This window comes from Streptomyces marinisediminis, from assembly GCF_026262575.1.
GTDB classification, from domain to species: Bacteria; Actinomycetota; Actinomycetes; order Streptomycetales; family Streptomycetaceae; genus Streptomyces; species Streptomyces marinisediminis.
Map to the genome: position 1 here is coordinate 1 of NZ_JAPKFL010000030.1, position 55229 is coordinate 55229.

Here is a 55229-nt window from a genome sequence, read left to right on the forward strand (position 1 = left end):
TCTCCACTCTAGCGAATTCTCCGCCCGAGTCATAATCAGGCTTTCCGGGGAGTTTTCGGCATCGCGAAAAGCATCCCGTTCGGGAGGTCGTCGAAGTGGAGGGCCACTCTACGCGGCGTCCACGCGATCCGTTGTGATGATCTTTGTGAAAGCTCTGCCTGCGTCCAGCGGCTCGGACTACGTTAGGCGTCCGACGGGCCGGAGTCAAGTCTGCGCTGCCGGCGGCGCGGTTGGTGGGCCCGGTAGGGGCTCACGGTGGCGTCGCCCTCGATCCAGAAGCGGTAGGGGTGGTCCGCCCCCGCGCCCCCGACGCCGGTGCGCGGGCCCCGGCGCACCAGCCGGGACGCGGGCGGCTCCCCGGGCAGCACGCTCAGGTGCGCGGTGCCCTCCGTGGCACACAGGTCGGTGCCGTTGAGCCGGCGGTCCACGTCCAGCGCGGTGGCCAGCCGGGCCGGGCCCTTGGCCAGCTCGCTGTCGCGGCGGGCGGTGTGGCGCCGGGCCCGCGCGAGGTCGGCGCCCGCGCGGACCTCGCCGGCGCGCAGCAGCACCCCGGCGGCCGTGCCCGCCGACTCGCACACCAGGTTCAGGCAGTGCCACATGCCGTAGGTGAAGTAGACGTAGGCGTGTCCGGGCGGCCCGAACATCGACGCGTTGCGATCGGTGCGGCCGCGGTACGCGTGGGATCCCGGGTCGCGTTCGCCCTCGTAGGCCTCGACCTCGGTCAGCCGGACCTCGATCGGCCCGTGCGCGGTGTGCCGCACGAGTATCCGGCCCAGCAGGTCCTGGGCGACGTCGAGGACGGGACGGTCGAAGAAGGCTCGGGGCAGGGCGGTACGGTCACGGGCGACGAACATGCCAGTCGAGGGTAGTCGAGTGGCAGGGAAGGACGAGATGGCGTTCAAGAAGCTGTTCGCGAGCGTGGGGATAGGCGGTGCCTCGGTGGAGACCCTGCTCTCCGAGCCCAACGTGCTGCCCGGCGGCGTCGTACACGGGGAGGTGCGCATCCAGGGCGGCTCGGTCGAGCAGGAGATCCAGGGCCTGTCCGTCGGCCTCCAGGGCAAGGTGGAGGTCGAGAGCGAGGACCGGGAGATGCTGCGGGACGTCGAGTTCCACCGGCAGCAGCTCGGCGGCGCGTTCACCCTGCAGGCGGGGACCACGCACGTGGTCCCGTTCGCGCTGGAGATCCCGTGGGAGACGCCCGTCACCACGTTCCTGGGGCACCAGCTCACCGGCATGCACGTCGGCGTGAGCACCGAGTTGGCCATCGCCCGCGCGGTGGACTCCTCCGACCTCGATCCGGTCAACGTCCACCCGCTGCCCGCGCAGCAGGCGATCCTCGACGCCTTCGGGGCGCTGGGCTTCCGGTTCAAGAGCGCGGATCTGGAGCAGGGCGTGATCCGCGGCACCCGGCAGCGGCTGCCGTTCTACCAGGAGATCGAGTTCTTCGCGCCGCCCCAGTACCGGGGGCTGAGCCAGGTGGAGCTGTCGTTCGTGGCGGACAGCCGGACGATGGACGTCGTCTTGGAGATGGACAAGAAGGGCGGGCTGTTCACCGGCGGCGGCGACTCCTACCGGTGCTTCCAGGTGGACCTGGAAGGCTTCGACCAGACGGACTGGTCCGGTTACCTGAACCAGTGGCTGGCCGAGGTGGGGGGCAAGCGCAACTGGTTCTGAGTACCGTGCCCGCCCCCCGGTGCCGCGTCAGCTCAGCAGGACCGTCACGGGGGTGGCGCGCACGCCCCAGAAGGCGACGGCCGCGGTGAGCACCTCCGCGGCCGTCGCCGCGTCGCCGGGCGCCGCCTCCGCGAAGGCGTCCCAGCCGCGCACCAGCAGCAGGCGCCCGCGACCGGCGTCGCCGTCACCGGTCCATCCGGGGTCGGTGAGGGCGTCGGCCAGCCCGTCCCAGGAGCGGTCGTAGGAGCCGGGGAGGTCCAGCTCGGTCGCGAGGCGGTCCAGGAAGCCGGCGCCGTCCGTGACGCCGAGGAGGCTGACGGGGTGGCTGCGCCAGCCGCCCTCGTCGGGGCCCACGGCGGGGCCGGGATCACCGGCGTGCGGCTGCCACCGGTAGACGCCGGGCGGCAGCGAGCCGTCCAGGACGCCGGTGAGGTCGGCCTGCGGGAAGGGGGCGGGCGTGTGGGGGGAGTTCATCAGTCACCGCCGGGGTGGATTCGCTGCGTCGGGCACCCGGTCATGGTCCCAAACGGGGCCGCCGCGTGTGGTTAGGCTGGCCGGTGCATCTGATGCCAGCGATCCGGAGGTTCCGACGTGACCGAGCAGAAGCGGCGCCCACTCCCCCACGACTTCCACCCCCCGGTGGCGTCCTTCACGGTGGTCAGCGACGACGTCGTCTCGGGGCAGCGGCTCGGCCCGGGCCAGGTGCAGGCGGAGGGCAACACCTCGCCGCACCTGCGCTGGGAGGGCGCGCCCGAGGGCACCCGCAGCTACGCGGTGACCTGCTTCGATCCCGACGCGCCCACCGGCAGCGGCTTCTGGCACTGGACGGTCTTCGACATCCCCGCCTCGGTGACCGAGCTGCCCGCGGGCGCTGGCAGCCCGGACTCCTCCGCGCTGCCCGCGGGCGCGGTGCAGGTGCGCAACGACTACGGCGCCAAGGAGTTCGCCGGGGCCGCGCCGCCGCCCGGTGACGGCCCGCACCGCTACGTCTTCACCGTGTACGCCGTCGGAGAGGAGACGCTCGGCCCCGACGCGGAGGCGACGCCGGCCGTGGTCGGCTTCAACCTGCGGTTCAAGGCGATCGGCCGCGCGCACCTCATCGCCGAGTACGAGGTGCCCGCCGAGGGCTGAGCCGGACGCGGCGCCCCGGCCGCCGCGGGGAGCGCCGTGCCGAGGCGCGACGCCCCCGGACCCCGCCGGGCGGACGCTTCCCGGCTCCGCCGGCGGGCGCACGCCCGTCCGCGGCCTGCGTGGGGCGTCCCCGCGCTGCTCCTCCCTCACCGTGGGGCCCGGTGGCCGGTGCCGCCGGGCCCTTCGCCGTGCCGCCCGGCACTTCGGGCGTGGTGGCGCGACCCCGCCCCGCCGGACCGGGCGGCGGCGGCGGCGTTCCGCTGCCCACGGGGCCTGTTCACGCCGCGTACACCGGCGGGAAATTGCGTTGTCCGCCTGTATGGGCACCGGCACAGTGGTGGCCACCCGCCGCGGGGCGGGCCGGACGGGGAGGTGGACGGGATGCGCGAGACGCTGATCCTCAACGCGAGCTTCGAGCCGCTGTCGACCGTGTCGCTGCGGCGCGCGGTCGTGCTGGTGATGCAGGAGAAGGCCGTGGTGGAGCAGGCGCATCCCGGGCTGCGGGTGCGGGCCGCGGCGGTGGAGCTTCCGGTGCCGCAGGTGATCAGGCTCCGCCGCTACGTGCGGGTGCCGTTCCGACAACGGGCGTCGTGGTCGCGGCGCGGCGTGCTGGTGCGGGACCGGCACCGGTGCGCCTACTGCGGGCGGCGCGCGACCACGGTGGACCACGTCGTGCCCCGGTCACGCGGGGGCGGCGACACCTGGCTCAACACGGTCGCGGCGTGTGCGGAGGACAACCACCGCAAGGCGGACCGGACGCCGGCGCAGGCCGGGATGCGGCTGCTCACCCGGCCCTTCGAGCCGACTCCGGCGGACGCGCTGCTGCTGGCGCTGAGCCGGCGCGACGGCGACGCGCTGCCGGAGTGGCTCGCGGTGTCCGCGGCGCCCGCCTGACCCGGCCCGCCGCGTGCGGCGACGGCCCCGGTGCGCGGTGCACCGGGGCCGTCGCCGTGTCCGGCCGTGTCGCCGCCGGACCGTCGTCGCGGAAGGCGCGGGAGACCGGGGAGACGCCGCGTCGCTCAGTCGATCCGCGGCCGCTCGGGGGGACGCCGGGCCGGGGCGGCGGCGGCACCGGGGCCGCCGTCCTGACCGCCGTGGCCGCGGAAGCCGTCCAGGGCCCCGCCGAGGCCCTTGAGGGCGTCGCCGATCTCGCTGGGGACGATCCACAGCTTGTTCGCGTCGCCCTCGGCGATCTTCGGCAGCATCTGGAGGTACTGGTAGGAGAGCAGCTTCTGGTCCGGGTCCCCGGCGTGGATGGACTCGAAGACGGTGCGGATGGCCTGGGCCTCACCCTCGGCGCGCAGCGCGGCGGCCTTGGCGTCACCTTCGGCGCGCAGGATCTCGGACTGCTTGTGGCCCTCGGCCTGGAGGATCTCGGACTGCCGCACACCTTCGGCCTGGAGGATGGCCGCGCGCTTGTCGCGGTCGGCCCGCATCTGCTTCTCCATCGAGTCCTGGATGGAGGTGGGCGGCTCGATGGCCTTCAGCTCGACGCGGTTGACGCGGATGCCCCACTTGCCGGTGGCCTCGTCGAGCACGCCGCGCAGGGCCGCGTTGATCTCCTCGCGGGAGGTGAGCGTCCGCTCCAGGTCCATGCCGCCGATGATGTTGCGCAGCGTGGTGACGGTGAGCTGCTCGATCGCCTGGATGTAGCTGGCGACCTCGTAGGTGGCGGCCCGGGCGTCGGTGACCTGGTAGTAGATCACCGTGTCGATGTTCACGACCAGGTTGTCCTGGGTGATCACCGGCTGCGGCGGGAAGGGCACGACCTGTTCGCGCAGGTCGATGCGGTTGCGGACCGTGTCGATGAACGGCACGACGATGTTGAGGCCCGCGTTGAGCGTGCGCGTGTAGCGGCCGAAGCGCTCGACGATGGCGGCGCTGGCCTGCGGGATGACCTGGATCGTCTTGATGAGTGCGATGAAGACCAGCACCACCAGAATGATCAGGACGATGATGACGGCGTCCATCGCGTCCCCCTGGACTGAGTGGCTGACATGGAAGTTGGCGGGCGGTGACCGGTCGGCTCGCCGGCGTCATCACATCACGACGGCGGTGGCTCCGTCGATCTCCACGACGTCGACGCGGCGGCCGGGCTCGAAGGCGCCCCCCGGCTCCAGGGCCCGGGCGGACCACACCTCCCCGCCGATCTTGACGCGGCCCCCGCTCTCGTCGACGCGTTCCAGTACGACGGCCTGGCGGCCCTTGATCGCGTCGATGCCGCTGGCCAGCTCGGGGCGCTCGGCGCGCATCCGGCGGGCCACGGGCCGGATGACCAGGATCAGGGCCGTCGAGACGAGCGCGAAGACGACGACCTGCGCGACGAGCCCTCCCCCGAGCGCCGCGACGAGTGAGCCCGCTCCGGCCCCCACCGCGAGCATGCCCAACTCGGGCATGGCGGTGAGCACGAGCGGGACGGCGAGCCCCACGGCGGCCACGAGCCACCACACCCAAGCGTCCACGCCTCCATCATAGGTGGCGGGGCCGTGCGCGGAACAGGGCGCGAGGTACCGGGGGCGCGGGCTCAGGCGAGGGGCAGGCCGTTCGCCGTCCAGCGGTCGCCGATGCGTTCGACCACGAGCGGCAGGCCGAAGCAGCGCGAGAGGTTGGCCGAGGTCATCTCCGTCTCCAGGGGTCCGGCGGTCAGCACCTTGCCCTGCCGAATCATCAGCACGTGGGTGAAGCCGGGCGGGATCTCCTCGACGTGGTGCGTGACCATCAGCATGGACGGGGCGTAGGGGTCGCGGGCCAGGCGCCCGAGGCGGCGGACGAGGTCCTCACGGCCTCCGAGGTCGAGCCCGGCGGCGGGCTCGTCCAGGAGCAGCAGCTCGGGGTCGGCCATCATCGAGCGCGCGATCTGGGTGCGCTTGCGCTCGCCCTCGGAGAGCGTGCCGAACCGCCGGTGAAGGTACTCGTTCATGCCGAGGCGGTCGAGGAAGGCGCGGGCGCGGTCCTCGTCGACGGCCTCGTAGTGCTCCTGCCAGCCGGCGGTCATGCCGTAGGCGGCCGTGAGCACGGTCTGCAGCACCGTCTGGTCGCGCGGCAGCTTGTCGGCGAGCCCGCTGCTGGAGACGCCGATGCGGGGGCGCAGGTCGAAGACGTCGACGGCGCCGAGGCGCTCGCCGAGGACGGTGGCCTGCCCGGCGGAGGGGAACAGGTAGGTGGAGGCGAGGTTGAGCAGGGTGGTCTTGCCGGCGCCGTTGGGGCCGAGGATGACCCACCGCTCGCCCTCCTTGACCGACCAGGAGACGTCGTCCACCAGAGCCCGTCCGTCGCGGACCACGGATACGTCCACCAGCTCCAGTACATCGCTCATGAGCGCGTCGTCTCCCATTGCAGTCGCTTTCGCCCGTGCCGGGGGGCACAGTCCCCAAGGAAAACCTACGTCACGCGTCCGCGCCTTCGGCCGCCAGGCTTGTCGGTGCCGGGTCCTACTCTGGACGGATGCTGGAAGAACCACGTTCGGGGCGGTTGGCCGCCTGGGGAAACGCGCTGCTGGCCGGGGCGGTCTCACCGGATGAGGCGGCGGCCCGCATCGTCGCGGACGACGCCGTGCACCGGGTCGCGGACCTGCCGGGTGAAGCGGCCCCGGTGGGGCTGACGCTGGCCCTGGGGCGGCTGCGCGCGCTGGGCGCGGCGGGCCTGCGGGTGGCGCTGCCGGTGCCGGGGCACCCGCTCGGGCTGAGCGGCCCGCCGGAGTTCAACACGGCCGCGCTGGAGGCCGGGGAGGCCGTCGTGGCCGTGGGCACGGCGCTGGGGCTGGTGCCCGGGGTGCTGGAGGCCGGGCCGGCGGGGGACGTGCACGTGGAGGTGGTGTGGCACTGCCGCCCGGTGCGGGAGGCGCCGCCGGCGGACGTGCCGTCGCTGGGCGAGGCCGAGCGCGAGTTGCAGCAGGCGCTGCGGGAGGCCACGGAGGCGCTGACGCGGCTGGACGTGGCGGGCTCGGGGCCCGTGGCGCGGGCGGCGCTGGCCGCGTACCAGGCCCGGGCGGAGGCGGGGCGGAGCCTGCTGGCCCCCGGGTATCCGCCGCGCGCGGTGCGGGTGCTGGAGCTGGCCCAGCGCGTGCGGGCGCTGGTGGGCATCGCCCAGGACGCCGGTCCGGGCGCGGCCGTCAGCGCCGGGGAGCAGGCGGCGCGGGCCGAGCTGCTGCGCCCGGTGGAGCGGATGGCGCGGCGGGCCCAGGTCGCGGCGTACAACGCCTACGCGGAGGAGCGCGCACGCCGCGGCGCGTGAGGCCGGCGCGGGGCCCGGAGCCCCGGGGGTACGGCTGCGGCCCCCGCGCGGCGCGCGGGGGCCGGAGGGTGGGCGGCGGCGCCGCCCGGGGGTCACTTGTTCAGGCAGAAGCCGCCGAAGGCGGGGTTCAGCACACCGATGACGCTGACGGAGTCGCCGCAGACGTTGACCGGGACGTGCACCGGGACCTGGACCACGTTGCCGGAGCCCACGCCCGGCGAGTTGACCGCCGCGCCGTTGGCCTGCGCGCCGCCGCTGGCGGTGGCCGCGCCCGCACCGGCGGCGATGATCCCGCCGGCCATGATCGTGACGGCCGTGACCTTGTTGAGCTTCTTCACTGTCCGGTCTCCTCCTCGGTCGCCGCGGCCCCTCGCCGCGGCACGCCCTGGAGAACGCCCCGGCGCCCCCGGGGTTGCGCCAGCAGAGTGAACATCACCCGACGGTATGAATTACCGACTGTTCGGGAACCGCGCCGGACGGGCGGCGCGGGCGGTTGTCCCGTGGGTCACGGGGTCAGGGGCCACGGGGCCACGGGGCCACGGGGCCACGGGGCCACGGGGCCACGGGGCCACGGGGCCACGGGGCCACGGGCTCACGGGCCCCGGGCTCAAGGGCTCACGGGGTCAGCCCGTGGCGGACGGCCCACAGGGCGGCCTGCGTGCGGTCGGCGAGGTCCAGCTTCATCAGGATGTTGGACACGTGCGTCTTGACCGTCTTCTCCGACAGCACCAGCGTCCGGGCGATCTCCCGGTTGGAGCGGCCGTCCGCGATGAGGCCGAGCACCTCGCGTTCCCGCTCGGTCAGCCCCGCCCCGCGGGCGGGGCCGGGCGCGGCGCTCTCCGCGGACAGCAGCGCGGCGGCGACCTGGGGTTCCAGCAGCACGTGTCCGGCGTGCACGGAGCGGATGGCGCCGGCGAGCGCGTCGGGGTCGACGTCCTTGTAGAGATAGCCGGCGGCGCCCGCGCGCAGGGCGGGGACGGCGGTGCGCTGCTCGGTGAAGCTGGTCACCACCAGGACCCGGGCGGGGTGGTCCAGCTCCTTCAGGCGGCGCAGCGCCTCCAGCCCGTCGGTGCCGGGCATCTTGACGTCGAGCAGGATGACGTCCGGGGTGAGCCGCCTGGCGAGTTCGACGCCCTCGGCGCCGTCCGCGGCCTCGCCGGTGACCTCGATGTCGTCCTGGACCTCCAGGAACGTGCGCAGCCCGCGGCGTACGACCTGGTGGTCGTCCACGAGCAGGACGCGGATGCGGTCACCCACCGGGCACCTCCATGGTGATCTCGGTGCCCTCGCCGGGCCCGGAGCGGACGATGAGGCGGCCGCCGACGGAGGCCGCGCGGTCCCGCATGGAGACCAGGCCCAGGTGGCGCCCGGCGCGGCGGACGGCGGTGGGGTCGAAGCCCCGGCCGTCGTCGGCGACGCGCAGGACGACGCCGCGCCCGTCCCGGCGCAGGCTGACGGCGACCCGCGAGGCGTCGGAGTGGCGCAGGGCGTTGTGCAGCGCCTCCTGCGCCACCCGGTACAGGGCGCCCTCCTGGTCGGCGGGCAGCGCGCGCACGCCGTCGGCCGTGAAGACGACGGTGGCGGCGTGCGCCCGGTCCAGCACCTGGGCCTGGGTGCGCAGGGTGGCCACGAGCCCGTCGTCCTCCAGCCCGGCCGGCCGCAGTTCGACGACGGCGGCGCGCAGCTCGTCGGCCGCCTCGGCGGCCAGGCCGGTGATCTGCCGCAGCTCCTCCTTGGCGCGCGGCGGGTCGCGGTCGACGAGCGCGGTGGCGGCCTGCGCCGTCAGCCGCAGCGAGAACAGTTTCTGCGCGACGGCGTCGTGCAGCTCGTGGGCGATGCGGCCGCGCTCCTCGGCGATGGTCAGCTCGCGGGCGCGTTCGTAGAGGCGGGCGTTGGTCAGCGCGATGGCGGCGTGCTCGGCCAGGAGCCGCAGGAGGTCCTCGTCCTCCTGGGTGAACCCGCAGCCGCCACCCGGGCCGGAGGCGCGCTTGTTGGCCAGGAACAGGGCCCCGAGCACCTCGTCGCCGTCGGCGACGGGCATGCCGAGGAAGTCGGAGAGCTCGGGGTGGGCGGCGGGCCACCCCTCGAAGCGGGGGTCGTGCCGGACGTCGGCCAGCCGCTGCGGGGCGGCGTCGTCCAGCATGGCCGCCAGGACCCCGTGCCGCCGGGGCAGCGGCCCGATGGCCTTCCACTGCTCGTCGCTGACGCCGGCGACGACGAAGCGGGCGAAGCCGCCGCGGTCGTCGGGCACGCCGAGGGCGGCGTACTCGGCGTCGAGGAGGTCGCGCGCGGAGTGCACGATCGTCTGGAGGACCTCGCGGACCTCCAGTTGGCGGTTCATGGCGAGCAGGGCCGCGCTGACGGCGGCGAGCCCGGTGCGGATCATGCGTCTTACCGTACGCCGGGCCGACGGCGACCGGCGCACCGTCAGCCGCCCCGGGCGCCCGCGGGCTCCCCCGCGCCCGGCGCCGCCCGCGCCGCGCCCGCCGGGTGGGCCCGCCTCGCCCCGTGGACGCCGACGAGCCCGCCCGGCCCGCGCCCCCGCCGCGCCCGCCGACCACCCCGGTTCGCCGCACCGGGCGGCGCCCGCGCGCCCGCCCGCCCCGGCGGGCGCCCGCGTTCCGTCCCGTATCGGTGAGCGCCGGCGCCCGGCCCGCGTCGCGGGCGGGGGCTGCCCTTCGACGGCCCCGCGGCGGGCGCTCGCCGGGAGGGGCGCCCACCGCGGGCCCGGGTTACTTGCGCATGACCTCCGGCTCGTGGCGGCGCAGGAAGCGGGCGACGACGACGCCGCAGACCACGGCCATGGTCAGCAGCACGCCCATGGAGACCAGCCACTGGCTCAGCTCGTGGTCCCACAGCGGGTCGGGGTTGCCCGGCTCCCACAGGACCAGCACGTTGAGGTCGGCGGTGTTGCCCATGCCGGCGACGGCCCAGCGCGAGGGCATGAGCCAGGCGAGCTGCTCGATGCCGGCCTTGTCGTGGATCTGGAAGAGCACCCCGGTGAAGACCACCTGCACGATGGCGAACATCACCAGCAGCGGCATCGTCTTCTCCGCCGTCTTGACCAGCGACGAGATGATCAGCCCGACCATCATCGAGGCCAGCCCGAGCGCGATGACGACGAGGGTCATCTCGATGGCCGGGGAGTCGGCGAAGAGCACGCCCTCGTCGGGCATCTCGCGCGGCAGGAAGCCGATCAGGCAGATGATGACGCCCTGCACGGCCGTGATGACGCCGAGCACGATCACCTTGGACATCAGGTACGCCGAGCGCGACAGGCCGGTGGCGCGTTCGCGCTCGTAGATGACGCGTTCCTTGATCAGCTCGCGCACCGAGTTGGCGGCGGCCGAGAAGCACATGCCGACGACGAGGATGAGCATGATCGTGCTGGCGTCGCGGTTGGTGAACCGGCTGCGCTCGGGGCCGTAGCCGAGGCCGTAGTCCGAGGGGATGACGACGCTGACGACGCCGAGCACGGCGGGCAGGATGAGCATGAGCGCCATGAAGCCGCGGTCGGAGGCGATGACGGACGCGTAGCGGCGCATGAGCGTCCACAACTGCGCGCCCCAGCTCTGCGGCTTCTGCAGGCGGGCCTGCTGCCGGTGCCAGTCCACCTGCACCGGCTGCGGCGCGACGGCGTCGATGTCGGCCGCGTAGAGCTGGTAGTGCTGGGAGCCGCGCCAGCGGCCCATCCAGTCGTAGTCGCGGTAGTTCTCGAAGGCGGAGAACACGTCCGCCCAGGAGTCGTAGCCGAAGAAGTTCAGCGCCTCCTCGGGCGGGCCGAAGTAGGCGACGCCGCCGCCGGGCGCCATGACGAGCAGCTTGTCGCAGAGCTGGAGCTCGGCGACCGAGTGGGTGACGACGAGCACGGTGCGGCCGTCGTCGGCCAGGCCGCGCAGGAGCTGCATCACGTCGCGGTCCATGCCGGGGTCGAGCCCGGAGGTGGGCTCGTCCAGGAAGATCAGCGAGGGCTTGGTCAGCAGCTCCAGGGCGACCGAGACGCGCTTGCGCTGGCCGCCGGAGAGCGCGGTGATCCGCTTGTCGGCGTGGATGTCGAGCTTGAGCTCGGCGAGCACCTCCTCGACGCGGGCGTTGCGCTCGGCCTCGGCGACGTCGCCGGGGAAGCGGAGCTTGGCGGCGTAGCGCAGGGCGGTGCGCACCGGCAGGGCGGTGTGCAGGATGTCGTCCTGCGGCACGAGCCCGATGCGGTGCCGCAGTTCGGCGAAGTGGGTGTAGAGGTTGCGGTTGTCGTACAGCACCTCGCCCTGGTTGGCGGGCCGGTAGCCGGTGAGCGCCTTCAGCAGCGTGGACTTGCCGGAGCCGGACGGGCCGATGACGGCGATGACGGACTTCTCCGGGACGCCGAAGGAGACGTCGTCGAGGATCGTCTTGCCGCCCTCCACCTGGACGGTGAGGTGACGCGCGGCGAAGGAGACCTCACCGGTGTCGACGAACTCCTCCAGCCGGTCCCCCACGAGGCGGAAGGTGGAGTGGCCGACGCCGACGATGTCGCCGGGGCCGATCCGGTGCCGCCCGTTCTTGGGGAGCTGGCGGCCGTTGAGGTAGGTGCCGTTGTGGCTGCCGAGGTCGTGGATCTCGAAGAGGCCGTCGGGGCCGGCGAGGAACTCGGCGTGGTGGCGGGAGACCTGGAGGTCGGAGACGACCAGCTCGTTCTCCAGCGCGCGGCCGATGCGCATGACCCGGCCGAGGGAGAGCTGGTGGAAGGTGGTGGGGCTGCGGTCCACGCCGCCGGCAGCGCCCGCCCGCGGCGGCTGGGCGCCGTGCTGGGCGGGGACGGCGGCCTGGGGGTGCGGCGCGTGCTGCGCCGCCGCCGGGCGGGCGGCCTGCGCCTGCGCGGCGTGGGCGTGCGGCGCCTGGGCGTGCGCGGCCTGGTCCTGCGGCGCCTGGGCGTGCGCGGCCTGGCCGGGTGCCTGCGCGTGGGCGGCCTGCCCCGGGGCCTGGTGGGGTGCCTGCTGCCAGGCGGCCTCGTACTGACCGGGCCGGCCGGACTGCGGGTGTCGGCCGGGCTGCCGCGGCTCCTGGCCGGGCTGCGCGTACTGGCCGGGCCGCGGGTGCCGGGCGTCCTGCGGGTGCGGCTGCTGCTGGTGTGGCGCGGCCCCCTGCGGGGCCGCGGCGTGCTGCGGGGTGGCCACCGCCTGCCAGGCCGTCGCGGAGGCGTCGGTGAAGGTCAGCCGCGGTCCGTCGGTGGCGTTGCCCAGGTGCAGCACCGTGCCGGGGCCGAGTTCGAGCTGCTGGACACGCTGCCCCCGCGCGTAGGTGCCGTTCGTGCTGCCCGGGTCGTCGATCACCCAGGCGCGTCCGCCCCAGCGCAGCGTGGCGTGCCGCCACGAGACGCGGGCGTCGTCCAGGACCAGGTCCCCCTGCGGGTCCCGGCCCAGCGTGTACGACCGGGACGGGTCGAGCGTCCAGGTCCTTCCGTTCAGTTCGAGTACGAGTTCCGGCACTCCATGCCCCACAGAATTTCTCCCCCGAGCTTCCCCCGCGTGGGGGTCTAGGGACGGCGAATATCGCAGGGCACTATTCCAGGCCGGGAGGCGGGACAGGAAGCCGGGCCACGCGGGCGGACCCCCCGGGGCCAGGGCAGATGGCGCGCGGAGCCCCGCGGGTGCCCGGGCGCCCGCGGGGGCGCTCGGCCGTCCGGGGTGCGGACAGCCGTGCGAGCGGGCCCCCATCTGCGGATACGGTGGACACACCATGAGCGCGACCGAGATTTCTCCTCCGCTCCCGCCCGGCATGCCCGGCGAGGACGCCCCCACTCTGCTGGTCAAGATCTTCGGCAAGGACCGTCCCGGCATCACCGCGGGCCTCTTCGACACCCTGGCCGCCTACGACCTCACCGTCGTGGACATCGAGCAGGTCGTCACCCGGGGCCGCATAACGCTGTGCGCCCTGGTGACCGCCCCGGAGGGCGAGGCGGCCACCGAGGGGGCACTGCGTGCCACCGTGCACGGCTGGGCCGACGCGCTGAAGCTCCAGGCCGAGATCATCTCCGGACGCGGCGACAACCGTCCGCGCGGCGTCGGCCGCTCGCACGTGACCGTCCTGGGCCAGCCGCTGTCCGCCCGCTCCACGGCCGCGATCGCGGCCCGCATCGCCGAGACGGGCGGCAACATCGACCGCGTCTTCCGGCTCGCCAAGTATCCCGTCACAGCCGTGGAGTTCGACGTCTCCGGGGCGCACACCGAGCCGCTGCGCACCGCGCTGGCGACCGAGTCGGCCGCGCTGGGGGTGGACGTCGCCGTCGTCGCCTCCGGGCTGCAGCGGCGGGCGCAGCGGCTGGTGGTCATGGACGTGGACTCCACGCTCATCCAGGACGAGGTCATCGAGCTGTTCGCCGGGCACGCGGGCTGCGCGGGCGAGGTGGCCGAGGTGACGGCCGCCGCGATGCGCGGGGAGCTGGACTTCGAGCAGTCGCTGCACGCCCGCGTCGCGCTGCTGGCCGGGCTCGACGCGTCGGTGGTGGAGAAGGTGCGCGCCCAGGTGCGCCTCACACCGGGCGCCCGCACTCTGGTGCGCACGCTCAAGCGGCTGGGCTACCAGGTGGGCGTGGTCTCCGGCGGCTTCACCCAGGTCACCGACGAGCTGCGGGAGCAGCTCGGGCTGGACTTCGCCTCCGCCAACACGCTGGAGATCGTCGACGGCCGGCTCACCGGCAAGGTGACCGGGGAGATCGTCGACCGGGCGGGCAAGGCCCGGCTGCTGCGGCGGTTCGCCGAGGAGGCCGGGGTGCCGCTGTCGCAGACGGTGGCCATCGGGGACGGCGCCAACGACCTGGACATGCTTAACGCCGCCGGGCTGGGCGTGGCCTTCAACGCCAAGCCGGTCGTCCAGGAGGCGGCGCACACGGCCGTCAACGTGCCGTTCCTGGACACGGTGCTCTACCTGCTGGGGATCACCCGCGAGGAGGTCGAGGCCGCGGAGACGGCCTCGCCGGAGTGACCGGCCCGCGCACCGGGACCGCACACCACCGCGGTCGCCACGACCCGCCACGACCGGCGCCGCCGCCGCGGCCGTCCCCGTGGCGGCGGCGCCGGGAGCCGCCCGGCGGCGGACGGCGGCGGACGGCAGCCTCCGGGCCCGCCGTGCCGCGGGGACGCGGGCACGGCGGGCCCGGAGGCGGGGCGGGCAGCGGGGTTACGGGGCCCAGAAGTGCGTCAGGTGGCCGGCGCCGGGTTCGACGGACTTCCAGGTGCCGTTCACCGTCAGCACGGCCATCGCGGAGGTGGGGAAGCCGCGCTCGGCCATGCGGCGCGCGGCCTCCTCGTCCGCGCTGCCGGTGAGGATCTCCGCCAGGTTCTGCATCCCGGGGTTGTGCCCGATCAGGATCAGGTCCCGGACGTCGTCGTCGACTTCGGTCACCACACTGATCAGCTCGCCGGGCGAGGCGTCGTAGACGCGCTCCTCGTACACCGTCCGCGGGCGCCTGGGGAGCTGCGGGACGACGAGCTTCCACGTCTCGCGGGTGCGGGCGGCGGTGGAGCACAGCGCCAGTTCGGGGTGGATCTCCTGGGCGGCGAGCCAGCCGCCCGCCGCGGGCGCGTCCTTGCGTCCGCGGTCGGCGAGCGGTCGCTCGTGGTCGGGGACGTCGGGCCAGTCGGCCTTGGCGTGTCGGAGTAGGACCATCCTGCGGGGCTGATCGACGCTCATGGCTCCCAGCTTCGCACGAATGGGCCCGTGGGGCTCAGGGGTGTTGACGCCGGCCCTCAGCCCGCGCCAAGCCCGCTGAGCAGCTCCCACAGGGCGGCGGCGACCCGGCCCACGCCGTCGGCCGTGCCGGCGTGCGCCTCGCCGCCGAGCGTCACCAGGGCCAGGAGCGCGAGGAAGACCGTCAGCGGCAGGGGGAGGGCCCACCAGCGCAGCCGCAGGTCCGCGTCGCCGGCGGCACGGCGGTGGGCGCGGGTACGGGCGGGGACGGCGGTCATCGGCTCGCCTTTCGTCGTAGCGTCGAGCGGTACCTCGACGCTACGGAGGGCGCGGGCCCCGGCCCACCCGGGAAGCCACCCACCCGACCCTGAACCCCGCCCCCTAGGGGACGGTGGGGCCAGCCCCACCCCCCACCCGTCAACGGAGCCACCCCCCGACCCGGACGGTGCCACTCCGCCTCCGGGAAACACGCGGACGCGTGCCCGGCTCAGCGCTGCGTGTGTACGACGTCAACGCGGTGCGAGCACGGCAGGGGTTTCCTGGCGGCGACTCCGGGTACCGCCCCGCCATGCCACTTCACCTCCCCGTTCCGCGCCCTGGACCGTCCCCAGCGGACGAGTGAACCTCACCGGCGGTCGCCCGTGCGTGCCGGCGCGCGCCGCATGTGGCCTCCGGCCCGACATGGCGGTCACTCCCCCGCACGGACGACCCGTCGAGCAGCCCCGTCGCTTGCCGGGCGGGCATGGGGGCGATCGAGAGGGTGCCGGGCAGGCCACGCGCCTTTCGTCCATGAAGCGGAGTCGGACGAACGTCCCGGCCGGGCTGTTCAGCGTGGCTTCGGGGCGCACTCCGCCCAGACGGTCTTCCCGCTGGGCGGGAAGGGCTGCGTGCCCCAGCGGTCGGCGAGGGCGGAGACGAGGAGCAGGCCCCGGCCCGCCTCCGCGTCGGGCGCCCCGTCGGGGCCTGGCACGAAGGCCGGAGCGGGGAGCCGGGAGCCGTTCGCGTCGGTGACCTCGATGCGGACGGCGCGCGTCGCGGGGGTCAGCCGGAGCCCGAGCCGGAAGTCCCGGCCAGCGACGCGGCCGTGCAGCACCGCGTTGGCGGCCAGTTCGGCGACGACGTGCTCCACCCGCTCGGTGAGGGACGGCGGCACCTGCCACGTGCGAAGCTGCTCGACGGCGAGCAGCCGCGCGAGCCGGGCTCCGCGCCGCGTGGACGACAGCAGTTGCAGGAAGGTGTCGCTGGTGCTCGTGAGGCGTGACGTGCGTGAGTGCATGGCCGCCACGTTGGGTCCTGTGCGGGTGCGTTGACCAGAGATCGACCCCGTACGCTAGGTCAGCGTACGGGCACTCACGGTAGACGGTACGCGCTCGTCGGCGGCACCCTGGAACGTGGTGAGCGGGAGCGTTCGGCTCACGCACGGGTGGCGAAGGGGCCGCGTATGTGGACTGGGGACGTCGTCGGGTCGGTGGCGGAGAACGAGCGGGAACCGGACCCGTCGGACAGTCTGCGGACGTTCGGCGCGGTCGTCCAGGCCCTGCGCGAGCACGCGGGGCTCAGCCGCGCGGATTTCGCCGCGCGGGTCCGGTTCTCCAGGCACACGGTGGAGTCCGTGGAACTGGGCCGCCGCATGCCGGACGATCAGTTCGTCGAACGAGCCGAGGCCGCCCTCGGCGACACCGGCGCCCTGCGGCGGGCCTCCCGCCATCTGACGCGCGGCGAGCCCGGGCTCGCCGCCTGGTTCCGCCGCTGGGCCCGCCTGGAACGGGAGGCGGTCAGCCTGTGCACGTACGAGTGCCGACTGGTACCGGGGCTGCTGCAGTCGGAGGGGTATGCGCGGGCGGTGTTCGACAACAGCATCCCGCTACTAACGGACGCACAGCTTGAGGCGCAGGTGACCGCTCGTCTTGAACGGCAGAAGATGCTGTGGGAGCGCACGCACGTTCCGTTCAGCTTCATTGTGGAGCAGTCCGTCTTCCACCGCAGGCTCGGCGGCGAGGAAGTGCGGCGTAGCGTGATTGACCACGTGCTGGACCAGACGATGCCGCGCAACGTGACGCTCCAGCTCGTCCCACTGGACGCCGAGTACCACGCATGCCTGGATGGACCGGTGCGACTACTGGAGAAGCCGGACGGCCGCCGCAGCGCGTACTCGGAAGGTCAACAGAACGGGCGGCTGATCCTCGACGCGAAAGAGGTGACTCTCCTGCATCAGCGGTATGACACACTGCGCTCGCAGGCCCTGCCGCCCAAGGAATCGCGAAACCTGTTGGAGCGTCTGCGAGGAGAGCTGTGAGCAAAAGCGAACTGACCTGGTTCAAGTCCAGCCACAGCAGCGCTCAGGGGGACGACTGCGTAGAGGTGGCGGCGACGGAGGAGTCCGTCCACGTACGGGACTCCAAGGACGTATCCCGCCCCGCCCTCTCAGTCGGACATGACGGGTGGACCCGGTTCGTCAGCTTCGTCGGCGGCCCATGACCGTGCCCGCCGTCACCGGACGGCGGGCCAACCGCACCACAGGAGCCACACGAAGGCCCACGAGACGCTGGCCCAAGTACTGGAGACCACTGCCCGCAGCAACGCGACGCTGCAGATTCTGCACGCGCCCCCCGGACGAGCCGATACGCCTCCTCGAAGATCCGCAAGACCACCAGTACGCGTACTCCGAAGACCAACAGAACAGGCGACCTCACAGCGGCCGAAAGAGGCCAGCCCGCTTCATCAGCGCTATGACACACTGCGCTCGCAAGCCCTGCCACACAAGGACTCGCGAGGCTTGTCGGAGCAACTGCGAGGAGAGGTACGGAAACGATGGAACTGGCCTGGTTCAAGTCCAGCCACAGCGGAACCCAGGGGGACGACTGCGTAGAGGTGGCGGCGACGGAGGAGTCCGTCCACGTACGGGACTCCAAGGACGTATCCCGCCCCGCCCTCTCAGTCGGACGAGACGGGTGGACCCGGTTCGTCAGCTTCGTCGGCGGCCCATGACCGTGCCCGCCGTCACCGGACGGCGGGCCAACCGCACCACAGGAGCCACACCAAGGGTCACGACACGCCTGCCCGTGTACGGGAGAGCGGTGCTGGCCTCAACGTGACGTCGCGGGTGGTCCAGTAGAGGCCCCTTACACGCTGCCCCGGACGAGCCGATACGCCTCCCCGGAGATACGGAAGACCACCCGTACGCGTACTCCGAAGACCAACGGAACAGGCCACCTGACAGCGGCCGAAAGAAGCCAGCCCACTTCGTCAGCGCTATGACACACTGCGCTCACAGGACCTGCCACCCGAGGAACCGTGGGACCTGCTGAAGCGTCTGCGAGGAGCGCTTGTGAGCAAGAGGGAACTGGCCTGGTTCACGTCCAGCCACAGCGGCAGCCAAGGGGACGACTGCGTAGAGGTGGCGGCGGCCGAGGAGTCCGTCCACGTACGGGACTCCAAGGACGTATCCCGCCCCGCCCTCTCAGTCGGACGAGACGGGTGGACCCGGTTCGTCAGCTTCGTCGGCGACCGATGACCGTGCCCGCCGTCACCGGACGGCGGGCCGGACCGGGGAGCAGCAGGCTGGTGTAGCCCTTGCGCTCCAGCTCGTTGCGCCTGGCGACATCCTGCGGGTTGTCGTACGAGCCTTCCGGCACGGGCGAGCCGGTGCCGTCCGCTGGTCGGCCGAGGCGTTCACGGGGCGGCGAGGGAGGCGATGACGCCGATCACGACGCAGACGCCGATCATGGCGCCGAAGACGAGGAGCAGCTTCTTCTGGCCGTTGCCTGGATTGGGTTCGAGCACTGGCATGGGCCCAGTCTCCCACTCACTCGCCGTCCTCGACGCAGCGGTCGCGCCCGGCCAGCACGCCCACGCCGATCTGCACGGCCATGAGCGTGGCCAGCAGCGCCAGCGGGGCCCGCCAGTCGCCGCTGAGGCCGTGCAGGACGCCGACGAGCAGCGGGCCGGGGATGGAGATCAGGTAGCCGGTGCCCTGCACGAAGGCGGAGAGCTGGCCGACGCCGACGCTGGTGCGCGAGCGCATGCCGATCATGGTGAGCACCAGCGGGAAGGCGCAGTTGGAGACGCCCAGCAGCAGCGCCCACGCCCACGCTCCGGCCGCAGGGGCGAGCCAGAGCCCGGCGTAGGCGCTCAGTCCGCACGCGCCCAGCACGAGCACCAGGGGGCCCTGGTGGCGCAGCCGGGCGGCGACGCGGGGCAGCACGAAGGACAGGGGTATGCCCATGCCCATGGAGACGGCGAGCAGCACCCCGGCGGTGGACGCCGACAGCCCGGCGTCGCGGAAGATCTGCGGCAGCCAGCCGAGCGTCACGTAGGCGGCGGTGGCCTGGAGGCCGAAGAAGCAGCCCAGCGCCCAGGCGATGCGGGAGCGGGTGATGCGCAGCGGCGCGACGGGGGCCGCGCCGGGCGCGGGGCGCGCCGGGCCGCGGGCGTCGCGGTCGCGGACGAGGACGACGGCCCAGGGCAGCACGGCCAGCGCCCCGAGCAGGGCCCACATGCCCAGGCCGGTGCGCCAGCCGCCGCCGACGGCCCGGGCCGCGGGCACGGTCAGGGCGGCCGCGGCGGCGGTGCCCAGGGCCAGGGCCATGGAGTACAGGCCGGTCATGCCGCCGACGCGGTCGGGGAACCAGCGCTTGACGATGACGGGCATCAGCACGTTGCTCACCGCGATGCCCGCGAGGGCGAGCGCGCTGGTGAGCAGGAACACGGCCGTGCTCCCGGCCAGCGGGCGCAGCGCGAGCCCCGCGGTGACGGCCACCATGCCGCCCAGGACGACGGCGGCCGGGCCCAGGCGGCGTGCCAGGCGCGGGGCGAGGCTGCCGAAGACGGCGAAGCACAGCGCGGGCACGGAGGTGAGCAGACCGGCGACGGTGCCGCTCATGCCGAGCGCGGCGCGCACCTCCTCCAGCACCGGGCCGAGGCCGGAGACGGCCGGTCGCAGGTTCAGCGCGGCCAGGACCAGGCCGGCGGCGACGAGCGGCAGCGTCCACCGGGCCCGTCCCGCGGCGCGCGGCGGCGCGGCGGTGGGGGCCGTGGGGGCGGATGCGGTGTCGAGCGCGAGCCGGTCTTCCTGAGCCATGCGGCCCATCATAGAATCATGGGATGAATGCTTGGAACGCCGCTCCCCCGGCGGGAGCGCCATGCCCTTGACCTCGCCCCGGCGTTCGGCCCTCGTCGAGCAGGTGATCGACACCCTGCGGAACCAGATCACCTCCGGCGAGTGGCCGGTGGGCTCGCGCATTCCGACCGAGCCCGAGCTCGTCGAGCGGCTCCAGGTGGCCCGGAACACGCTGCGCGAGGCGATCCGGGCGCTGGCGCACAACGGTCTGCTGGACATCCGGCAGGGCTCGGGTACCTACGTGGTGGCCACCAGCGAACTGGCCGGCGTCATGCACCGCAGGTTCGCGCGGGCCGAGCCCCGGCACGTCGCGGAGCTGCGCTCGACGCTGGAGGCCGAGGGCGCGCGGCTGGCCGCCCGGCGGCGCACCGAGGAGGACGTGCGGCAGTTGGCGGCGCTGCTGGAGCGCCGCGAGGAGGCGTGGGCCTCGGGCGAGGTGGAGCGGTTCGTGCAGGCGGACGCCACGCTGCACCTGGCGGTGGTGCGGGCCTCGCACAACGAGGTGCTGACCGCGCTCTACGCGGACCTGGGCGCGGTGCTGCGCGAGCACCTGCGCTTCGACGTGGGCGCCGAGCTGCGCGCGGAGGACCACCTGGACCACTCGCGCATGATCCGGGCCATCCGCGACGGCGACGCGGCGACGGCCGCGCGCGAGGCCGCGTCGTACACGGCCGTGTGCCGCGCGGGGTGACGCCTGCCCGGCGCCGGCCCGGGCGGTTCCCGGGGCGCCCCCGGAACGTCCCGGCGCCACCCGGGCACGCCGCGGCGGGGTCCGGCCGGTGGCCGGGCCCCGCCGGGCGGCGTCCTCCGCCGGGCCGGTGCGCGCCGGGTCGGCGCGTCAGGCGCCCATCATGTGGACGCCGCCGTCGACGTGCACGATCTCGCCGGTGGTCTTGGGGAACCAGTCCGAGAGCAGGGCGACGACGCCGCGGGCGGCCGGCTCGGGGTCGCTGAGGTCCCAGTCGATCGGGGCGCGGGTGTTCCACACCTCCGCCAGCTCCTCGAAGCCGGGGATCGACTTCGCGGCCATGGACTTGATCGGCCCGGCCGAGACCAGGTTGCAGCGGATGTTCTTCTCGCCCAGGTCGCGGGCGAGGTAGCGGGAGGTCGACTCCAGGGCGGCCTTGGCCACGCCCATCCAGTCGTACTTGGGCCAGGCCACCTGGGCGTCGAAGTCCATGCCGACGACCGCGCCACCGCGCCGCTCCAGCAGCGGCAGCAGCGCCATGGTCAGCGACTTCAGCGAGTACGCCGAGACCTCGACGGCGGTGGCCACCGACTCCCAGCCGGTGTGCAGGAAGTTGCCGCCCAGGGCGTCCTGCGGGGCGAAGCCGATGGAGTGCACGACGCCGTCCAGGCCCACGCCGTCGCCCAGGTGCTCGGCGACGCGGTCGGCCAGGGTGTCCAGGTGCTCGGCGTTCTGCACGTCCAGCTCGATGACGGGCGCCTCCTTGGGCAGCCGCCTGGCGATGCGCTGCACCAGCGACAGGCGCCCGAAGCCGGTGAGGACGACCTCGGCGCCCTCCTCCTGGGCGAGCCGGGCGACGTGGAAGGCGATCGAGGCGTCGGTCAGCACTCCGGTGACCAGGACGCGCTTGCCGGCGAGAAGTCCACTCATAGCGTTCAGTGCCCCATGCCCAATCCGCCGTCAACGGGGATGACGGCTCCAGTGATGTACGCGGCCTCCGCGGAGGCCAGGAAGCGCACCGCGGCGGCGACCTCGGCCGGCTCGGCGTACCGGCCCAGCGGCACCTGGCCGGTGATGTTCGCGCGCTGCTCGTCGGTGAGCGCCCGGGTCATGTCGGTGTCGACGAAACCCGGCGCGACGACGTTGCAGGTGATGTTGCGCGAGCCGAGTTCCCGGGCGAGGGAGCGGGCGAAGCCCACCAGGCCGGCCTTGGAGGCGGCGTAGTTGGCCTGCCCGGCCGAGCCCAGCAGGCCCACGACCGAGGAGATGAGCACGACGCGGCCACTGCGGGCCCGCAGCATGCCCCGGGTGGCGCGCTTCACGACGCGGAAGGTGCCGGTGAGGTTGGTCTCCAGCACGGTGGCGAAGTCCTCTTCGGACATGCGCAGCAGGAGCTGGTCGCGGGTGACGCCGGCGTTGGCGACGAGGACCTGGACCGGGCCCTGCTTCTCCTCGATCTCCTTGTACGCCTGCTCCACCTGCTCGGGGTCGGTGATGTCGCACTTGACGGCGAGGAAACCGGCCGGCGGCTCGCCCGAACGGTAGGTGATGGCGACCTGGTCACCCGCGTCGGCGAGCGCGCGGGCGATGGCCAGGCCGATGCCGCGGTTGCCTCCGGTGACGAGAACCGAGCGGCTCAAGGGACCACACTCCCATTTCTTTCGGATCAGCCGAGCCGCGTCGTGCTGTGCTGCGTGCCGGCTGTCGTGCTGTGTCGGTGCACCCAGCAAACTATCGGTCCGGCCGCCGCCCGCCCGACTCGGGCGCCCACAGGGGGCCCGGCGGCGCGCTGTCGGGTCCCTACAGAACGCCGCGCGGAAAGCACCGTGCGGATCGGCGGCCCAGCAGGCATGATCGGATGCCGAAACCACGGGAGGTCGTCTTGCCACCAACGCCGCGTTCCGCCGGCCGTTCCATCGACGAGAGCTTCACCGCGCTGCCCCTGCGGCGGCTGGCGGACGCGGCGCTGGCCCGCGCCCGCGCGCTGGGCGCCGACCACGCGGACTTCCGCTACGAGCGGGTGCGCAGCGCCTCCTGGACGCTGCGGGACGCGCGCCCGGCGGGCTCGGCGGACACCACCGACGCGGGGTACGCGGTGCGCGTGGTGCACGGCGGGGCGTGGGGCTTCGCGGCCGGGGTGGACCCGACCGAGGACGGCGCGGCCCGGGTGGCGGCGCAGGCGGTGGCGATGGCCAAGCTGTCGGCGCGGGTGATCCGGGCGGCGGGGACCGAGGAGTGGGTGGAGCTGGCCGACGAGCCCGCCCACGGGGAGCGCACGTGGGTCTCGGCCTACGACGTCAACCCGTTCGACGTCCCGGACGAGGAGAAGACGGGGCTGCTGACGGCGTGGAGCGAGCGGCTCCTGGCCGCCGAGGGCGTGGCCCACGTGGACGCGTCGCTGCTGGCGGTGCAGGAGAACAAGTTCTACGCCGACACCGCGGGGACGGTCACCACGCAGCAGCGGGTGCGGCTGCACCCGCAGCTCACGGCCGTGGCGGTCGCGGACTCCGGGGAGTTCGACACCATGCGCACCATCGCGCCGCCGGTGGGCCGGGGCTGGGAGTACCTGACGGGCACCGGCTGGGACTGGGACGCGGAGCTGGCCGAGCTGCCCGAGCTGCTGGCCCAGAAGATGGCCGCGCCCGGGGTCGAGCCGGGCTCCTACGACCTGGTGGTGCACCCCTCGAACCTGTGGCTGACGATCCACGAGTCCGTGGGCCACGCCACCGAGCTGGACCGGGCGCTCGGGTACGAGGCGGCGTACGCGGGCACGTCGTTCGCCACCTTCGACCAGCTCGGCACGCTGCGGTACGGCTCCCCGGCCATGAACGTCACCGGGGACCGCACGGCCGAACACGGACTGGCCACCGTCGGGTACGACGACGAGGGCGTGGCCGCGCAGTCCTGGGACCTGGTCAGGGACGGCGTGCTCGTCGGCTACCAGCTCGACCGGCGCATCGCCCGCCTGACCGGGCTCGGCCGCTCCAACGGCTGCGCCCACGCCGACTCCCCCGCGCACGTGCCGGTGCAGCGCATGGCGAACGTCTCGCTGGTGCCCGCGCCCGGGGGCCCGTCCACCGAGGAGCTGATCTCGGGCGTGGAGCGCGGCATCTACGTCGTCGGGGACCGGTCGTGGTCGATCGACATGCAGCGGTACAACTTCCAGTTCACCGGGCAGCGGTTCTTCCGGATCCAGGACGGGCGGCTGGCCGGGCAGGTGCGGGACGTGGCCTACCAGGCGACGACGACGGACTTCTGGGGGTCGCTGGAGGCCGTCGGCGGCCCGCAGACCTACCTGCTGGCGGGCGCGTTCAACTGCGGCAAGGCGCAGCCGGGCCAGATCGCCGCCGTCTCGCACGGCTGTCCCTCGGCGCTGTTCCGCGGCGTCAACATCCTCAACACCACCCAGGAGGCCGGGCGATGAGCAAGCCGACCGCACCGCACGAGATCGTCGAGCGGGCTCTGGCGCTGTCGCGGGCCGACGGCTGCGTGGTGCTCGCCGAGGAGCAGTCGTCGGCGAACCTGCGCTGGGCCGGCAACGCGCTGACCACCAACGGCGTCACCCGGGGGCGCAGCCTGACGGTGATCGCGACCGTGGACGGCGGGCGGGGGACGGCCTCGGGGGTCGTCTCGCGGTCCGGGGTGACCGCCGAGGAGCTGGAGCCGCTGGTCCGCGCGGCCGAGGAGGCGGCCCGCACCGCCGGGCCGGCCGAGGACGCGCAGCCGCTGGTGGCGGGCGGCGAGGCGTCGCCGTCGTTCACCGAGCCGCCCGCCGAGACCTCCGCCGCGGTCTTCGACGCCTTCGCCCCGGCGCTGGGCGAGTGCTTCGCCGCCGCCCGCGCCGCGGACCGCAGGCTGTACGGCTTCGCCTACCACGAGATGGTCTCGACGTACCTGGGCAGCTCGACGGGGCTGCGGCTGCGGCACGACCAGCCGACGGGGACGCTGGAGCTGAACGCCAAGTCCGCCGACGGCACCGCCTCGGCGTGGGCGGGCCGGGCCACGCGGGACTTCGCCGACGTCGACCCGGCGGCGCTCGACGCCGAGCTGGCGCAGCGGCTCGCGTGGTCGCGGCGGCGCGTGGAGCTGCCCGCCGGGCGGTACGAGACGCTGCTGCCGCCGACGGCCGTCGCCGACCTGCTGATCTACCAACTGTGGTCGGCCTCCGCCCGGGACGCCGCCGAGGGCCGCACGGTCTTCAGCGCCCCGGGCGGCGCGACGCGGGTGGGCGAGCGGCTCGCCGGGCTCCCGCTCACCCTGCGCAGCGACCCGCGGGCCCCGGGCCTGCAGTGCGCGCCGTTCGTCGTCGCGCACGCCTCGGGCGACGCGGCGTCGACGTTCGACAACGGGCTGCCGCTGGCCGCCACGGACTGGCTGCGCGCGGGCAGGCTCGCCCACCTGCTGACCACCCGGCACTCCGCGGAGCTGACCGGGCTGCCGCTGACCCCGGGGGTGGACAACCTGATCCTGGACGGCGGCGGCGAGCGGAGCCTGGCCCAGATGGTGGCCGCCTCCGGTCACGACGGGCCCGCGCTGCTGCTGACCAGCCTGTGGTACATCCGGGAGGTGGACCCGGCCACCCTGCTGCTGACCGGCCTCACCCGGGACGGGGTCTACCTGGTGGAGAACGGCGAGGTGACGGGGGCGGTGAACAACTTCCGCTTCAACGAGTCGCCGGTGAGCCTGCTGGGCCGGGCCACCGAGGCCGGCCGGACCGAGCAGACCCTCTCCCGGGAGTGGGGGGACTACTTCCCGCGGACCGCGATGCCGCCGCTGCGCGTCCCGGACTTCAACATGAGCTCGGTCAGCCAGGGTGTGTGACCGGCTTAGACTCGTGCCCGACAGCCACCCGCCCCCGAGCTACCAGGACGCAAACGTGACACGCCTCGGCGAATCCGTGCGGCGCGCGAGCGCGCTGCTGGCGCAGGACCTCTCCTCCGACGCGACGGTGGAGCGACTGCTCACCGAGACGGGTGCCCGGCGCTCCCTCGATTTGAGCGACCTGAGCGCCACTGAGCAGGCCGAGCTCATCGCCTCCCGGGCGGTGGAGGTGCTGCCGGGCGTGGAGCGGATGGCCGAGCGGATCGAGCGGCGGCGCGCGGAGGGCCGGGGGCTGCACGTCAAGCTGGGCATCGACCCCACCGGCACCGACGTGCACCTCGGGCACGCGGTGCCGTTCATCGTGCTCAGCCGCTTCCAGCGCATGGGGCACGACGTCACGGTGCTGATCGGGGACATCACCGCGAAGATCGGCGACCCCTCGGGCCGCACGGCCGAGCGGCCGCCGCTGACCGACGAGGACATCGCCCGCAACCTCTCCGGCTACCGGGAGCAGGTGCGTCCGTTCTTCGACTTCGAGCGGGTGCGGTTCGTGCACAACAACGAGTGGCTGGCCGACCTGGCCTTCCCACGGCTGATCGGCATCCTGGCGCACGTGCCCGCCTCCCAGCTCCTCCAGCGCGAGGACTTCCGCACCCGGCTCGCGGCCGGCTCCGGGCTCACCATGTCGGAGCTGATCTACCCCGTGGCCATGGCCATCGACTCCGCCGAGCTGGACTGCGACCTGGAGCTCGGCGGCGTCGACCAGCTCCTGAACATGCAGACCGGTCGCAAGGTGATGGAGATCTACGGGCTCCAGCCCCAGCTCATCGCCGCGATGCCGCTGATCGAGGGCACCGACGGCTCGGGCGCGAAGATGTCGAAGTCCAAGGACAACTACATCGCGCTCAGCGCCTCGGCCGACGACGTGTTCGGCAAGGTCATGTCGATCCCGGACCGCCTGATGACGCCGTACCTGCGGGCCTGGACGGAGTGGACGGACCCCGAGATCGACGCCGTCGCCGCCCGCGTCGCGGACGGCTCGCTGCACCCGATGGACCTGAAGAAAGTCCTGGCCGGCGAGGTGGTCATGGCGCTGCACGGGCGGGAGGCGGCGATGGCCGCGCGGGCCGGCTTCGTCGCCCGGTTCTCCCGCAGGTCCTTCACCGAGGTCGCCTCGCTGCCGGTGGTGGACGCGGGCCGGCACGGCGGCGAGGGCATCGCGGCGGTGCTGACCCGGGTGCTGGAGTTCACCCCGAGCGCCTCGGCGGCCCGCCGGGTGGCCAAGCAGAACGGGCTGCGCCTGGTCGTGGAGCCCGCGGCGGGCTCGCAGCACGCGCTGGTGCTCACCGAGGCGGAGGCGCTGCGTCCGCTGGCCGAGGTGGCCGCCGAGAAGCTGGCCGAGGCCGGCGTCACGGGCACCGTGTACCTGAAGGCCGGCCGCAAGATCGCCGAGATCACGGGGCTGTAGCGAACGCCCCGGGCTTGGAGCGGGGCGGCGTGGGCCGGGTGCAGACTCCCGGCCCACGCCGTTCCCCGCCGCCCACGCGCGTGGGTCACGCGGGCGGGGCCTACCTCCCGTGGGACCGGCTGCCGCGCCTGATCGACGCCCACAGCGGGGCGCCGATGGCGACGATCAGCACGGCGCCGGCCAGTTGCAGCAGGTGCCTGATCCAGTCGATGCCGTCGGTGTCCCCCACGCCCATCCAGCCCGCGACGGCGTTGCCCAGCAGGCTGCCGAGCACACCGAAGATGAGCGTCAGCCAGATCGGGATGTCCTGCTTGCCGGGGAGGATGGCGCGGGCCAGCACACCCAGGATCAAACCCACGATGATTGCCCACAACCAACTCATGTCGCCTCCTAGTACGGCGCTGTGGACGGACCTCATCAGCGTGCCCACACCCGCACGCCCCGCACATCCGCTGGGCGTCCGTACGGGTGAGCGCCGGGCGGCCGCGCCCCGCGCGCGGCGCACCCCGGGGCCGGGCGTACCGTGGAAGGCGTCGGGGGGCCCGGGCGGTCCGGCCGTGGCCGGCGTGTGAGCAGGTGGTGCAGCGTGAGGCGGAAGCAGCACGGCCCCGAGGTCTTCCGGATCACCGGGGCCCGGCAGGGGCTGACCGACGACGTCCGGGGCCGGCAGCGGCGTTACGTGATCGCCATGCTGGTGCGCACCCTCTCGGTGCTGCTGACGGTGGCCCTGTGGAACGTCTCCCGGCCGCTGGCGGTGGTGGCGCTCGTCCTGGGCGGCCTGCTGCCGTACGTGGCCGTGGTGATCGCCAACGCCGGGCGGGAGAACGCCGGCGACCTGCCCGCGACGCTGGTGCCGCCGCCCGGCCGCCCGGAGCTGGGCTCCCCGGCCGCCGACCCGGCCGAGCCCGCACCGCCGCGGGAGCCGGACGAGGTACTGACCGCCGACGGCGTGCCGTACGCGGGTGGGACCCGGGGCGCGCACGCGGCCCGGGGCGCGGCCGGGGCGGGCCGCGCGGCCGGGGCGCCGGGTGCGGCCGGGGCGCGGGATTCCGCGCCGCCGACGGGGCCGGGGCCGGAGCCGGGGCCGCGGGAGCACGCCGGGCCGGAGCGCGCCGGGCCGCGCTGAGCGCCGCTCGGGCGTGTCGCGTCCGCTCGCGCCCCGGTTCGAGCAAAGCTCATGCCGAACGCGGCCGTTCGGGTCACGTGCGAGGAGCGCGCGTGCCATACTTCCTACGCGCTCCGTATCCCCCGTCGGAGCGATCGATCGACGCCGGGCAGCTCCCCCCGTGGCTGCCCGGCGTCATCGCGTGCGGCGGCCCCGTGTTTGGATGGGCGGATGAGCGAGGACGCGCCGATCTGCTCGGCAAAGGGGTGCCGCGCCGCCGCCGCGTGGGTGCTGGCCTGGAACAACCCGAAGCTGCACACGCCCGAGCGCCGCAAGACCTGGCTGGCCTGCGCGGAGCACCGCGAGCACCTGGCGCGCTTCCTGGACGTGCGCGGCTTCCTGAAGGACGTGGTCCCGTTCGCCGAGTGGGAGGCGCGCGGCGCGCCGCCCACCGGCTGAGCGCCCGGCGGCGGGCCCGGTGTCAGCCGCCGATGGCCGACATGGGGCGGTCGGGCTGGACGAAGGACGGGTCGTCGATGCCGGCGCCCGCCTTCTTCCCCCACATCGCCGTGCGCCACAGCCCGGCCACCGTCGCGTCGTCGGCGCCCGCGCGCAGCGCGCCGCGCAGGTCGCTCTCCTCGGTGGCGAACAGGCAGGTGCGGACCTGGCCGTCGGCCGTCAGGCGCGTGCGGTCGCAGGCGCGGCAGAACGGGCGGGTCACCGAGGCGATGACGCCGACGCGGTGCGGGCCGCCGTCGACGACCCAGCGCTCGGCGGGCGCGGAGCCCCGCTCCTCGCGCCCCTCGGGGGTGAGGGTGAAGCGGGTGCGCAGGGCGGCCAGGATGTCGCCGGCGGTGATCATGCCCTCGCGCTGCCAGCCGTGCTGGGGGTCCAGCGGCATCTGCTCGATGAAGCGCAGCTCGTAGCCGTGTTCGACGGCCCAGGCCAGCAGGTCGGGCGCCTCCCCCTCGTTGAACCCCGGCATCAGCACGGCGTTGACCTTGACCGGGGTGAGGTCGGCCGCGCGGGCCGCGGCCAGGCCGCGCAGCACGTCGGCGTGGCGCTTGCGGCGGGTCAGGCGCTGGAAGACCTCCGGGTCGAGGGTGTCCAGCGACACGTTCACCCGGTCGAGGCCCGCGGCCCTCAGCGCCGCCGCGGTGCGCTCCAGACCGATGCCGTTGGTCGTCAGGGAGAGCCGGGGCCGGGGGGTGAGCCCGGCGCAGCGCTCCACGAGGGAGACGAGCCCGGGCCTCAGCAGCGGCTCCCCGCCGGTGAAGCGGACCTCGCGGACGCCCAGCTCGGTGACGGCGATGCGCACCAGGCGCACGATCTCGTCGTCGGTGAGCAGCTCGGGCTTGGCGAGCCACTGCAGGCCCTCTTCGGGCATGCAGTAGGTGCACCGCAGGTTGCAGCGGTCGGTCAGCGAGACCCGCAGGTCCGTGGCGACCCGGCCGTACGTGTCGATCAGCATGCGCGCCAGTCCTCACACGGTTGTTTCCCTGCTTCGCAGCGTACGCGAGTGACACCGGCTTCAACAGATCGTTGATGTTACAAGATGACCACCCTGTGTTAACTTTTGACGTTTATACGACACGGTCATTGCCGCTCGATATCGGTCGGGGATAGCTTCGCACCGGCCCCCGGACGGTCAACTCCGCATACCGGACGGCGGCTTGCCCCGCTGTGCCCCCGTCCGGGAGCCCAGCGCGCACCACCCCCAGCCCCGAGAACATGGAGACCCCATGGCATTGAGCCCCCTGTCCAGACGGCGGCGCCTGCTCGCGGTACCGGCCGGAGTGGCCCTGACCGTCTCGCTCGGGCTGCTGCCCGGCACGAGCCCCGCGCTCGCGAAGGGGAAGCCTGCCACCGAGGACGGCCCGACGCTGTCGTACGTGGTGAACACCGACGCCGGCAAGAAGGCCGTCAAGAAGGCCAAGAAGGCCATCAAGAAGGCCGACGGCACGGTCGTCACCGCCTGGGAGGAGATCGGCGTCATCGTCGCCCACTCCGCCAACCCGGAGTTCGGCGACGAGCTGCGCGCCACCAGGAACATCGACTCCGCGGGCGCCACCCGCACCGCGCCCCTGATCCCGGCGGCCACCACCGACGTCGGCGAGCCGGAGTACGTCAAACCGCCCAAGCAGGGCTTCTCGGCCGCCGCGGCCGGCGGCGAGACCAACGAGCCGCTGGAGTCGCTGCAGTGGCCGCTGGCCCAGATCAACGCGCCCGAGGCGCACCGGATCAGCGAGGGCAGCCGCGACGTGACCGTCGCCGTCATCGACACCGGCGTGGACGACACCCACCCCGACCTCGCCCCGAACTTCTCCGCCCGGCAGTCCGCCAACTGCGTCGGCGGGGTCGCCGACACCTCCGAGGGCGCCTGGCGGCCCTACCCGGACGGCAGCTACCACGGCACCCACGTGGCCGGCATCGTCGCCGCGCCGCGCAACGGCATCGGCGTGGCCGGTGCCGCGCCGGGCGTGTCGGTGTCCTCCATCAAGGTGAGCGAGCCGGGCACCAGCCTCTTCTACACCGAGGCCGTGGTGTGCGCGTTCATGTTCGCCGCCGACCGGGGCGTGGAGATCACCAACAACAGCTACTACATCGACCCGTGGCTGTTCGCCTGCAAGGACGACCCGGACCAGGGCGCCCTGGTGGACGCGGTGACGCGCGCGCTGCGGTACTCGCAGGGCGAGGGCGTCGCGCACATCACCTCGGCGGGCAACTCCAACCTGGACCTGGCGGCCGACGAGCTCACCGACACCACGAGCCCGAACGACAGCACGGCCGTCGAGCGCACGATCGACCCGGGCGTGTGCCCGGACCTGCCCACCCAGCTCCCCGGCGTGACCTCGGTCTCCTCCACCGGCGCGCACGGTGAGAAGTCCTACTTCTCCAACTACGGCCTGGGCGAGATCGACATCGCCGCCCCGGGCGGCGACGCGCGCTACCAGATCCCCGACGCGCCGGCGAAGCACGGCGGCGTGCTGTCCACCATGCCGGGCGGCGAGTACGCCTTCCTGCAGGGGACCTCGATGGCCGGTCCGTACGTGGCCGGGGTGGCCGCGCTCATCAAGAGCGAGGACCCGCGGGTCACCCCGCAGGAGCTCGGCTGGCGCCTCAAGGCACAGGCGCAGAGCACGCCGTGCCCCGAGGGCGAGTTCGACCCCAGCGGTGACGGCCGGTACGCGGCGACCTGCACGGGCACCCAGCACATCAACAGCTTCTACGGCTACGGCGTCGTCGACGCGCTCGCGGCCGTGAAGTGACGCAGACGCTCGGGCGCCCTGGGGCCAGGGCTCCCGCGCGGTGAAGGGGCCGGGCGCATGCGCCCGGCCCCTTTCGCGTGCCCCGCCGCGGCCGACCCGGTGCCGCCCCCGGGGGAGGGCCGGGGCGGGCCCGAGCCCGCCGACGGCGCGTCAGGCGGCGTGCCGCTCCCGGGCGCAGGAGCGCGCGGGAGCGAACCGCCCGGGCGCGCCGCCGGGTTGACCGGTGTGCGGTCCCTCGCCGGGCCGGGACGCACGGCGCGGTGGGGCCGCGCCCACGGGCCGCGAACACGGAGAGCCGCCGGAGCCCGGTCCCGCACACCGAGTGGGACAAGTAGGGCGTAACGCGGGTTTTCGGGACGTCAAACCCCGTGCCAGGGCCCGCGCTTGCGCACGGGGCGCACGGCCGGGGTGTCAGTCGCGGCCCGTATCCTCTGTGACCATGCTCGAAGACCACACGGCACAGGACCAGGCGGCGGCCGCACCGCAGATCCCCGCGCAGCAGCACGCCTCCGGTTTCCTGTGGCCCTCGGGTTACCCGGCCGGGTACGCGGTGGTGGACGTCGAGACGACGGGCCTGGCCCGGGACGACCGCATCGTGTCGGCGGCCGTCTACCGCCTGGACGCGGAGGGCAACGTGGAGGACCACTGGTACTCCACGGTCAATCCGCAGCGCGACCCCGGCCCCACCTGGATCCACGGGCTGACGAGCGAGGCGCTGGCCGACGCCCCGCTCTTCGCCGAGGTGGCCGAGGAGTTCGGGGAACGGCTGACCGACCGGGTGCTCGTCGCGCACAACGCCGTCTTCGACTGGACGATGATCGCCCGCGAGTTCGCCCGCGCGGAGCGCGCCGCCCCGGTGCGGCAGCGGCTGTGCACGATCGCGCTGTCCAAGGCGATCGGGCTGGCCCTGCCCAACCACAAGCTGGAGTCGCTGGCGGCCCACTACGGCGTCGCGCAGCGGCGGGCGCACCACGCGCTGGACGACGCCCGGGTGCTGGCGGAGGCCTTCCGGCCCACCCTGCACCGCGCGGCCCGCGAGGGGGTGCGGCTGCCGCTGCTGGCCTGCACTCCGCTGACCGAGTGGTCCCCGGCGGCGCGGGGCGGGTACTCCGCCCGGTCCTACGGCGCCGCGAGCTGGCGTCCGTCCCGCAGGCGGCCCGCCTGCCCCTACCCCAACCCGGGCCGGTACGAGCCGGGCGGGGTGCTGGTGCAGGGCATGCGGGTGGCGATCTCCGGGGACACCGCAACCGAGCGCGAGATGCTGGAGGACCGCGCGGTGGAGGCCGGGCTGCACATCGCGACCAGCGTCTCCCGGCTGACGAGCCTGCTGGTGACCAACGACCCGGACGCCGCCACCACCAAGGTCGCCCGGGCCCGGGCCTTCGGCACGCCGGTGGTGGACGAGGCGGCCTTCACCCACCTGCTGCGGGACGTGGCCCCGGCACCGGGAAGCTGACGCGGGCCGGGTACCGTCGGTAGGCGTGTACCGCTTCCTGTTGTCCCGGCAGTGGGTGATCCTCACGCTGCTCGCCCTCGTGCTGATCCCGGTGATGGTGCAGCTCGGCTTCTGGCAGCTCCACCGGCACCAGGACCGCGTCGCCCACAACGAGCTGATCGCCGCCGGGCTGGCCGCCGACCCCGTGCCGGTCACGGAGCTGACCGGCACGGGCCGGCAGCCGGAGCGGGATGACCTGTACCGCCGGGTGACGGCCACCGGCGTCTACGACACCGACGGCGAGGTGGTCGTCCGGCGCCGCACCGCGGCCGACGGCCGGAGCATCGGCTACTTCGTGCTCACGCCGCTCGTCCGCGCGGACGGCACGGCGCTCCTGGTCAACCGCGGCTGGGTCCCCGGCGGCCCGGACCAGCGGGCCTTCCCCGACGTCCCGCCCGCCCCGGAGGGGACGGTCACCGTCACCGGTCGGCTGCGCCCGGACGAGACGAGCGCCTCCACCGGCATCACGGTGCGCGGCGAGCTGCCGGACCGGCAGGTGATGCTGGTCAACAGCGAGCAGCGGGCCGAGGCGCTGGGCCGCCCGGTGCTCGGCGGGTACGTCGAGCTGACCGAGACCAGCCCGCCGCCGCCGAAGGACCGCCTCGCCGAGCAGGTGCCCGAGCCCGACCACAGCGGCATCGGCGCGCACCTCGCCTACGCCGTGCAGTGGTGGCTGTTCGCCGCGGCCGTGCCGGTGGGCTGGGTCGTCCTGGTGCGGCGGGAGGTGCGCGACCGGCACGCGGCGGACCGGCAGGCAGCGGACCGGCGGGAGGCGCGGGACGCGGGCGGCGACGCGCCGGGTCCCGACCCCGCCCTCGCGGCCTCGGGGGGCGGCGCGGCACACTGACGCCCATGGATCTTGGGCTGAAGGACAGGGTGTATCTGGTCACCGGCGGCACCCGCGGGCTCGGCTTCGCCGCCGCCCGGGAGCTGACCGCCGACGGAGCGCGGGTGCTGCTCACCGGGCGGGACCGCGAGGCCACGCAGGCCGCCGCGCGGGAGCTGGGGCCGGGCGCGGAGGGTATGGCGGCCGACAACGCGGACCCGGAGGCCGCCGAGGAGCTGGTGGAGGCGGCCATCGCCCGCTTCGGGCACCTGGACGGCGTGCTCGTCAGCGTGGGCGGGCCACCGGCCGGCGGCGCGGAGGAGGCCACCGACGAGCAGTGGCGGGCGGCGTTCGAGTCCGTCTTCCTCGGCGCGGTGCGGCTGGCCCGCGCCGCGGCGGCGCGGCTGGGCGAGGGCGGGGTGATCGGATTCGTGCTCTCCGGGTCGGTGGCCGAGCCGATCCCGGGCCTGACCCTGTCCAACGGGCTGCGGCCCGGGCTCGCCGGGTTCGCCAAGTCCCTGTCGCTGGAGCTGGGCCCGCGCGGCATCCGCGTGGTGGGGCTGCTGCCGTCGCGCATCGACACCGACCGGGTGCGGGAGCTGGACGCGCTGTCGGGGGACGCCGAGGCGGCCAGGCGGCGCAACTGCGCGGCCATCCCGCTGGGCCGCTACGGCACGCCGGAGGAGTTCGGCCGGGCCGCGGCCTTCCTGCTCTCCCCCGCGGCGTCCTACCTCACCGGCACGATGCTGCCGATCGACGGCGGCGCCCAGCACCGCTTCTGACCCGCCCGCGCGCCGCCGTCGGCGGCGGGCGGCCGGCGCCGGCGGTGAGCCGGCGCCCGGCGGGCGGGGCGGCGCGACGCGCTAGCGGCCGCCGCTCAGGAGAGGCGGTCGGGCCCCTGACGGGCCGCGCGCAGCCGGGTCTCGGCGGGGAGCCGGTCCAGCCCCGCCGAGGCCCGCGCGTGCTCCAGGGGCCCGGCGCGCAGGTCCCGCACCAGGTGGGCGGGGCGGGCGTCGGGGTCCACGAGCAGGCCGACCCGCACCCGGGGCGCGCTCTGCCGGCCGGCGAGCCGGACGCGGGCGCGGCCCACCCCGGGCAGCGCCTCGGCGTCGGCGGCCATCGCGTCCTCCAGCGTGGCGCCGCGCACGTGGGCCCCGGCGCCGTCGCCGCTGTCGACGAGCACGGTACGCACCCGGCGCGGCAGGAGCTGCGCCCGCAGCCACCACAGCAGGAGCAGCACGAGCACGCCCAGCACGGCGAAGACGACCCACCACCACCAGCTCTCGTCGCGCCACTGGGTGCGGTCGGCGTGGGTGAGCAGCACCTCGTTCGGGTCGCGCCACGCGTAGCCGTCGGGCGGGGTGACCCCGAGCCGACCGGGCAGGTCGGCGGCGGCGGCCAGCGCCGCCAGGCCCAGGGCCAGCAGGGCGAGCCCGGCCAGCGCGAGCAGCAGCCGGTTGACGGTCTTCAGCACGGTCGCACCTCAGCCTTTCTTCGGCCTGCTCACGCGGACGGACAGCTTGGGCCGACGGGCCGGCCCCAGATCCACCAGGGTGTCGGCGAGCACGCCGGTCAGGTCGGTGCGCACGTCCTCGACCTCCCGGAAGTGCGCCGTGGCGCGCACCTTGGCCCGGCGCCTGCGCACGGTGACGTCGGCGGTCTGGACGCCAGGGACGCGCACCGCCTCTTCGCGCAGGATCGCGGCCGCGGCCGACCGGTCCAGGCCCGCCCGCAGCCCGGGCGCGCCGCTCAGCGGCAGCAGGGAGCGCAGCCCGGGGGTGAGCGCGAGCACCAGCAGCCACAGTCCGAGCAGCGCGGCGACGACGGCGCCGGTCACCACGGCGGCGTCGCCCAGGCGGCGGGTGGCGAGTTCGTCGGCCAGCCAGCGGCGCCAGGCCATCGCGGGCTCGCCGGCGCGCACCGCCACGAGGTCGATCAGCAGCAGGACGACTCCGGCCAGCAGGACCACGGCGAGCAGCCCGGCCGGCACGCGGCGCGCGGACCAGAAGCGTCGCGGCCGCGGGGTGCGCTCGGCCTCGGGCCCGCTCGGCCGGGCGGGCCGGCCGGCCTCGCCGTCGGCGCGGTCCTTCTCAAGCGTGGGTGGGGCGAAGGCACCGGGGTCGCTCACCGCACCCGCCCCTCTCCGCCGCCCGCGGGCTGCTGCGCGGTGACGAGCCGTTCGACGTCGACGGCGACATCGGGGACGGCGTAGCCCAGCAGCTCCCGGACCCGGCTGACCACCCGGCGCCGCACCGCACGGGTCTGGGCGCCGATGTCGCTCGGGTAGGGCAGCTCGACGGCCACCCGGAGCCGTGCGGAGCCGAGTTCGCCGTCCGGCCCCGGGCCCCGGCGGCCGGAGACGCTGGCGTGCCGGGAGCGGGCCCCGGGCTGGTGGCGTCCGGGGTCGGTCCCCGTGTCCAGCGCCTCGTGGGCCGCCTGCGCGGCGATCTTGGCGATCACCTTGTCGGCGATGCGGGTGGCACCGCGCTCGGGGGCCGGTACGCGTTCCAGTTCCACCGCTCACCGCCGCCGGTCGCCGCGGCCCCGGGTCTGGAAGAACTCCCCCGGGTCCAGGTCACCGTCGAAGAACCGGCCGACGACCAGACCCACCGCCCCAAGGGCCGCCACCAGCAGAAAGGCCCCGAAGCCGCCGAAGTACCCGGCGAAGCCCAGCGCCATACCGGCGATCAGTCCCACGACAGCCATGCTCATCCTGCGCTCCTCGTTGCGTGTGGTGCGGGAGTGGCCCGCGGCGATGGTTGCGGTCCGCACGGACCCGCCGACGGGCCCGTGGCGGGACGTGCGTCAGCGCAGCCGCGGCTGCTCCTGGTCTTCCTCTTCCTCGTCCTCCTCGTCGGGGAGCTTGACATCGCTGACCGTGATGTTGACCTCCACGACCTCCAGGCCGGTCATCCGCTCGACGCCCTCGACCACGCTCCCGCGCACGTCGGCCGCCACCTCGTGGATGGGGTAGCCGTACTCCACGACGATCTCCAGGTCCAGCGCGGCCTGCACCTCGCCGACCTCGGCCTTCACGCCGCGGGTGACCGAGCCCCGGCCGCCGGGCACCCGGTCGCGCATGGCGCCGAAGGTGCGGGCCATGCCGCCGCCCATCGCGTGCACGCCCTCGACGTCGCGCGCCGCCATACCGGCGATCTTGGCCACCACCCCGTCGGCGATGGTCGTCTTGCCCCGGGAGGACGGGTCGCCGCCGCCCCGGTTGACCTGGGACGTGCCGGCCTCGCCGGACTGTCCTCCGACGGCTGAGGTTGTCTCGCTCATCGCCTATGCCCCTTTCGAGAAGATCCTGGGGAGGCGGAGCGGTTCGCCCCGCTCCACCGATCACCCTATGTCCGTAGGGGACGGGTGCCCATGTTGTGACGGTCCGAACGGGTGGCGTCGCACGAAAGGGCGTGGGGCGGCCCGTCAACAGGCCGCCCCGCGCCCGGAGAACGGCGCGGGCGCGGGGGCCGGCCCCGGGCGGCGGCCCGCACCGCGGCCGCTACTCCCCCAGGCCCGCCAGGTCCCGCAGGCGGCGGGCCTGGGCCGCGCGCTCGGCGGCGCGCTGCTCGGCCTCGTCGCGCTCGGCGGCACCGCGCAGCAGCGCCTTCGTCTCGATCACCGCGTCCCGCGGCGCGGCCAGCAGGGCGGCGGCGAGGTCGGCGGTGGCGTCCGCGAGGTCGCCGGCGGGCACCACGAGGTTGGCCAGGCCGTACCGCTCGGCCTCGGCGGCGTGGACGAACCGACCGGTCGCGCAGATCTCCAGCGCCCGGGCGTAGCCCACCAGGCGCACCAACGGGTGGGTACCCGTGAGGTCGGGCACCAGGCCGAGGCTGGTCTCGCGCATGGCGAACTGGGCGTCCTCGGCACACACCCGCAGGTCACAGGCGAGCGCGAGCTGGAAGCCCGCGCCGATGGCGTGCCCCTGGACGGCCGCGATCGTGATCAGGTCCGCCCGGCGCCACCAGGTGAACGCCTCCTGGTACTCGGCGATCGTGGCGTCCAGCGTGTCGGCCGGGCCGCGCGCCAGGTCCAGGAACGACGGCTCGCCCTCGAAGCCCTCCGGGGTGAAGGCCTGCCGGTCGAGCCCGGCCGAGAACGACTTGCCCTCGCCGCGCAGCACGACGACGCGGACCTGGCCCGGCAGCCGCCGCCCGGCCTCGGTCAGCGCCCGCCACAGGGCCGGGGACTGAGCGTTGCGCTTGTCCGGCCCCGCGAGCGTGACCGTGGCCAGCGCGTCGTTGTCCGGGTCGACGGTGAGCCGCACACCGTCCTGGTCGAGCAGGGTCATGCGAGTCCTCCGGTGGCTCGTCACGTCATAAGTGACTGAAGAGTAACCACCTGGGACCGCCTGGTCGTGCCGGGGGCGCCCGCCCCGGCGCACGGGGCGCCGGGGTCCGGCGTCACTCGGCCTTCTTGCCCCGCGTGGCGCCGCCGCGACCGCGCAGGGTCACGCCGGCCTCGCTGAGCATGCGGTGCACGAATCCGTAGGAGCGACCGGTTTCCTCGGCCAGCGCCCGGATGCTCGCACCGGAGTCGTATTTCTTCTTGAGGTCCGCCGCGAGCTCCTCGCGCGCGGTGCCGGTCACCCGGCTGCCCTTCTTCAGAGTCTCGGCCACCCGTGCCTCCTCATGGGAAGTGCGCTCTGAGTTCTCATGATCACCCCTCCCCGTGCTTCTGGCCACCCATTCGGCAAGGTCGATCCGACGGGCTTGACGGCCCCGGCGGCCCGGCCGGGGCGCCGGGCCGGGCGGCGGACGCGGCCGGGACGCGTCCGCCGAACGGGTGAGGCCGGGGAAGCGGCAGGTCAGTGGGGCGCTCCGGGCGAGGCGGTGGCAGGCTTCGGGGCGCGCCTCGCGAACCCCCCGCGGCGCAGCCCGGCAGCGCCGCCGCGTCACCCGCACGAAGGACGCGCCCCCGGGGCCCGACGCCGGCGGAAGTCCGCTGCCGGGCTGCGCCGTCCGCCCCCGCGCGTCGGCCCGGCCGGCGCGGCGCGCCCGTGTACGCCCGGTACGAGGGCGCCCGTCCGCCTTGCGACGCACGGCGCCAGACGCCGCGGCCCGGTCCGACGCGCGTGGTCGGGCAGGGCCTAGGCGAGAGCGACCAGGTCGGCGTACTCCGCGCCCCACAGGTCCTCGACGCCGTCGGGGAGCAGGATGATCCGCTCCGGCTGGAGCGCCTCCACCGCGCCCTCGTCGTGCGTCACCAGCACCACCGCGCCCGCGAAGGTGCGCAGCGCGCCGAGGATCTCCTCGCGGCTGGCCGGGTCGAGGTTGTTCGTCGGCTCGTCCAGCAGCAGCACGTTGGCCGAGGAGACCACGAGGGTGGCCAGGGCCAGCCGGGTCTTCTCGCCGCCGGAGAGCACCCCGGCCGGCTTGTCGACGTCGTCCCCGGAGAACAGGAACGAGCCGAGCACCTTGCGCACGTGCACCAGGTCCAGGTCGGGGGCGGAGGACCGCATGTTCTCCAGCACGGTGCGGTCCGGGTCGAGCGTCTCGTGCTCCTGCGCGTAGTAGCCGAGCTTGAGCCCGTGCCCGGGCACCACGCTGCCGGTGTCCGGCTCCTCAAGCCCCGCGAGCAGTCGCAGCAGCGTCGTCTTGCCCGCGCCGTTGAGGCCGAGGATGACCACTCGGGAGCCGCGGTCCACGGCGAGGCTCACGTCGGTGAAGATCTCCAGCGAGCCGTAGGACTTGGACAGCTCCTCGGCGGTCAGCGGGGTCTTGCCGCACGGCGCCGGATCGGGGAAGCGCAGCTTGGCGACCTTGTCCGCCTTCCGCTCGGCGTCCAGTCCGGTGAGCAGCCGCTCGGCGCGCCGGGCCATGTTCTGCGCGGCCACCGCTTTGGTGGCCTTGGCCCGCATCTTGTCGGCCTGGGAGTTGAGCGCGGCGGCCTTCTTCTCCGCGTTCGCGCGCTCGCGCCTGCGCCGCTTCTCGTCCGCCTCGCGCTGGGTGAGGTACTGCTTCCAGCCCATGTTGTACTGGTCGATCCGCGCGCGGTTGGCGTCCAGGTAGAACACCTTGTTCACGACCGTCTCGACCAGGTTGATGTCGTGGGAGATGACGACGAGGCCGCCGCGGTAGGTCTTGAGGAAGTCGCGCAGCCACACCACCGAGTCGGCGTCGAGGTGGTTGGTGGGCTCGTCCAGCAGCAGGATGTCGGCGTCCGAGAACAGGATGCGGGCCAGCTCCACGCGGCGGCGCTGACCGCCGGAGAGGGTGTGCAGCGGCTGGCCGAGCACCCGGTCGGGCAGTCCCAGGCTGGCGGCGATGGTGGCGGCCTCGGCCTCGGCGGCGTACCCGCCCTTGGTCAAGAACTCCGTCTCCAGGCGCTCGTACTTCTTCATCGCACGCTCGCGGGTGGCGCCCTGGCCACCTGCGATGCGGTCCTCGTTCTCGCGCATGCCGCGCAGCACGGTGTCCAGCCCGCGGGCGGACAGGATGCGGTCGCGGGCCAGCGTGTCGAGGTCGCCGGTGCGCGGGTCCTGCGGCAGATAGCCGACCTCGCCGCCGCGGCTGATGGTCCCGGCGGTCGGGACGGCCTCCCCGGCGAGGCACTTGGTCAGGGTGGTCTTGCCGGCGCCGTTGCGGCCGACGAGGCCGATGCGGTCGCCGCGGGCGATGCGGAAGCTGGCGGACTCGATGAGGACACGGGCGCCGGCCCGCAACTCAAGGCCGGAAACGGTGATCACGAGAGAACTCCTGGACGGGACGTACGTACGGGTCTGGTCGGTGGCGCGTGCGCGCTGCCACGGGCGGCCCGGCGCCGGGGACGGCTGGCGGGCACGCGGACGTACGCCGTCGCTAGTGCACGAGAGGAGTTGCCATGCCCGGCAGTCTACCGGCGCGCCGCAACCGCTTTTCCGCCCGGCGGCCGACGGCGCCCGCGCGCGGGCGGTGGCGTCCCGGGTCCGCCGCGCGCCCGGGGCGGGCGACCCCGGGCGCGCGGCCGGTCTCAGGCCCCGCCGGAGTGGACCTGGAACGCGGCGCGGCGGACGGTGCGGGCCAGCGCCGGGTCCGGGTGCGCGGCGGCCAGCGCCACGAGCACCTGCACGGTGCGGGGGTGGCCCGTCGCGCGGATCTCCTCCAGCAGCCGGGGAACGGACTCGTGCACGGCCGACGCCAGGTGGTCCACCAGGAGCTGCGCCTCGCCGTGGTCGGCGACGGCCGCGGCGGTGTCCACCCACAGCCAGGCGGCCTCCGCCCGGGTGAGGACGCCGGGCGCTCCCCCGGCCAGGTCCTCCGGGTCGGCGCCCTCGTGCTCGGCGAGCCACAGCAGCGCGTAGGGCCGCAGGGCCGGGTCGTCGGCCGCCGCGCGCACCGCGGGCTCGGCCGGGGCGCCGACGACGCGCAGCGCCTCGAAGGCCAGGGCCCGGATCAGCGCGTCCTCGCCGTGCGCGGCGTCCAGCAGCTCGGTGACCGCCGGGCCGGTGGGGCGGGCGGCGAGCCAGGCGCGGTACTCGTCCCGGGCGGGCCCGGGCGAGAGCCGGGCGCAGCCGCGCAGCATGTCGGCGGCCGACTGCTCGATGTTCCCGGCCGGGCTGAGGGCGGCCACGCAGATCTGCTCCAGCTTGGCCCACACGGCCCAGTCGCCCAGCGGGGTCAGGACGGCCTGGCCGGTGCGGCCGGGGTCGGCGCAGCGGGTCAGCGCGCCCACGGCGGCCAGTCCGTCCAGCGCCCAGCCCAGGAGCGTGCGCAGCTCCGGTTCGGCCGGGTCCGGGGCCCGCGCCCCGGCCGCGACGCGCTCGGTGCGCAGTTCGGCGATGCGCTGGGTCAGCAGCTCCAGCAGGGCCGCCTCGGTGACCGGGCCGGAGGTCAGGTGCATCACCGACAGCAACTGCGGCGCGGCGACCACCACGTCCCCGACCAGGGCGGGGTCGGCGTCTTCGGGGGCGGGGCAGGCCAGCGACCAGGCGTCGAAGAGCGCCACCCAGCCGCGCAGCACCGCGGAGTCGTCGCGGTCCCAGGCCCGCAGCCGCCAGCCCGCCGAGACGGCACCGGCGTGCAGCTCGACCAGCCCGGCGAGGCGGGCGCGGTCCCAGTGGACGACGATCTGCGGAGGCGGCATGCGCAGCGCGGCACCCGCGCGCCGTGGGTCGGCGGCCGGCGAGGTGCCGGTGGCGTCGGCCCAGCGGGCCAGGCGGACCGCGTCGCCGAGCGCGGCTCGGGCCTGCCGGGCCAGCCGCTCGCGCGGGGCCAGCCGGGCGGGCGGGCGGGGCGCCGGGCGGGCCCGGCGCACGGACACCGAGCGGCGTGCCGTGGCCACGGCCTGTGCGGGAACGATGCTCAGTCTGGTGTCTCGCGGGGTACGGGACGTCACGGGGGCAGTCTTCCTGGTGACCCCCGGAAAGCCCAAACCGTCACCGACTCCGCTCAGATGGGCGCGCCGACTGCCCAGCTCAGCGCGTCGCGGACCGGGCGGCGGCTCACACCAGCGGGGTGAGGAAACGGCGCAGGGACTCGTCGACGCCCATCGGGTCGGCGTTCCAGCACCCGGCGTGCCGGGCGTGCGGCACCTCGCGCACGCTGATCAGCCGGGGGCGGGCGTCGGCGTAAGCCAGGGAGGCGTCGTAGGAGGCCACGGTGTCGCCCGGGCCGTGCAGGAGCAGCGTCGGCGAGGCGAGCAGGGCGGGGTCGGCGGCCTCGTCCAGCCGCTCGGGACGCAGCCCGGCGCGGCCCTGCGCGGCGCGCACCGCGAGCGGCAGCAGCGGCCCCGGGGCGCGCCGGGCCGCAAGGGCGCGCAGGGTGCCGCGCCAGTCGAGGACGGGCGAGTCCAGCACCAGCCCGGCCACCTGGGCGCGCGCCGCCGAGCGCGCGGCGGCCAGCAGCGCGGCGGTGGCGCCGGTGGACCAGCCGAACAGGACGATGCGCTCGGCGCCGTGGCGCAGGGCGTACCGCATCGCGGCGTCCACGTCGCGCCACTCGTCGTCGCCGAGGTGGCCCAGCCCGTCCGGCGCGGGCGGTGCGCCCAGGTCACCGCGGCAGGCGACCGAGAGCACGGGGAACTGCATGCGGTGCAGCAGGGGCATCACCACCATCGGGTGGTCCCGGGTGGTGCCCAGGCCGTGCACGGCGACGACCCAGGTGTCGCGGGCCCCGGGCACGAACCAGGCGGGCAGCGGGCCCAGCTCGCCGGGCACGTCGACGTCGGAGCAGGGCAGGTCCAGTGACCCGTGCGGGCTGCCGGTGTACGCCTGCGGGGTGAGGCGGACGCGGCTGCCCGGCCGCAACTCGCCCTCGGTGACGCGGACCAGGCGCCGCACCACGGTGTCGGGGGTGCCGGGCTCCGGGCGCCGCCCGCCGCGGCCCTCCTGCGGGCCGGCCTCCAGCACGTTGCCCACCACGGCCCGCAGGCCGGGCCCGGTCAGTCCGTAGACGCCGGGGAGCTGGGAGACCAGCGAGCGGGTGAGCGTCACCTGGCCGGGACCCGTGGCGTGCACGGTCAGCGCGGGACCGTCGAAGCCGGGAGGCGCCTTTCCGGAGGGTTTCAGGGCTGCTCCAGCCGCGTACCGGCCGGCCGCGACGGCGGCCCCGGCACCCAGCACTGTGGTGGAGGCGGCCACGGCCGCCGCGGTTCGCGGGCGCATCCCGTCCAGTGTGCAAGGTCGCAGGCGGTGAGACCAGGGGGCCGCGCCGGGCGGGTGAGGCGGAGTCAGGCGCGGGTGCCGGGCGGGGCGTCCGCCGGCGGCTGGCCGTAGCCGCGCAGCCGCTCCGCCACCACCGCCAGCTCCGCCGGCGGCAGCACGGTCGGCGCGCGGCCGGGCACGGAGGCCGCCGCCAGCCACACCCGGCACATCCACTCGAGCTGCGCCGTGTGCGCGTACGCCTCCTCCAGACCGCGGCCGTGCACGACGGTGCCGTGGTTGCGCAGCAGGCAGCCGCTGCGGCCCCGCAGCGCCCGCACCGCGTGCCCGGCCAGCTCGGCACTGCCGTAGGTGGCGTAGGGCGCGACCCGCACCGGCCCGCCCAGGGCCGCGGCCATGTAGTGCACGGCGGGCAGCTCGTCCACCAGCGTGGAGACGGCCGTGGCGTGCACGGCGTGGGTGTGCACGACCGCGGTGGCGTCCGTGGCGCGGTAGACGGCCAGGTGCAGCGGCAGCTCGCTGGTGGGGGCCAGGCGGCCCCCGGCGCGGCGCCCGTCGAGGTGGACGGCGCACAGGTCGGCGTCGGTGAGGCGCTCGTACGGCACCCCGCTCGGTGTCACCAGCACCACGTCGCCGACGCGGGCGGAGACGTTGCCCGAGGTGCCCACGACCAGGCCGTCCGCGACGCTGCGGCGGGCGGTGGCGACCACCTCGCGCCAGGCGGCCAGCCAGGCGGCGGGCGGCGCCTGGCCGGCCGGCTCACCGGCCCGCCCCGCCCGGATCTCCTCCGGCGTGCTACTCGGCATGCGCCCTCCTCGCCCCGCGCGTCCCGTCGTGCGGGCCCCCAGCGGTCCCCGCGCCCCGGGCGCCCGGCCGAGCGCCCGGGCCCTGCTTACCAGGCCCGCCCCGCCCGAGCCCAGTCGCGGGGCGGCGCCCCGCGGTCCGCGCGGCGGGGCGGGGCGAGCGCACGGAGAGCACGGGGCGAGCACGGGGCGGAAAGCACACCCCTCGACCCGGCAGACGCCGCGACACGGGACGCGGGCCGGGAGCAGCGGCGCGGGCGCGGGACGCGAGCCGGGCGGCGGGGCGCGGGCCGGGGGAACACGGGCACGGGCGAGGCGACAGGCGCGGGGCGGGCGCACACGGGCACGGGCCGGGCGAACGCCGACGGGGGGTGGGACGGACGCGGAGGCGTGGGCTGGGCGGGGCGCAGGCGCGCAGGTCGTCCGCCTGCCGGGGCAGCCGGGCAAGTCGCTGGGCGCGGCCGAGGCAGAAGGTCTCGATACGGTATCGGCGCGCCGGTGGGCGCACCACCCCGCTCGCGGACGCACGCGGGTCCGGCAACCCTGTGCAACCCCCCTTCCCCGCCCCCTGAACTGAGGTGTGACCGGAGTCTCTACGCGCCCGCGAAGGCCGTGGTGACGCGGGCGCGTGAGGGTCCGCGCGAAGCCCGGCGAGGGGTGACACTCTGAAGCCCGTCACCGTTCACCTTCCGTTCACTCAGCGTCCTTACGTTCGCCGAGCTACCTGACCGCCAAACTGATTGCCGGGTAATGGAACACTTCACGCTGCTGATCGGGATCGTGATCGTCACGGCCCTGGTGTTCGACTTCACGAACGGGTTCCACGACACGGCCAACGCCATGGCCACCACCATCTCGACGGGGGCCATGAAGCCGAAGCCGGCGGTGGCCATGTCGGCGGTTCTCAACCTGGTCGGCGCGTTCCTCTCCGTCGAGGTCGCCACCACGATCTCGAAGGGCATCATCGACGAGGCGTCGGGCATCCGGCCCGAAGTGATCTTCGCCGGACTGGTGGGCGCGATCCTGTGGAACCTCCTCACCTGGCTGGGCGGCATCCCCTCCAGCTCCTCCATGGCCCTCATCGGCGGCCTGGTGGGCGCGACGGTGGCCGCGGTGGGCATCGGCGCCATCCACCTGGACGCGCTCATCGGCAAGATCATCCTCCCGGCGTTCGCGGCCCCGGTCGTGGCGGGCCTGGCCGCGCTGTTCGCCACGAAGCTGACCTACCGGCTCGCCCGCAAGGCCGACACCGAGCGCACCGGGAACGGCTACCGCGCCGGGCAGATCACCTCGGCCGCCCTGGTCTCCCTGGCCCACGGCACCAACGACGCGCAGAAGACCATGGGCGTGATGACGCTGGCGCTCATCACCGGCGGGGTCATCGCCCCGGACGCCGACCCGCCGCTGTGGGTCATCGCCTCCGCCGGTCTGGCCATCGCGCTCGGCACGTACCTGGGCGGCTGGCGCATCATCCGCACCATGGGCCGCGGCCTGACCGACATCCACCCGCCGCAGGGCTTCGCCGCGCAGACCAGCTCGGCCGTCACCATCCTGGCCTCCTCACACCTGGGCTTCTCGCTGTCCACCACGCAGGTCTGCTCCGGCTCCGTGATGGGCTCCGGCTACGGCCGCAAGGGCGGCGTCGTCCGCTGGAACACCGCCTACCGGATGTTCGCCGCCTGGGGCCTGACCATCCCGGCCGCCGGCCTGGTCGCCGCCGTCGCCGCGCTGCTGGCGCAGCAGGGCGACTGGGGCGTGACCGTCGTCGCCGTCCTCTTCATCGCCGCGAGCGCCGCGATCTGGGCCGCGTCCCGCCGCCAGGTGGTCGACCACACCAACGTCAACGACCCGGACGACGACGCGGGCCAGGCCGACGTGGTCACCGACGCGGTGCACTCCGTCAGCCCGCCCCCGGCCGGCGCGGTCGCCGCCACGGACCCGGCCGACGACGACCCGGCCAGGCAGCGCGCCGCCAGCACGGTCTGACCCTCCCGACCGCACCCCGCCCCCACGCACGCAAGGACGTACCGCGATGGACATCGACTGGGCAGCACTCGGCCAGGTCTTCGGCGTCAGCCTGCTGGCGACCGTCGCCCTGGTGGGCGTCTTCACCCTCGGCATCGTCGGCGGCTCCCGCAGGTCCGACGGCACCGCCGGCGTGGCCGCCAAGGCGGGCTCCTACCTCGCCTACGCGGTCTGCGCCGCGGCCGTCGCCTTCGGCATCTACACGATCGCCGCGTAGCACCCCCGCCGCGCCGCTCCCGGTGGCCCTCCGTGCGCGGTGACTTCCGTGCCCGGTGGCCTCCCGGCCCCGTGCCGGGTGGGCTTCCGTGTCACCGGGCCTCCCGCCGTCGCCGGGCGGCGGCTGCCGCCGGGTCGTCGCCGCGCTGCGCCGCCGTCGCGGGCCGCCGCCCCGGGTCCGCGCGGCGCGCCCGGGGCGGCGGCCGCTCCGGGCATCGGGTCCCGGCCTCGCGGGACACCGCGGGGCCCGCCTGTGGGACCCGCCACAGCTTTGCGGTCCCCGCTCTGGTGGACTCCGCGGATGACCTTCCCCCTGCTGGTGTTCGCCGGGCTCACCGGGCTCGTCACGGCCTTCGCCCTCGTCGGCTACGGCTTCGGCTCCCTCGGGCGGCACGGCCTCCGGCGCGCGGGCCGCGTGGTGTGGCTGCGCAGCACCGCCGCGCTGCTGGGCGCCGCCGCGGCGGCCCTGTACACCTGGGGCCTGCTCCTGGTCGGCGGCGCGGTCGTGGCGGCCGAGGACGGCGGCACGGGTTCGGCTCCGTTCCCGCCCTGCCTGACCCCCGGCCAGGAGCAGCGGGCGGCCGGCGTGACCGACTACCGCGTGGACTTCCTGCCCCTGCGCTTCGTCTGCGAGACGAGCACCGGCGACGCCTACGCCTCCGCCGCCGTCCCCGGGTACCTCAACCCGGCCGCGCTGGGCCTCGCGCTGGCCGCCACCGCCTGCGCCGGGAGCGCGGGCCGGACCTCCGGGCGCCGCCCCGGTGGGCTCCCCGCGGCGTGACCCCCGCCCGGGCACGGGCCCGGAGCCGGGGCCTACCTGTTGACGAGGTACATGAGGTACAGGGCCCCGGCGCAGTACGCGCCGACGAGCACGAACGCCCAGACGGGCGGCTTACGGTCTCCCATGCCACCTTCTTCCCGTTCTCGTGCACGGAGGTCCCCCGCCTCCGTCGCCCCGATGGTGACACCCCGTCGGCCGACGGGCCACCGCCGGGCGTGTGCAGACACGGGCCCGCCCGCCACGCCCTCCACGCCCACGCCGTCCTCGGCCGCCGGTGACCGGCCCGGCGGCGGGGCGGGCAGTGGCCCGGCGGTGGCCCGGTGGTGGAAGACGGGTCGCCGGGGCGGCCGGTGAGGCGCGGAAGCCGTGGGGACTCGCCGTGGGGCGTGTGAGTCTGGCAACTTCGCGCCGTCGCAGGTCAGGGCGGAGTTGACGGCCCCTGCCGGGCGTGGTGGACTGCCCGGTGCCATACGGCGGCAGGAGAGGAAGCCGGTGCGAGTCCGGCGCGGTCCCGCCACTGTCACCGGGGAGCACGCCCCCACCCGACGTCACGGCCCCACGGGGCTGGAAGGCAGGGGGAAGGTGCTGATCCGGGAGCCAGGAGACTCTCACCGCCGGTCACGTCGAGCCAGGGCGAGGACCCTGAGTGAGGACATACCGCCATGCCCGGCATTCCCCTGCCACCCGACACACCTGCGCCCATGACGCTCCGGGGTGCGACGGCCTGCTGACGACGCCATGGGCTTCTCCCTTTCCGGGGCCGCGCTGGGTTACCTGTGCGACGTCCTCGTCGGCGATCCGCGCCGTGGGCACCCCGTCGCCGCGTTCGGCCGGGCGGCCGGTGCCGCCGAGCGCCTGCTGTGGCGGGACGGTCGGGCGTCCGGCGTGCTGCACACCGCGCTGTGCGTCGGCGGGGTGGGCGCTGGCGCCGCCGCGCTGGGCCGGCTCGCGCGCCGGCTGCCCGCGCCGCGGGCCTGCGACGCCGCGCTGAGCGCCGCCGTCACCTGGTCCGCGCTCGGCGGCACCTCGCTCGCCCGCGAGGCCCGGGCGATCGGGGCCGCGCTGGCCCGCGGGGACGTCGCGGCCGCCCGCGCGCGGCTGCCGCACCTGTGCGGGCGGGACCCGCAGGGGCTGGACGCCGACGGCATCGCGCGGGCGGTGGTGGAGTCGGTCGCCGAGAACACCTCCGACGCCGTGGTGGGCGCCCTGGTGTGGGGCGGGCTCGCGGGCGTGCCGGGGGTGGCCGCGTTCCGGGCCGTCAACACGCTGGACGCCATGGTGGGCCACCGTTCACCGCGCTACCGGCGCTTCGGCTGGGCCGCCGCCCGGCTGGACGACGTCGCCGGGTGGCCGGGGTCGCGGCTGACCGCCGCGCTCGCCGTGCTGTGCGGCCCCGACCCGGCCGCCGCCCGCGCGGCCTGGCGGGCCGACGCGCGCCGCCACCCCTCCCCCAACGCGGGCCCGGTGGAGGCCGCGTTCGCGGGCGCGCTCGGCGTCCGGCTCGGCGGCACCCTGGCCTACGGCGGCCGAGTGGAGCACCGGCCCGTGCTGAACGGCGCCGGGCGTGCGGTCGCGGTGGCGGACGTCGAGCGGGCGGTGCGGCTCTCCCGGCGCGTGGGCGCCCTCGCACTGGGCGCCGCGCTGGCCGCGCACGCGGCGGGCCGGGCGGCCGGGCGGGCGGCGAGCCGGGCCGGGCAGCGGCCGGCGCACCAGAGGGCGGACCGGGCGAGGAGGCGACATGGCGGGCGGTGAGCGGCCCGGTGGTGCGCTGCTGGTGGCGGGCACCACCTCGGACGCGGGCAAGAGCGTCGTCACGGCGGGCATCTGCCGCTGGCTGGCACGGCGCGGGGTGAAGGTCGCGCCGTTCAAGGCGCAGAACATGTCCCTGAACTCCTTCGTCACCCGGGAGGGCGCGGAGATCGGGCGGGCGCAGGCCATGCAGGCCGCCGCCGCCCGGGTGGAGCCGAGCGCGCTGATGAACCCGGTGCTGCTCAAGCCCGGTGGCGACCGCACGAGCCAGGTGGTGCTGCTGGGCCGGCCGGTGGGCGAGATGAGCGCGCGCGGCTACCACGGCGGGCGCGGCGCCGAGCTGCTGGGCACCGTCACCGACTGCCTCGCCGAGCTGCGGCGCGGCCACGACGCGGTGATCTGCGAGGGCGCGGGCAGCCCGGCCGAGATCAACCTGCGCCGCACCGACATCGTCAACATGGCGCTCGCCCGGGCGGCCCGGATGCCGGTGGTCGTCGTCGGGGACATCGACCGGGGCGGGGTGTTCGCGTCGTTCTTCGGCACCACGGCCCTGCTGTCGGCCGCCGACCAGGCGCTGGTGGCCGGGTACGTGGTGAACAAGTTCCGCGGGGACGTCTCGCTCCTGGAGCCGGGCCTGGAGATGCTGGGACGGCTCACCGGGCGGCCGACGCTGGGCGTGCTGCCGCACCGGCACGGGCTGGGCATCGACGAGGAGGACGGTCTGCGGGTCTCGCTGCGCGGCACCGTGCGCGAGTCGGCCACCGCGCCACCGCACGGCGCCGAGGTGCTGCGGGTGGTGGTGCTCCCGGTGCCGCTGATGTCGAACTTCACCGACATCGACGCGCTGGCCGCCGAGCCCGGGGTGCTCGTGCGCTTCGGCGACCGTCCCGAGGAGCTGGCCGACGCCGACCTGGTCGTCGTCCCCGGCACCCGCGGCACCGTCGGCGCGCTGCGCTGGCTGCACGCGCGCGGGCTGGCCGCCGAGCTGGCCCGGCGCGCCGCCGCCGGACGACCCGTGCTGGGCCTGTGCGGCGGCTTCCAACTGCTGGGCGAGCGCATCGAGGACGACGTCGAGTCGCGGGCCGGGGTGGTGGACGGCCTCGGGCTGCTGCCGGTGCGCGTGCGCTTCCACCGCGACAAGACCCTCGCCCGGCCGTCCGGGCGGGCGCTGGGCGAGCCGGTGACGGGCTACGAGATCCACCACGGGGTCGCCGAGGTGCTGGGCGGCGAGGCGTTCCTGGACGGCTGCCGGGTGGGCGCGGTGTGGGGCACCCACTGGCACGGCTCGCTGGAGAGCGACGCCTTCCGCCGCGCGTTCCTGCGCCGCGTCGCCGCCGACGCGGGCCGCGCTTTCGTGCCCGCTCCGGACACCGCCTTCGCCGACCTGCGGGAAGAACAGCTCGACCGGCTGGGCGACCTGATCGAAGAACATGCCGACACCGCGGCCCTGCTGCGACTCATCGAGGACGGCGCCCCGGCGGGGCTGCCGTTCGTACCGCCGGGAGCACCCTCATGAGCACCGTACTGCTGCTGTCCACCGCCGACACCGACCTGCTGGCGGCGCGCGCGTCCGGCGCGTCCTACCGCATCGCCAACCCCACCCGCGTCGACGCCGCCGAGGACCTGCCCGCGCTGCTGGAGGGCGCCGACGTCGCCGTCGTGCGGCTGCTGGGCGGCAAGCGGGCCTGGGAGGAGGGGCTGGCCGCGCTGCGCCGGGCGGGCGTGCCCACCGTGCTGCTGGGCGGCGAGTCCGTGCCGGACGCGGAGCTGATGGCCGAGTCCAGCGTGCCCGCGGGCGTGGTGGCCGAGGCGCTGCGCTACCTGGTCGAGGGCGGCCCGGGCAACCTCGCGGAGCTGGCCCGCTTCCTGTCCGACACCGTGCTGCTGACCGGCGAGGGGTTCGCGCCGCCCGCGTCGATGCCCGAGTACGGGGTGCGCGGGGAGCGGCGCCGCGAGCCGGGCCGGCCCACCGTGGGCGTGCTGTTCTACCGGGCCCACCAGCTCTCCGGCAACACCGCGTTCGTTGACGCGCTGTGCGAGGCGATCGAGGAGCGCGGCGGCAACGCGCTGCCGGTGTTCTGCGGTTCGCTGCGCGGCGCCGACCCGGGGCTGTACGAGCTGCTGGGCGGCGTGGACGCGCTGGTGACCACCGTGCTCGCGGCCGGCGGCACCCGGGCGTCGGACGCCAGCGCGGGCGGCGACGACGAGACGTGGGACATCGGCGCCCTGGCCGAGCTGGACGTGCCGCTGCTGCAGGGGCTGTGCCTGACGACGTCGCGCAAGGCGTGGGAGGAGTCCGACGCGGCGCTCTCCCCCATGGACGCGGCGATGCAGGTGGCCATCCCGGAGTTCGACGGACGCGTCGTCACCGTGCCGTTCTCCTTCAAGGAGGAGGGCCCCGACGGCATCCCGCTGTACGTGGCGGACGCCGAGCGGGCCCGCCGGGTCGCCGGGATCGCGGTGCGGCACGCCGCGCTGCGGCACCGGCCGAACGCCGAGAAGAAGCTGGGGCTGGTCTTCACCGCCTACCCGACCAAGCACTCGCGCGTGGGCAACGCGGTGGGCCTGGACACCCCGGCGTCGGCGGTGCGGCTGCTGGACGCGCTGCGGGAGGCCGGGTACGCGGTCGACGGCTACCCGGCGGAGGGGGACGAGCTGATCCACCGGCTGATCCACGCGGGCGGCCACGACGTCGAGTGGCTGACGCAGGAGCAGCTCGCGGCGGCGCCGGCGCGGGTGCCGCTGGCGGACTACCGAGAGTGGTTCGCCACGCTCGACCCGGGGCTGCGCGAGGCGATGCTGGAGCACTGGGGCGAGCCGCCGGGCTCGCTGTACGTGGACGGCGACGACATCGTCCTGGCCTCCCTGGAGTTCGGCAACGTCGTGGTGATGATCCAGCCGCCGCGCGGCTTCGGGGAGAACCCCATCGCCATCTACCACGACCCCGACATGCCGCCCTCGCACCACTACCTGGCCGCCTACCGCTGGCTGGAGCAGACCTGGGGCGCGGACGCGGTGGTGCACCTGGGCAAGCACGGCACCATGGAGTGGCTGCCGGGCAAGGGGCTCGGCCTGTCCGCCGGCTGCGCGCCCGACGCGGTCCTGGGCGACCTGCCGCTGGTCTACCCCTTCATCGTCAACGACCCGGGCGAGGGCACCCAGGCCAAGCGGCGCGGTCACGCCACCGTCGTGGACCACCTGGTGCCGCCGATGGCGCGCGCCGACTCCTACGGCGACCTGGCCAAGCTGGAGCAGTTGCTCGACGAGTACGCCCTCGTGTGCGACCTGGACCCGGCCAAGGCACCGGCCGTGCGCGGCCAGATCTGGACGCTGGTGCGGGCCGCCGAGCTCCACCACGACCTGCACGTGGACGAGCAGCCGGACGAGGACGAGTTCGACGACTTCGTCATGCACATCGACGGCTGGCTGTGCGAGATCAAGGACGTGCAGATCCGCGACGGGCTGCACGTCCTGGGCGGCGCGCCGACCGGCGAGCCCCGGGTCAACCTGGCGCTGGCGGTGCTGCGCTCGGCGCAGGTGTGGGGCGGCGTCGGCGGCGCCCTGCCGGGGCTGCGGGCGGCGCTGGCCGCCCACTTCGGGCTGCACGAGCAGACGCTGCTGGCCGAGCCGGGCGCGCGCGTGGCGGTGCCCGCGGCGCTGACGGCGCTGGCCGACGGCCCGGCGCGCACGGCGTCCGACGCGATCGACCTGCTGGAGCACCTGGCGCGGCGGCTGGCCGAGGCGATGGAGGCGGCCGACTGGGCACCGGGCAGCGCCGCGGCCACCGTGCGGGACGTGCTCGGCGCCGACGTGCGCGACGCGGTGCGGGTGCTGGAGTTCGCGGGCGAGGAGGTCGCCCCCCGGCTGGCGCGGACGACCGACGAGATCGGCAACGTGCTGCACGCGCTGCGGGGCGGCTACGTCCCGGCCGGCCCGTCCGGCTCCCCGACGCGCGGGCTGGTCAACGTGCTGCCCACGGGCCGCAACTTCTACTCCGTGGACCCCAAGGCGATCCCGTCGAAGCTGTCGTGGGAGGTGGGCACGGCGCTCGCGGACTCCCTGCTGGCCCGGCACCTCGCGGACCAGGGCCACTACCCGAGGTCGGTGGGCCTGACGGTGTGGGGCACCTCGTGCATGCGCACGCAGGGCGACGACATCGCCGAGATCCTGGCCCTGCTGGGCTGCCGCCCGGTGTGGGACGACGCCTCGCGCCGGGTGACCGGCTTCGAGGTCGTGCCGCTGGAGGAGCTGGGGCGGCCGCGCATCGACGTCACCGTGCGCATCTCCGGCTTCTTCCGCGACGCGTTCCCGCACGTGGTGGGGCTGGTGGACGACGCGGTGCGCGCGGTCGCGGAGCTGGACGAGCCCGCGGAGTCCAACTACGTGCGCGCCCACGCCGACGCGGACACCGCCGAGCACGGCGACCGGCGCCGGGCCACGGCCCGCGTCTTCGGCTCCAAGCCGGGCGCGTACGGCGCCGGTCTGCTGCCGCTGATCGACGCCCGCAACTGGCGCTCGGACGCCGATCTGGCCGAGGTGTACGCGGTGTGGGGCGGTTACGCCTACGGCCGCGGGCTGGACGGCCGTCCGGCGCGCGGCGACATGGAGGCGGCGTTCCGGCGCATCCAGGTGGCGGCCAAGAACGTGGACACCCGCGAGCACGACCTGGTGGACGCCGACGACTACTTCCAGTACCACGGCGGCATGGTGGCCATGGTGCGCCACCTGACGGGCGACTCCCCGCAGGCGTACGTGGGCGACAGCGCGGTGCCCGAGCAGGTCAAGACGCGCACGCTCGGGGAGGAGACGCACCGCGTCTTCCGCGCCCGGGTGGTCAACCCGCGCTGGATGGCCGCGATGCGGCGGCACGGCTACAAGGGCGCCTTCGAGATGGCCGCCACCGTGGACTACCTGTTCGGCTACGACGCCACGGCGGGCGTCGTGGACGACTGGATGTACGAGAAGCTGGCCGCCGAGTACGTCTTCGACGCCGAGAACCGGGACTTCATGAAGAAGTCCAACCCCTGGGCGCTGCGCGGCATCACCGAGCGCCTGCTGGAAGCCGCCGACCGCGAGCTGTGGGCGGAGCCGGACGCGCAGACCCTGGACCGGCTGCGCCAGACCTACCTCGAACTCGAAGGTGACCTGGAAGGAGACGACGCATGAGCACTCCGTACCCGTTCACCGGCATCGTCGGCATGGACGACCTGCGGCTCGGGCTGCTGCTGAACGCCGTGTCACCCGCGATCGGCGGGGTGCTCGTGCGCGGCGAGAAGGGCACCGCCAAGTCGACGGCGGTCCGGGCGCTGGCGGCGCTGCTGCCGGAGCTGGAGGTCGTGCGCGGCTGCCGGTTCTCCTGCGACCCGGCCGCGCCCGACCCCGCCTGCCCCGACGGGCCGCACGAGGCGGACGCCGGGCAGCGGCGGCCCGCGCGCATGGTGGAGCTGCCGGTGGGCGCCTCCGAGGACCGGCTGGTGGGCGCGCTGGACATCGAGCGGGCGCTCGCGGAGGGCGTGAAGGCCTTCGAGCCGGGCCTGCTGGCGGACGCGCACCGCGGCGTGCTGTACGTGGACGAGGTGAACCTGCTGCACGACCACCTCGTGGACCTGCTGCTGGACGCCGCCGCCATGGGCGCCTCCTACGTCGAACGCGAGGGCGTCTCGGTGCGGCACGCCGCGCGGTTCCTGCTCGTGGGCACGATGAACCCCGAGGAGGGCGAGCTGCGCCCGCAGTTGCTGGACCGCTTCGGGCTCACCGTGGAGGTGGCCGCCTCCCGGGAGACCGAGGAGCGCGTGGAGGTGGTGCGGCGCCGGCTGGCCTACGACGCCGACCCGGCCGCCTTCGCCGCGCGCTGGGCCGCCGAGGAGCGCGCGCTGCGCGAGCGCGTCGCCGCGGCCCGCGCGCTGCTGCCGCACGTCGTGCTGGGTGACGCCGCGCTGCGGCAGATCGCCGCGACCTGTGCCGCGTTCGAGGTGGACGGCATGCGGGCGGACATCGTGATGGCCCGCACCGCCACCGCGCTGGCCGCCTGGGCGAACCGCACCGACGTGCTGGCCGAGGACGTGCGCCAGGCGGCGCTGCTGGCCCTCCCCCACCGCAGGCGCCGCAATCCCTTCGACGCGCCGGGGCTGGACGAGGACAAGCTCGACCAGACCCTGGAGCAGCACGGCGGCGCCGACGACGACCCGGACCCCGACGGCCCGGACGGCGGCCCGGGGGGCAGCCCGGACGACGGTTCGGACGGCGGCCCGGACGGCGGCCCGGACGACGGTGGCCCCGGCGACGGCGGTCCGGACGGGGGCGGGCAGCCGCCGGGCGGCGACGACCGGGCGCAGGACGCCCCCCGACCGCCGGCGCGGCAGCCGCACGGCGACCAGGAGGAGCAGGGCGCCCACGGCGGCGCGGGCGAGCGCGCCCCGGCCCCGGCCGCCGAGCCGTTCGCGGCGCGCACCCTGTCCGTGCCGGGCGTCGGCGAGGGCGCGGCCGGACGGCGCTCGCGGGCCCGCACCGCGCAGGGCCGCACCACCGGCGCCCGCCGCCCGCACGGGGCGCTGGGGAAGCTGCACCTGGCCGCGACCGTG

56 protein-coding genes and 1 riboswitch (1 of these 57 running past the window's edge) are annotated in these 55229 nt (G+C 75.1%); of the genes, 26 read left to right on the forward strand and 30 right to left on the reverse strand.

Annotated elements, in window-relative coordinates:
- Positions 1-182: 182 nt before the first annotated feature.
- The gene (locus tag OSB71_RS20800) at positions 183-854 is read right to left on the reverse strand and encodes a DNA-3-methyladenine glycosylase (RefSeq protein ID WP_265950201.1); all 672 of its coding nucleotides are present in this window, start codon (positions 852-854) and stop codon (positions 183-185) included.
- 37 nt (positions 855-891) lie between these two features.
- On the opposite strand from OSB71_RS20800, the gene OSB71_RS20805 reads away from it, so the two are divergent.
- The gene (locus OSB71_RS20805) at positions 892-1674 is read left to right on the forward strand and encodes a sporulation protein (RefSeq protein WP_265950324.1); all 783 of its coding nucleotides are present in this window, start codon (positions 892-894) and stop codon (positions 1672-1674) included.
- Between the two features lie 27 nt (positions 1675-1701).
- Here the strand turns inward: OSB71_RS20805 and OSB71_RS20810 are convergent, their stop codons facing one another.
- Positions 1702-2148 carry a barstar family protein gene (locus OSB71_RS20810; protein ID WP_265950203.1) on the reverse strand — a complete coding sequence of 149 codons (447 nt, stop codon included), beginning with the start codon at positions 2146-2148 and terminating at the stop codon, positions 1702-1704.
- Positions 2149-2265: 117 nt separating this feature from the next.
- Here OSB71_RS20810 and OSB71_RS20815 point away from each other — a divergent pair, with 117 nt between their 5' ends.
- Complete coding sequence (locus OSB71_RS20815; protein WP_265950205.1) at positions 2266-2805, forward strand: YbhB/YbcL family Raf kinase inhibitor-like protein; 540 nt, start codon at positions 2266-2268, stop codon at positions 2803-2805.
- 381 nt (positions 2806-3186) lie between these two features.
- Positions 3187-3699 carry an HNH endonuclease gene (locus tag OSB71_RS20820; RefSeq protein ID WP_265950206.1) on the forward strand — a complete coding sequence of 171 codons (513 nt, stop codon included), beginning with the start codon at positions 3187-3189 and terminating at the stop codon, positions 3697-3699.
- 125 nt (positions 3700-3824) lie between these two features.
- On the opposite strand, the gene OSB71_RS20825 is transcribed toward OSB71_RS20820, so the two are convergent.
- The 3 genes from OSB71_RS20825 to OSB71_RS20835 all read right to left on the reverse strand — a co-directional run bounded on the left by OSB71_RS20825 (position 3825) and on the right by OSB71_RS20835 (position 6121).
- Positions 3825-4775, reverse strand: a complete 951-nt coding sequence (locus tag OSB71_RS20825; protein WP_265950208.1) for an SPFH domain-containing protein — start codon at positions 4773-4775, stop codon at positions 3825-3827.
- A 69-nt stretch (positions 4776-4844) separates the two neighbouring features.
- Complete coding sequence (locus OSB71_RS20830) at positions 4845-5267, reverse strand: NfeD family protein (RefSeq protein ID WP_265950209.1); 423 nt, start codon at positions 5265-5267, stop codon at positions 4845-4847.
- Positions 5268-5329: 62 nt separating this feature from the next.
- Entirely contained in the window at positions 5330-6121 is a 792-nt protein-coding gene (locus OSB71_RS20835) for an ABC transporter ATP-binding protein (RefSeq protein WP_265950211.1), read from the reverse strand.
- Between the two features lie 128 nt (positions 6122-6249).
- Between OSB71_RS20835 and OSB71_RS20840 the strand changes: the two genes are divergently transcribed.
- Positions 6250-7038, forward strand: a complete 789-nt coding sequence (locus tag OSB71_RS20840; protein ID WP_265950213.1) for an Rv1486c family protein — start codon at positions 6250-6252, stop codon at positions 7036-7038.
- Positions 7039-7130: 92 nt separating this feature from the next.
- Here OSB71_RS20840 and OSB71_RS20845 read toward each other — a convergent pair whose 3' ends face one another.
- The 4 genes from OSB71_RS20845 to OSB71_RS20860 all read right to left on the reverse strand — a co-directional run bounded on the left by OSB71_RS20845 (position 7131) and on the right by OSB71_RS20860 (position 12515).
- Positions 7131-7376: a chaplin gene (locus OSB71_RS20845; RefSeq protein WP_323055324.1), complete on the reverse strand. Its 246-nt coding sequence runs from the start codon at positions 7374-7376 to the stop codon at positions 7131-7133.
- A 277-nt stretch (positions 7377-7653) separates the two neighbouring features.
- Positions 7654-8295 carry a response regulator gene (locus tag OSB71_RS20850; protein WP_265950214.1) on the reverse strand — a complete coding sequence of 214 codons (642 nt, stop codon included), beginning with the start codon at positions 8293-8295 and terminating at the stop codon, positions 7654-7656.
- Positions 8288-9424, reverse strand: a complete 1137-nt coding sequence (locus tag OSB71_RS20855) for a GAF domain-containing sensor histidine kinase (RefSeq protein ID WP_265950216.1) — start codon at positions 9422-9424, stop codon at positions 8288-8290. The genes OSB71_RS20850 and OSB71_RS20855 overlap by 8 nt, the downstream gene beginning before the upstream one ends.
- A 346-nt stretch (positions 9425-9770) precedes the next feature.
- Positions 9771-12515: an FHA domain-containing protein gene (locus tag OSB71_RS20860; protein ID WP_265950217.1), complete on the reverse strand. Its 2745-nt coding sequence runs from the start codon at positions 12513-12515 to the stop codon at positions 9771-9773.
- Positions 12516-12753: 238 nt separating this feature from the next.
- Here OSB71_RS20860 and serB point away from each other — a divergent pair, with 238 nt between their 5' ends.
- Positions 12754-13998: a phosphoserine phosphatase SerB gene (gene serB / locus OSB71_RS20865; protein WP_265950219.1), complete on the forward strand. Its 1245-nt coding sequence runs from the start codon at positions 12754-12756 to the stop codon at positions 13996-13998.
- A gap of 195 nt (positions 13999-14193) precedes the next feature.
- Here serB and OSB71_RS20870 read toward each other — a convergent pair whose 3' ends face one another.
- The 3 genes from OSB71_RS20870 to OSB71_RS20880 all read right to left on the reverse strand — a co-directional run bounded on the left by OSB71_RS20870 (position 14194) and on the right by OSB71_RS20880 (position 15979).
- A complete protein-coding gene (locus OSB71_RS20870) occupies positions 14194-14706 on the reverse strand; it encodes a SixA phosphatase family protein (RefSeq protein WP_265950221.1) in 513 nt (170 codons plus the stop codon).
- A gap of 56 nt (positions 14707-14762) precedes the next feature.
- Positions 14763-14981, reverse strand: a complete 219-nt coding sequence (locus OSB71_RS20875; RefSeq protein WP_265950222.1) for a hypothetical protein — start codon at positions 14979-14981, stop codon at positions 14763-14765.
- A gap of 548 nt (positions 14982-15529) precedes the next feature.
- Entirely contained in the window at positions 15530-15979 is a 450-nt protein-coding gene (locus OSB71_RS20880) for an ATP-binding protein (RefSeq protein ID WP_265950224.1), read from the reverse strand.
- Between the two features lie 165 nt (positions 15980-16144).
- Between OSB71_RS20880 and OSB71_RS20885 the strand changes: the two genes are divergently transcribed.
- The 4 genes from OSB71_RS20885 to OSB71_RS20900 all read left to right on the forward strand — a co-directional run bounded on the left by OSB71_RS20885 (position 16145) and on the right by OSB71_RS20900 (position 18217).
- Positions 16145-16999 (forward strand): helix-turn-helix domain-containing protein, encoded by an 855-nt coding sequence (locus OSB71_RS20885; protein ID WP_265950226.1) that lies wholly within the window; start codon positions 16145-16147, stop codon positions 16997-16999.
- Entirely contained in the window at positions 16996-17181 is a 186-nt protein-coding gene (locus tag OSB71_RS20890; protein ID WP_265950227.1) for a DUF397 domain-containing protein, read from the forward strand. The genes OSB71_RS20885 and OSB71_RS20890 overlap by 4 nt, the downstream gene beginning before the upstream one ends.
- Positions 17182-17514: 333 nt before the next feature.
- Complete coding sequence (locus OSB71_RS20895) at positions 17515-17691, forward strand: DUF397 domain-containing protein (RefSeq protein ID WP_265950229.1); 177 nt, start codon at positions 17515-17517, stop codon at positions 17689-17691.
- A 340-nt stretch (positions 17692-18031) separates the two neighbouring features.
- Positions 18032-18217 (forward strand): DUF397 domain-containing protein, encoded by a 186-nt coding sequence (locus tag OSB71_RS20900; protein WP_265950230.1) that lies wholly within the window; start codon positions 18032-18034, stop codon positions 18215-18217.
- Here the strand turns inward: OSB71_RS20900 and OSB71_RS20905 are convergent.
- From OSB71_RS20905 to OSB71_RS20915, 3 genes are read right to left on the reverse strand one after another with little or no spacing between them, the layout of a single operon-like run.
- Complete coding sequence (locus tag OSB71_RS20905) at positions 18195-18338, reverse strand: hypothetical protein (protein ID WP_265950232.1); 144 nt, start codon at positions 18336-18338, stop codon at positions 18195-18197. The genes OSB71_RS20900 and OSB71_RS20905 overlap by 23 nt on opposite strands.
- Positions 18339-18375: 37 nt before the next feature.
- Complete coding sequence (locus tag OSB71_RS20910) at positions 18376-18492, reverse strand: SGM_5486 family transporter-associated protein (protein ID WP_265950233.1); 117 nt, start codon at positions 18490-18492, stop codon at positions 18376-18378.
- A gap of 16 nt (positions 18493-18508) precedes the next feature.
- A complete protein-coding gene (locus OSB71_RS20915; RefSeq protein WP_265950235.1) occupies positions 18509-19783 on the reverse strand; it encodes a CynX/NimT family MFS transporter in 1275 nt (424 codons plus the stop codon).
- A 61-nt stretch (positions 19784-19844) separates the two neighbouring features.
- On the opposite strand from OSB71_RS20915, the gene OSB71_RS20920 reads away from it, so the two are divergent.
- Positions 19845-20513: a FadR/GntR family transcriptional regulator gene (locus tag OSB71_RS20920; RefSeq protein ID WP_265950237.1), complete on the forward strand. Its 669-nt coding sequence runs from the start codon at positions 19845-19847 to the stop codon at positions 20511-20513.
- Between the two features lie 147 nt (positions 20514-20660).
- On the opposite strand, the gene fabI is transcribed toward OSB71_RS20920, so the two are convergent.
- A complete protein-coding gene (gene fabI / locus OSB71_RS20925) occupies positions 20661-21440 on the reverse strand; it encodes an enoyl-ACP reductase FabI (RefSeq protein WP_265950238.1) in 780 nt (259 codons plus the stop codon).
- Positions 21441-21445: 5 nt separating this feature from the next.
- Positions 21446-22150: a 3-oxoacyl-[acyl-carrier-protein] reductase gene (fabG, locus tag OSB71_RS20930; RefSeq protein WP_265950240.1), complete on the reverse strand. Its 705-nt coding sequence runs from the start codon at positions 22148-22150 to the stop codon at positions 21446-21448.
- 218 nt (positions 22151-22368) lie between these two features.
- On the opposite strand from fabG, the gene OSB71_RS20935 reads away from it, so the two are divergent.
- The 3 genes from OSB71_RS20935 to tyrS are packed head-to-tail and all read left to right on the forward strand — an operon-like array spanning position 22369 to position 26799.
- Positions 22369-23934: a TldD/PmbA family protein gene (locus tag OSB71_RS20935; protein ID WP_265950241.1), complete on the forward strand. Its 1566-nt coding sequence runs from the start codon at positions 22369-22371 to the stop codon at positions 23932-23934.
- Positions 23931-25331, forward strand: coding sequence for a metallopeptidase TldD-related protein (locus tag OSB71_RS20940; protein WP_265950243.1), 1401 nt, complete (start codon positions 23931-23933; stop codon positions 25329-25331). Before OSB71_RS20935 ends, OSB71_RS20940 begins: the two co-directional genes overlap by 4 nt.
- A 55-nt stretch (positions 25332-25386) precedes the next feature.
- Positions 25387-26799 carry a tyrosine--tRNA ligase gene (gene tyrS, locus OSB71_RS20945; RefSeq protein ID WP_265950244.1) on the forward strand — a complete coding sequence of 471 codons (1413 nt, stop codon included), beginning with the start codon at positions 25387-25389 and terminating at the stop codon, positions 26797-26799.
- Positions 26800-26899: 100 nt separating this feature from the next.
- Here tyrS and OSB71_RS20950 read toward each other — a convergent pair whose 3' ends face one another.
- On the reverse strand, positions 26900-27181 hold the full coding sequence (locus OSB71_RS20950; RefSeq protein WP_265950246.1) for a GlsB/YeaQ/YmgE family stress response membrane protein: 282 nt from the start codon (positions 27179-27181) through the stop codon (positions 26900-26902).
- Positions 27182-27385: 204 nt separating this feature from the next.
- On the opposite strand from OSB71_RS20950, the gene OSB71_RS20955 reads away from it, so the two are divergent.
- Entirely contained in the window at positions 27386-27925 is a 540-nt protein-coding gene (locus tag OSB71_RS20955; RefSeq protein WP_265950248.1) for a DUF3099 domain-containing protein, read from the forward strand.
- 210 nt (positions 27926-28135) lie between these two features.
- Complete coding sequence (locus OSB71_RS20960) at positions 28136-28363, forward strand: hypothetical protein (protein ID WP_265950249.1); 228 nt, start codon at positions 28136-28138, stop codon at positions 28361-28363.
- Positions 28364-28385: 22 nt separating this feature from the next.
- On the opposite strand, the gene moaA is transcribed toward OSB71_RS20960, so the two are convergent.
- The gene (moaA, locus tag OSB71_RS20965; RefSeq protein WP_265950251.1) at positions 28386-29375 is read right to left on the reverse strand and encodes a GTP 3',8-cyclase MoaA; all 990 of its coding nucleotides are present in this window, start codon (positions 29373-29375) and stop codon (positions 28386-28388) included.
- A gap of 271 nt (positions 29376-29646) precedes the next feature.
- Between moaA and OSB71_RS20970 the strand changes: the two genes are divergently transcribed.
- The 4 genes from OSB71_RS20970 to OSB71_RS20985 all read left to right on the forward strand — a co-directional run bounded on the left by OSB71_RS20970 (position 29647) and on the right by OSB71_RS20985 (position 34276).
- Positions 29647-31173 carry a S8 family serine peptidase gene (locus OSB71_RS20970; protein WP_265950252.1) on the forward strand — a complete coding sequence of 509 codons (1527 nt, stop codon included), beginning with the start codon at positions 29647-29649 and terminating at the stop codon, positions 31171-31173.
- 439 nt (positions 31174-31612) lie between these two features.
- A complete protein-coding gene (locus OSB71_RS20975; protein ID WP_265950254.1) occupies positions 31613-32629 on the forward strand; it encodes a DEDDh family exonuclease in 1017 nt (338 codons plus the stop codon).
- Between the two features lie 25 nt (positions 32630-32654).
- Positions 32655-33515: an SURF1 family cytochrome oxidase biogenesis protein gene (locus tag OSB71_RS20980; protein ID WP_265950272.1), complete on the forward strand. Its 861-nt coding sequence runs from the start codon at positions 32655-32657 to the stop codon at positions 33513-33515.
- Between the two features lie 5 nt (positions 33516-33520).
- On the forward strand, positions 33521-34276 hold the full coding sequence (locus OSB71_RS20985; protein WP_265950274.1) for an SDR family oxidoreductase: 756 nt from the start codon (positions 33521-33523) through the stop codon (positions 34274-34276).
- A gap of 95 nt (positions 34277-34371) precedes the next feature.
- On the opposite strand, the gene amaP is transcribed toward OSB71_RS20985, so the two are convergent.
- The 11 genes from amaP to OSB71_RS21040 form a co-directional block, all read right to left on the reverse strand.
- Entirely contained in the window at positions 34372-34968 is a 597-nt protein-coding gene (amaP, locus tag OSB71_RS20990) for an alkaline shock response membrane anchor protein AmaP (RefSeq protein WP_265950275.1), read from the reverse strand.
- 9 nt (positions 34969-34977) lie between these two features.
- Complete coding sequence (locus OSB71_RS20995) at positions 34978-35622, reverse strand: DUF6286 domain-containing protein (RefSeq protein ID WP_265950277.1); 645 nt, start codon at positions 35620-35622, stop codon at positions 34978-34980.
- A complete protein-coding gene (locus OSB71_RS21000) occupies positions 35619-36011 on the reverse strand; it encodes a hypothetical protein (protein WP_265950279.1) in 393 nt (130 codons plus the stop codon). Before OSB71_RS21000 ends, OSB71_RS20995 begins: the two co-directional genes overlap by 4 nt.
- Before the next feature lie 3 nt (positions 36012-36014).
- Positions 36015-36206, reverse strand: a complete 192-nt coding sequence (locus tag OSB71_RS21005) for a hypothetical protein (protein ID WP_265950280.1) — start codon at positions 36204-36206, stop codon at positions 36015-36017.
- A 93-nt stretch (positions 36207-36299) separates the two neighbouring features.
- Positions 36300-36776 carry an Asp23/Gls24 family envelope stress response protein gene (locus OSB71_RS21010; RefSeq protein ID WP_265950281.1) on the reverse strand — a complete coding sequence of 159 codons (477 nt, stop codon included), beginning with the start codon at positions 36774-36776 and terminating at the stop codon, positions 36300-36302.
- A gap of 220 nt (positions 36777-36996) precedes the next feature.
- Positions 36997-37785, reverse strand: coding sequence for an enoyl-CoA hydratase/isomerase family protein (locus OSB71_RS21015; protein ID WP_265950283.1), 789 nt, complete (start codon positions 37783-37785; stop codon positions 36997-36999).
- Between the two features lie 112 nt (positions 37786-37897).
- Positions 37898-38113: a helix-turn-helix domain-containing protein gene (locus OSB71_RS21020; protein WP_265950284.1), complete on the reverse strand. Its 216-nt coding sequence runs from the start codon at positions 38111-38113 to the stop codon at positions 37898-37900.
- Positions 38114-38583: 470 nt separating this feature from the next.
- Positions 38584-40182 carry an ABC-F family ATP-binding cassette domain-containing protein gene (locus OSB71_RS21025; RefSeq protein WP_265950286.1) on the reverse strand — a complete coding sequence of 533 codons (1599 nt, stop codon included), beginning with the start codon at positions 40180-40182 and terminating at the stop codon, positions 38584-38586.
- A gap of 263 nt (positions 40183-40445) precedes the next feature.
- On the reverse strand, positions 40446-41810 hold the full coding sequence (locus OSB71_RS21030; RefSeq protein WP_265950287.1) for a hypothetical protein: 1365 nt from the start codon (positions 41808-41810) through the stop codon (positions 40446-40448).
- Between the two features lie 106 nt (positions 41811-41916).
- Positions 41917-43077, reverse strand: coding sequence for an alpha/beta hydrolase family protein (locus tag OSB71_RS21035; RefSeq protein ID WP_265950289.1), 1161 nt, complete (start codon positions 43075-43077; stop codon positions 41917-41919).
- Positions 43078-43142: 65 nt separating this feature from the next.
- Positions 43143-43880 (reverse strand): class II aldolase/adducin family protein, encoded by a 738-nt coding sequence (locus tag OSB71_RS21040; protein WP_265950290.1) that lies wholly within the window; start codon positions 43878-43880, stop codon positions 43143-43145.
- A gap of 747 nt (positions 43881-44627) precedes the next feature.
- On the opposite strand from OSB71_RS21040, the gene OSB71_RS21045 reads away from it, so the two are divergent.
- The 7 genes from OSB71_RS21045 to OSB71_RS21075 form a co-directional block, all read left to right on the forward strand.
- Positions 44628-45863 carry an inorganic phosphate transporter gene (locus tag OSB71_RS21045; protein ID WP_265950292.1) on the forward strand — a complete coding sequence of 412 codons (1236 nt, stop codon included), beginning with the start codon at positions 44628-44630 and terminating at the stop codon, positions 45861-45863.
- Between the two features lie 46 nt (positions 45864-45909).
- Positions 45910-46119: a hypothetical protein gene (locus tag OSB71_RS21050; protein ID WP_265950294.1), complete on the forward strand. Its 210-nt coding sequence runs from the start codon at positions 45910-45912 to the stop codon at positions 46117-46119.
- A gap of 300 nt (positions 46120-46419) precedes the next feature.
- Complete coding sequence (locus OSB71_RS21055; protein WP_265950295.1) at positions 46420-46899, forward strand: hypothetical protein; 480 nt, start codon at positions 46420-46422, stop codon at positions 46897-46899.
- 483 nt (positions 46900-47382) lie between these two features.
- Positions 47383-47506: riboswitch (cobalamin riboswitch) on the forward strand.
- A gap of 131 nt (positions 47507-47637) precedes the next feature.
- Positions 47638-48651 (forward strand): cobalamin biosynthesis protein, encoded by a 1014-nt coding sequence (locus OSB71_RS21060; RefSeq protein ID WP_265950328.1) that lies wholly within the window; start codon positions 47638-47640, stop codon positions 48649-48651.
- Positions 48638-50164: a cobyric acid synthase gene (locus tag OSB71_RS21065; protein WP_265950297.1), complete on the forward strand. Its 1527-nt coding sequence runs from the start codon at positions 48638-48640 to the stop codon at positions 50162-50164. The genes OSB71_RS21060 and OSB71_RS21065 overlap by 14 nt, the downstream gene beginning before the upstream one ends.
- Positions 50161-53814 (forward strand): cobaltochelatase subunit CobN, encoded by a 3654-nt coding sequence (cobN, locus tag OSB71_RS21070; protein ID WP_265950299.1) that lies wholly within the window; start codon positions 50161-50163, stop codon positions 53812-53814. Before OSB71_RS21065 ends, cobN begins: the two co-directional genes overlap by 4 nt.
- On the forward strand, positions 53811-55229 hold the 5' portion of the coding sequence (locus tag OSB71_RS21075) for a putative cobaltochelatase (protein ID WP_265950301.1). 654 nt of this gene lie beyond the right edge of the window; 1419 of the gene's 2073 nt are visible here — the first part of the coding sequence; it begins with the start codon at positions 53811-53813; the stop codon falls past the right edge of the window. Before cobN ends, OSB71_RS21075 begins: the two co-directional genes overlap by 4 nt.

Excerpts from the sequence above, each read along its gene's own strand:
- OSB71_RS20800 (WP_265950201.1), bottom strand. The coding sequence starts at position 854 with ATGTTCGTCGCCCGTGACCGTACCGCCCTGCCCCGAGCCTTCTTCGAC.
- OSB71_RS21050 (WP_265950294.1), top strand. The coding sequence starts at position 45,910 with ATGGACATCGACTGGGCAGCACTCGGCCAGGTCTTCGGCGTCAGCCTG.
- cobN (WP_265950299.1), top strand. The coding sequence starts at position 50,161 with ATGAGCACCGTACTGCTGCTGTCCACCGCCGACACCGACCTGCTGGCG.
- OSB71_RS20885 (WP_265950226.1), top strand. The coding sequence starts at position 16,145 with ATGTGGACTGGGGACGTCGTCGGGTCGGTGGCGGAGAACGAGCGGGAA.
- OSB71_RS20910 (WP_265950233.1), bottom strand. The coding sequence starts at position 18,492 with ATGCCAGTGCTCGAACCCAATCCAGGCAACGGCCAGAAGAAGCTGCTC.
- OSB71_RS20935 (WP_265950241.1), top strand. The coding sequence starts at position 22,369 with ATGCCGAAACCACGGGAGGTCGTCTTGCCACCAACGCCGCGTTCCGCC.
- OSB71_RS20970 (WP_265950252.1), top strand. The coding sequence starts at position 29,647 with ATGGCATTGAGCCCCCTGTCCAGACGGCGGCGCCTGCTCGCGGTACCG.
- OSB71_RS20870 (WP_265950221.1), bottom strand. The coding sequence starts at position 14,706 with ATGAGCGTCGATCAGCCCCGCAGGATGGTCCTACTCCGACACGCCAAG.
- OSB71_RS21010 (WP_265950281.1), bottom strand. The coding sequence starts at position 36,776 with ATGAGCGAGACAACCTCAGCCGTCGGAGGACAGTCCGGCGAGGCCGGC.
- OSB71_RS21045 (WP_265950292.1), top strand. The coding sequence starts at position 44,628 with ATGGAACACTTCACGCTGCTGATCGGGATCGTGATCGTCACGGCCCTG.
- OSB71_RS20825 (WP_265950208.1), bottom strand. The coding sequence starts at position 4,775 with ATGGACGCCGTCATCATCGTCCTGATCATTCTGGTGGTGCTGGTCTTC.
- OSB71_RS20940 (WP_265950243.1), top strand. The coding sequence starts at position 23,931 with ATGAGCAAGCCGACCGCACCGCACGAGATCGTCGAGCGGGCTCTGGCG.
- OSB71_RS20975 (WP_265950254.1), top strand. The coding sequence starts at position 31,613 with ATGCTCGAAGACCACACGGCACAGGACCAGGCGGCGGCCGCACCGCAG.
- OSB71_RS20915 (WP_265950235.1), bottom strand. The coding sequence starts at position 19,783 with ATGGCTCAGGAAGACCGGCTCGCGCTCGACACCGCATCCGCCCCCACG.
- OSB71_RS21065 (WP_265950297.1), top strand. The coding sequence starts at position 48,638 with ATGGCGGGCGGTGAGCGGCCCGGTGGTGCGCTGCTGGTGGCGGGCACC.
- OSB71_RS20950 (WP_265950246.1), bottom strand. The coding sequence starts at position 27,181 with ATGAGTTGGTTGTGGGCAATCATCGTGGGTTTGATCCTGGGTGTGCTG.
- OSB71_RS21060 (WP_265950328.1), top strand. The coding sequence starts at position 47,638 with ATGGGCTTCTCCCTTTCCGGGGCCGCGCTGGGTTACCTGTGCGACGTC.
- OSB71_RS20960 (WP_265950249.1), top strand. The coding sequence starts at position 28,136 with ATGAGCGAGGACGCGCCGATCTGCTCGGCAAAGGGGTGCCGCGCCGCC.
- OSB71_RS20875 (WP_265950222.1), bottom strand. The coding sequence starts at position 14,981 with ATGACCGCCGTCCCCGCCCGTACCCGCGCCCACCGCCGTGCCGCCGGC.
- OSB71_RS20835 (WP_265950211.1), bottom strand. The coding sequence starts at position 6,121 with ATGAGCGATGTACTGGAGCTGGTGGACGTATCCGTGGTCCGCGACGGA.
- OSB71_RS20985 (WP_265950274.1), top strand. The coding sequence starts at position 33,521 with ATGGATCTTGGGCTGAAGGACAGGGTGTATCTGGTCACCGGCGGCACC.
- OSB71_RS20810 (WP_265950203.1), bottom strand. The coding sequence starts at position 2,148 with ATGAACTCCCCCCACACGCCCGCCCCCTTCCCGCAGGCCGACCTCACC.
- serB (WP_265950219.1), top strand. The coding sequence starts at position 12,754 with ATGAGCGCGACCGAGATTTCTCCTCCGCTCCCGCCCGGCATGCCCGGC.
- OSB71_RS21035 (WP_265950289.1), bottom strand. The coding sequence starts at position 43,077 with ATGCGCCCGCGAACCGCGGCGGCCGTGGCCGCCTCCACCACAGTGCTG.
- OSB71_RS20840 (WP_265950213.1), top strand. The coding sequence starts at position 6,250 with ATGCTGGAAGAACCACGTTCGGGGCGGTTGGCCGCCTGGGGAAACGCG.
- OSB71_RS20855 (WP_265950216.1), bottom strand. The coding sequence starts at position 9,424 with ATGATCCGCACCGGGCTCGCCGCCGTCAGCGCGGCCCTGCTCGCCATG.
- OSB71_RS20820 (WP_265950206.1), top strand. The coding sequence starts at position 3,187 with ATGCGCGAGACGCTGATCCTCAACGCGAGCTTCGAGCCGCTGTCGACC.
- moaA (WP_265950251.1), bottom strand. The coding sequence starts at position 29,375 with ATGCTGATCGACACGTACGGCCGGGTCGCCACGGACCTGCGGGTCTCG.
- OSB71_RS20920 (WP_265950237.1), top strand. The coding sequence starts at position 19,845 with ATGCCCTTGACCTCGCCCCGGCGTTCGGCCCTCGTCGAGCAGGTGATC.
- OSB71_RS21015 (WP_265950283.1), bottom strand. The coding sequence starts at position 37,785 with ATGACCCTGCTCGACCAGGACGGTGTGCGGCTCACCGTCGACCCGGAC.
- OSB71_RS21055 (WP_265950295.1), top strand. The coding sequence starts at position 46,420 with ATGACCTTCCCCCTGCTGGTGTTCGCCGGGCTCACCGGGCTCGTCACG.
- OSB71_RS20805 (WP_265950324.1), top strand. The coding sequence starts at position 892 with ATGGCGTTCAAGAAGCTGTTCGCGAGCGTGGGGATAGGCGGTGCCTCG.
- OSB71_RS20880 (WP_265950224.1), bottom strand. The coding sequence starts at position 15,979 with ATGCACTCACGCACGTCACGCCTCACGAGCACCAGCGACACCTTCCTG.
- fabI (WP_265950238.1), bottom strand. The coding sequence starts at position 21,440 with ATGAGTGGACTTCTCGCCGGCAAGCGCGTCCTGGTCACCGGAGTGCTG.
- OSB71_RS21040 (WP_265950290.1), bottom strand. The coding sequence starts at position 43,880 with ATGCCGAGTAGCACGCCGGAGGAGATCCGGGCGGGGCGGGCCGGTGAG.
- OSB71_RS20895 (WP_265950229.1), top strand. The coding sequence starts at position 17,515 with ATGGAACTGGCCTGGTTCAAGTCCAGCCACAGCGGAACCCAGGGGGAC.
- OSB71_RS21005 (WP_265950280.1), bottom strand. The coding sequence starts at position 36,206 with ATGAGCATGGCTGTCGTGGGACTGATCGCCGGTATGGCGCTGGGCTTC.